The sequence below is a fragment of the Dactylosporangium sp. CA-139066 genome, assembly GCF_050936175.1.
Classification (GTDB): Bacteria; Actinomycetota; Actinomycetes; order Mycobacteriales; family Micromonosporaceae; genus Dactylosporangium.
The window spans coordinates 957,056-1,014,131 of the sequence record NZ_JBNJNH010000002.1 but is presented as its reverse complement, the minus strand read 5'-3'; the positions used below and the strand labels follow the sequence as shown (position 1 = coordinate 1,014,131).

Sequence of the window (57,076 nt, the reverse complement as noted above, 5' to 3'; positions counted from 1 at the left end):
CTGGGATGCGCTCGGGGACGCCCAAACAGTATTGAACGTCGGAGCAGGCACCGGCTCCTACGAACCACCAAACCGAGACGTCACGGCGGTGGAGCCGTCGGCGGTCATGCGGGCACAACGTCCCGCGGATGCCGCACCGTGCGTCGCAGCCGGAGCCGAGGACCTGCCGTTCGAGGACCAGTCGTTTGACGCCGCCATGGCGGTCAGCACCGTACATCACTGGCCGGACCCAGTCGCCGGGCTGCGTGAGATGAAGCGGGTGGCCCGCCGCGTGGTCGTGTTCACCTACGACGCCGACAACACCGGCTGGCGCGAGCGGTTCTGGCTCACCCGCGACTACCTGCCTGAGTTCGCTGACCTTCTCATCGGCTGGCCGTCCTTGGCCGACCTCACTCGAGCGATCGGAGGCCGCGCGGAGCCGGTGCTCATTCCGTGGGACTGCGCTGACGGCTTTTTCGAGGCGCATTGGCGCCGGCCCGAGGCCTATCTGGATCAACATGTGCGCCGTGCGGTATCGGTATGGACCAGGGTCGGACCGCAAGCCGAGCAGCGGGCAGTAGGCAGACTCCGCGAAGACCTGTCCTCAGGCCGATGGGCCGAGCGCAACCGCGACCTCGTCGCCCTCGACGCGGCAGAACTCGGCCTTCGTCTGCTCATCGCCTGAACACCACCACGACAAGCGCGCCAGCAGTGGGCCTCGCAGCCCGGACGTCAACCCCGGCGGATCGTACGGATCTGGCCGCGATCCACGCGCCATCCCACGTCCAACGATTCCGCACCGCTGACGACGACGGCGGGTTGCCCGGCCCGCCCGGCGTCGCAATGGCCCGAGTGCCTTGCGTTCCTGCGCCGACAAGACTTCTGCACGGGCCCGTCGGCATAATCATGAGGTCCGCATAAGTACTCATGCAGGGCGTGCAGCAGGTGCCGCTGGCTCCAGATCAGCATCCGGTCCAACAACTCACGACGGCAAGTCTGTACCCACCGCTCCATGATCGCGTTCATGCGCGGCATCCGGATCCCGCTGAGCACGATTTCGACACCCGCATCCTTGAGAACGGCGTCGAACAACGCCGGGAACTTGCCGTCCCGGTCGCGGATCAGGTCCTTCACCCGCCATCCGGCATCCTCGAGGTCCATCACGAGGTTGCGGGCGACCTGCGTCACCCACGTGGCGGTCGGGTGTGCGGTCGCGCCCAGGACACGGACGCGGCGGTTGGCGTGCTCGATCACCGCGAGCACGTACAGCCGTGTTCCGGTTAGGGTGACGGTCTCGAAGAAGTCGCAGGCTAGCAGGGTATCGGCCTGCGAGCGCAGGAAGTCGGCCCAGGTGCTGCAGGTCCGCTGGGGCGCCGGATCGATCCCGGCCTCCCGCAGAATCTCCCACAGGGTGGACGCGTGGCCGGCCGAACCGTCATGCGGCGTTGACCGTTGCCGCCAGTCTGGCCGCCACTGGCGGCAAAGTGGCAGTTCATCTGGGTGACGGATCAGATCACTGGTGCGGGCGGGACGTATCTGGCGAGGAATCCTCTGCAGTGAGTCAGTAAGCCTTGACCAGGCGAAACCGTACGGTGAAGATCTCCTCCTGTATGACGGCCAACGATCTTGGGTGTGTTTCACAGGCCACACCCAGGTCAGGATTCCTCTCGCAGACACCCTCCGCGTCAAGCCCGGCTACTCGCGTTCGTCGTCCTGTCGCACTGCCCGCTTCGCCCGCAGAGCTTCGTCGCCGCAGATTTGGGCCTCTGCGCCGGCCCGAGCTGTACGTGCCCAGACAGGTCGACATCCAGTCCGTTTGACCCCGCAGCGGCCACTCGCTGTGATCGGTACGAACGGCGCTCACGCCTACCGATCTGATCGAGGCGTTCCTTGCGCGGCCACGCTGCAATAGATGCGTGGCAACCCTCAGGGACCGTTTCGCCGCCGCTCGGGCCGCATGGAAAGCGCCAGACCGAAATGCGCCCCAGCCAGCGCCAGAAACGCGTGCAGCTTCGCGCGCGCCGAGGCAACTGACAGCTAGCGCGCCACGGACAAGGGTGGTGCCGCGCGCGCTCCGGCGCGGCGGGCCTGCGCTGCGCCTTGAAGGCGCCACGACGCCGGTGCAAGTCGGCATCCGGCCAGACTGGAGACAAACGCTAACTGCGCTGGCAGGCATCGTGTCAGTGTTGCTCGTCGCGATCGGTCTGTTCTACACCAACGAAGCGAACCGCAAGCAGCAGGAGGCGAGCCGCGCTCAGCAGGAGGTAAACCGCGCCCAGCAGGCGTTGGCCGAGCGAGGCCAGGTCACCGAACGCTTTAGCAGGGCTATTGACCAACTCGGCCAGGAGGGCTCAGACAAGCTCAGCATTCGCCTCGGCGGGATCTACGCCCTCCAGCGGCTGCTGCGAGATTCGCCCAGCGACGGTTCAGCGATCGTCCAAGTATTGACCGCCTTCGTCCGTACGCATGCAACTCCCCGTCTGCCCGGCGCACAACCTCGTACTGCGGTGCCGAGGTCGCCTATCGACGTGCAGGCGGCCGTAATCGTGTTAGCGCGTCGACCTTTCGAACTATCTGGCACAGACATCGACATGGCAGGTGTCACACTAGGACTTCCCGGCATCGCTCTAGACGACGCCGATCTCAGTCGGGTTGACCTACGGGGTGTTGATCTATCGAATGCTAACCTTCGGCGCGCTGACTTTAGTTTCGCGAACCTCTCGGATGCAACTCTTTCTGGCGCTGACTTGATGTCGGCCGATCTCAGCTATGCGGATCTGTCGGACGCTGATTTGTCGAATACAAATTTGTCCCAGTTCAACAGGACGATTATGATATTAAATCCCCCGTCGGACCGTGATGAACTTCGCGAGGCTGCAAGGAGAACGTCGCTTCCCATTCTGCATGGGGTAAACCTTGCCGGTGCGGACCTTGGTTTCGGACAATACACGGCTACCTTCCGGGGTGGTAGGACGAGAGCGCGACGAGGTCGTGGACGATCCGAAATAAGCACTGAGTCAACACGAGGAGTCAGTCGGTTCCTGCCGGGAGTAAACGGTCACTGCGGTAATGTGATCACTGTTGCCGCTACTCACGGGGGTGCGTCATGCGGCCACCGGTCGAGCCGATGCGCGCCGTCCCCGCCACCGAGCTCCCGGCCGGCCTGGTGTACGAGCCGAAATGGGACGGCTGGCGGTGCCTTGCCTTCGTCCAGTCCGACCGGGTCGTCCTGCAGTCCCGGCACGGCCGCAACCTGTCCCCGTACTTCCCCGACGTCATCCGGCTGCTGCGTGGGCTGCCCGCCGGTGTCGTTACCGAACTCGCCCCCGCCATCTGAAGCCCGGCCGGCACTCGCTTCAATGGGTCTCCGATCGGCAAACGCAACAGCGCCTCGGCGGGCGGGCTGGAGGGCAACGGCATCGGTCCGGCCATCGAGCGCCGTATCGTCATCCGCCACGGGGAGTGGATCTGGGGCGAGGCCCCCGGGCGGCGGCGCGGCGTTCCGGTTCACGCGTCTGCGGAACGCCGGCCGGCCGCCCTGACCCTGCTGTCAGTTGGGTTCGGGGACGCGGACCTTGATGCAGTGCTTGGGCTGGTTGATGCCGATGGCCCATGTGCAGCCGGTGCCCCAGGCGGTCCCGGTCACGTGCGTGTCCGGCAGGTTGTCGCTGTAGTCGTACTGCGAGCAGATGGACAGGCTCGCGGCCGGGCTGGCGTTGAGGATGGTGCCCGAGCCGCAGGAGGGCTCGAGCAGCGTGACCCAGGACTTGATCCAGCGCTGCCCGGCCGGGGTGTCGTCCCAGCCGAAGTAGTCGAAGTCGACGCCGCCGATGGTGACCCAGGCGCCCCAGTCCTCGCCGGAGTAGCCGTCGTAGTACTTCCAGTGCGCGCCGTTGCCTTCGGTCCGGATGAAGGCGTCGGTGGAGGACGAGGGCACGTCGATGACGTTGCAGTTGGTTTTGTTGTTGTGGGACGTGGAGTCGCGGCACAGCACGGCGGTCACGGCGTTGGTCGAGCTCGGCAGCCCGGTGACCTGCACCGTGGTGCCGCTGCCGCAGGCCCAGTGCTCGGTCGTGGCGGCCCCGGTCCACTTGACGTAGGCGCATTTGCCGTCGGCCACGGTGTCGGTGACGTTCAGGACGAAGGCGCGCACACCGAGCGCGTCCCATCCGTTCGCGACCAGCTTCGCGCCCGGCACGTCCAGCGTGACCTGGATGCTGGTGCCACCGGTGTACTTCCACGAGCCCGACCACCCGGTACCGGACGGAATGGCGAACGCGGCCTGAGGTCCGACGACCACTGCAGCCGCAGCGGTGAGTGCGACGACCATCACACGAATCAACTTCATAGCCGGTGAGTCTGCGCACCGACAGGCCTGCATGCCCGTGACTGTCATTGTTTCGACGGCGGCCCGCGACGCTCAGGTTGGTGGGTACTCGCGGTGCCCGGTTGGACTGCAGGACCAGCGCCACCGTGTGGTCGAACGTGCGGCCGTAGTGCGGGTTAGCCTCGAGGCTGTGCGGAAGCCGCAGCTCTATGGTGAGGGTGGAGCGGCCTTCGGCCAGTGCGGCGACGAGCGTGTCCCGGACATCCCAGCGACGCTGGACGGCGCCCGGGTCGGCTGGGTCGACGACTACGGCCGCACGCACCTCGTCGACCTCGCCAGCAACGGCGCGCCGACCGCCTGGCCGGTCCGGCTGCCCGCCGGCGTGTACGCGCGGTCTGCGGTCACCGGCGCCGACGGGCTCGCCATGCTGCAGGCGACGCGGACCGCGCCGGGCTCGCGCGGCTACGAGGGCCGCGAGGAATCCGGCGCGGGCGCGGTCCTGCTCGCCCAGGCCGACGGTACGGTCCGGATCGTGGAAGAGCTCAGCGAGCTGGTGCAGGTGTCCGCTGCCGCGGGCGGGCACCGGTTCGTGTACAACTCGGTCGAGTCGTTCGGCGACTGCGCCCATCCCGGCCCGATCTGGCTGGTCGACGCCGACGGGAAGAAGATCAAGACCGATACCGCCGCGTTGGGTGGCCACGATGCCGACGTCTTCCTTGAGGACGCGGCGTGGGCGCCCGACGGTCAGCTCTACGCGACGCTGGCCACGTCCGTGTGCGACCCCAGGGGTGGCGCCCCCCAGGTCGCGCCGAGCCTGTGGCGCCTGGACGGCAACCGATGGGTCAGCGCCGGCGGCGGCCGGGTCGACTACGTCCGCCAGTACAAGGCCGGTACGCGGATGATCGTCACAGGCGGAGTGCTGTGGCTGGAACGCGCAGGCAAGCGCACCCGCGTGGCGACCGACGTCCACGCGGCAGAGGCACCGGTGCCCTGACCTCACCGGGTGTATGGCGCCTTGGACGAACCCCTCCTCGTATGCGTTGCTGCTCTGGGAGACGATGGCCCGCACGTGCTCGGGGTGGCGCAATACGAGCCACCGCTCGGTCGGGACACCTTGTCCAACACGTGCATCGCGTACCCGGCGGTCTTCCGCTGCTCGAGGAATGCCTCCACGACTCGGCGAGCCGCTCGAAGCTGTATTCGGACTCGCTCACCTGTGGCATGGTGCCCAGACCTGCGCCGATCAGGTTCGGCGCGACCGCGTGTTTGGCCGTCCCCGAGCCGCGAGATGAGCCCGCGGAACGTGTGCGAGCTCGCCGGCGTCCCATGCAGGAGCGCGACGTGCGGGGAAGACGGGTCGCCGACCTCCGCTGTAGAAGGCGGTCGCGCCGTCGGCGGGCTGTTGATCCAGGTTGCACCTGCGGTTGGGGATCGGCGGCGGATCCGGGCCTGCCAAGCGTGGTCAGGCGGTGAGGCGGTGGGTGAGGGCGGTGTGGCGGCGGCCGGCGCCGACGGTGCGCACGGCGGCGGCGAGGGCGCGTCGGGAGCCGACGAGGACGACGAGCTGTTTGGCTCGGGTGACGGCGGTGTAGAGCAGGTTGCGTTGCAGCATCATCCAGGCGCTCGTGGTCAGGGGGATGACGACAGCGGGGTATTCGGAGCCCTGGGAGCGGTGGATGGTCATGGCGTAGGCGTGGGCGAGCTCGTCGAGTTCGTCGAAGTCGTAGTCGATGGACTCGTCCTCGTCGGTGCGCACGGTGAGGGTCTGCTCGTCGGTGGACAGGGCGGTGATAACGCCGAGGGTGCCGTTGAACACCCCGGCCTGCCCTTTGTCGTAGTTGTTGCGGATCTGGGTGACCTTGTCACCGATACGGAACACCCGGCCCCCGGACCGACGCTCCGGCTGGCCGTCACGGCCGGGGGTGAGCCGCTGCTGCAGCAGGGAGTTCAGCGCGCCGGCGCCGGCCGGGCCGCGGTGCATCGGGTGAGGACCTGGATGTCGCGGCGCGGGTCGAAGCCGAATTTGGCCGGGATGCGGGTGCAGGCCACGTCGACGGTGAGCGCGGCGGTGGCTTCGGTGTCGTCGCAGGAGAACAGGAAGAAGTCGGTCATGCCCTGCAGCTGCGGTGGTTTGCCGGCGTTGATGCGGTGGGCGTTGGTGACGACCCCGGATTGGGCGGCCTGCCGGAACACCTGGGTGAGCCGCACCTGGGGGACGTTGTCGGCGGTGAGGATGTCACGCAGGACTTCACCGGCGCCGACCGACGGCAGCTGGTCGGCGTCCCCGACGAGCAGCACATGCGCCCCCGCAGGCACGGCCTTGACGAGCTTGTTGGCGAGAATCACGCAGGTGCCGCCGAGATACTCACCTGACCGGCATAACCGATACCAATCCCGCCAGCCGAACCATGACCGTGCCAACCCTGCGAGCTCGAACCGCCGTGCAGCAATCCGGACGGTGCGAGTGCTGACCCAGCCTCGTCACCGGGCACGGTCAGGGGCGCGACCGGCCCGGCTGAGAAGGGTCCTCAGGCTCCCGCCTACGATCCAGCCTCACATCGCCGCCAACCTGACCGAATGCGATACCACCACGGTCGGCCTGAGCGTGACCCCGCCCGTCAACACCCGGGCGTCACTCCCGGACAGGATCGACGTCCCGGCCCGCTCCTGCGCAGCACGCAGTTCGGCAACAAGATCGGTGATCACCTTGCCGAATACCTCGTCCTTGTTGGCGGCGGCGGCGATCGACAGCTCGACCCGCTGCCGGGTCAGCTCACTGACCCCGCCATCACCGGCGCCCACTTCTTCGGCGAGATCACCCAACGCAGGATCCGAACCCAGCTTCCTCGCCACCGCATCGTGCAGTCGATCGAGACCCGCATCAACCGTCGCGTCGAATTCGGCGTCCAACCGGCCAGCGACACGACGAGCCTTCCGCAGCACCCAGGCGATGACATACCCAGCGACCACACCGGCCTCGATCACCACAGCAGCGACACCTCTCTTCAGGACGTTCGTCGATAGTTTCGTGCGCGGCAGCCGGCCATCGCAACGTCACGTCACCTCATCGACTCAACTGTGGAACACTCGATCCGGTCGGCCCACCGATTCCGTCTCTACAACGCAAGATCGTCAAGGCCGCGCTTCGCGCGGCGGGCCGGTCGCGGCAAGCCGATCCGTCCTGGAAGCGGCCCCGGCGTTGGCGCGCCGCGGCCGAAAGCTGAACGGCCGGCGCATCGCGCCCGTCGACTGTGCGCTTCGGCTCCGTTGCGTTGTGCACCGGCAAGATCCATGCAGGCTTGAGCAATGAAGTCGGTCCGCCCACGCCCGTGGCTGCCGCCGGAGTCAGCGTTCGCCGGCTTTCGGTTCCCGTCCGAGGTAATCGTTGTCGCAGTTCGGTGGTATCTGCGCGACAGCCTCTCGTACCGCGACGTTGAGGAACTGCTGGTCGAGCGCGGCGTCGAGGTCGACCACGTCACGGTGTACCGGTGGGTGCAGCGGTTCACCCCGCTGCTGGCCGACGCCGCCCGATTCGCCCGCCATGCACCGGGCGACAGGTGCTACGTCGACGAGATCTACGTCAAAGTCAATGGAGTCTGGCGGTACGTATTGCCGGGCGGTCGACCAGTACGGGCAGGTCATCGACGTGCTGGTCTCGGCTCGCCATGACGCTGACGCGGCCAGGCGATTCTTCCGCCGGGCGCTGTCCACGCTGAAGGTGAAGCCCAGCGAGGTGGTTACCGACGCCGCCGCGCTCTACCCTGCCGTCCTCGACGAACTCATCTCGTCCGCGTGGCACCACGTCGAGCAGCACGCCAACAACCCGATTGAAGCCGATCACAGACAACTCAAGCACCGGCTGAGACCGATGCGCGGGCTACGGACGGATAAGACCGCACACGTGATCATCGCCGGCCACGCCTTCATGCAGAACCTGCGGCGCGGGCACTACGAACTCGCCGTCGACGCCCCGACGGCAATGCGGGTCGCTGCTGCGGTTGCCGAACTTGCCAAGGCGATCTGACCTCGGAACGACGATGAGTTCAACGCGTCCATTGATCCCCCTAACGCAACAGCGCCGCACCGACTCCCACAATGACGGCTGGACGTTCCGCGTCCGTAGCATGACCGCAATCCCTTGCGCGCCAAGGACTTCCTGTCGCCGTCATGGTGACATCCACAACGTGTCCGGCACTGCCGGACACGCCGACAACCATCGATCTACTTTTCATGTCGAAGTAACTACCCGGCATTGCTGCTAGCCCCCACGCCCGGCGCCCTCAATGTCCCGCCTTCTGGCGCTCGCGCGAGCGCGGTCGAGCTGCTAACGTCCTGACGTACCGCAATCGTGCCGGTACGCACGGTGCCTTGCGCTCGGTTCCGCACTCTCGCGCCGCTCCGGGGGGACGCATGAAGGTGCTGATCGCCGGAAATCCGGATCATGTGTCCGCCGCGTCCGCGCTCGAAGTCGATCTCGGCGGCGGGCGGCATCTGCTCGTCGCCTCCGGCGTGGCGCATGTGGACCGCGTGCCCGAGTCGGGCGGTGGTCCGGCCGGGCTGGTGCAGGTGCGGCTCGGGATCGTGGCCTTCGGCGTCGATCAGGCGGCGCCGCTGATCGGGCTCGCGGGCCTGACGGGCGATGGCTCAGGTTTCGTGTTCGCCGCGGACCGGCCACGGGTCGGCGTGGACTCGGAGAGCGACGAGGTGCTGCTGTCCGTGGAGACCAACGGCGGTTCGGCGGGCCGGCTCGGCAGCTTCTCGTATCAGGTGGTGGCGACGATCCTCGTCAACCTGAGCGAGGTGGTGGTGGCGGTGCCGAGCACGCCTGCCACGCCTGCCACCCCGGCGACTCCCGCGACCCCGAGCGTCGGCGAGATCACGGCGGTCGAGCCCGGGAGTACTGCGATCCCCACCTTCCCTGGTCAGCAGAGCGGCCCCGATCCGCTCGCCGGCCTCTACCCGGACCGCGGCAGCCACGTCCCCGCCAGTCCCGCGCCCCACCCGATCATCACCGGCGCGATCACCTGGCGCACCGACGTCCGGCGCCCGCCCGCCGAAGACCCCGCCACCGTCGCGCCGTTCTTCACCGTCACCGCCAACGCGCATGAGATGACGCCCGGTTCGGGCCCGTGGGCGCCCGCCGCGCATCTGACGCCGCTCGCCCAGGGCCGGATCACCGGGCTGACGGTCGGCGAAATCGAGTGCCGGGCGACCTACGAGGTCAGGGACGCCCCGATGTTCCGCCAACTCCAGATGACGCTCGCCGTGGCCGCCGGGTTTGCGCCGCAGTCCCTGCGGGTGGAGCGCATCGCCGGGCCGGAGGTGTTCGACCTCAACTACGTCCACACCAGCGAGGCCGTCGACTTCACGATTATCCAGTACCACCTCACCTGACCGACCCGTCCGCCGCGACACCGAGGAGCCGGAATGCCGCCGGACTGGTATGCGGTCGCCCCGTACCGCTTTCCGCTGACCGAGCAGCCGGTCGTACTGCGGCTGCCCGCGGCCGGGCCGGCGCCCTTCAACTCGCTGGTCGTGGTGCGCGGCCGGATCCACCTGACCGCGCCGTCGGTGTCGGACGGCTCGTTGCGGCGGTTCCGGCTGACGGTCCGCACACCGTTCACGCTGGGCGGCTTCGAGGCCGGCACGGCGCCGTCGTACCGCGACTCCTCCGCCGTGGCGCTGGGGATGCTGCAGTGCAGCGACCGTACGCCCTTCACGGTGGCGGTCGACGGGGTGCGGGGCGCCTTCGACGACGAGGGCCGCTGGACGCTCGCCGTCGAGGCGCGGGGCTCGTGGAGCGGGGTGCTGGCCGCCGCGTCGGGCTACTACTCCAGCTGGATCCTGTGCCGGGAAACGGCGCCCACGAGCTAAGGAGGACACGCACATGACCGGACTGGCCAACTCCGCCCGGGCCATCCTCAAGGCCACGTACATCCAGCCGGACTCCTCGGCCGTCCCGTCGGGCCCCCGGCACCGGCATGTCGGTCTTCTCGAAGCTGAACTTCGCCCGCGCCCTGCAGCTGTCCGAGCCCGAGGTGACCACCCTCGGCGAACAGCTCGCCGAGCGGCAACCGGCGGTGGCGGAGGCGTTGGAGCGCATCAGGCCGTCGCTCACCGACCCCGGCCCGGCGCCCGGCGCCGACCACGCGCGGCTCTACGCCGATATCGACCCGCAGACCCTGGCCTCCCTCGGCCAGGCGGTCGGCGCCCTGCGTGCCGAGCCGTCCGCGCCGCCGATCGAAGCCACCGATCTCGCCGGCGCCGGCGCTCCGTCGGTCACCTTTACCGCCGAGCAGGGCTTCAGCGTGCCGCCCGCGCCCGGACCGGCGGCCGTGAACGTGATGGTGGGTCAGTTCCTGGAGGAGGCGCGCCTCCAGCCGGTCGGCTGGCTGCACCTGGAGCGCATCGAGATGCAGCCCGTGGGCCTGGAACGCGGCGAGCTCGTCGCCACGATCCCCATGGCACCCGGCGAGACAGTCAGGGTCAGCCACAAGGAATGGTCCACCCAGAGCGAGGAGTTGTCCCGGATCGTCACCGATGAGCTGGAGACGTACGCCGAGAAGGGTGTCTCCGAGAAGACGGATGTCGCCATGGCCAGCACCACCGAGTCCAAGCGCGACACCAACCTCAACTTCGGTGTCACCGCGAGCGGCAGCTACGGCCCGGTCTCCGTCTCCAGCACCTTCAACTACGGCGTCTCCACCTCCGATCACGACTCCCGGCAGGCCAGCACCAAGCACGCCACCGAGATCACGTCGAAGGCGTCCTCGCGGGCCCGCCAGGAGCACAAGGTCTCCTTCCGCACCGAGACCCGGCGCGGCGACGAGGACGAGTCGGCCCGCGTCATCTCGAACACCAGCGGCAAGGTGATGCGGCTGGACTACTACCGGATCATGCGCAAGTGGCGCGTGGACCTGATGCGGTACGGGCTGCGCATGACCTACGACCTGGTGGTGCCCGACCCCGGCGGCGCGCTGCGCCGCCAGCTGGCCGAACTCGCCGAGATCGACCGGACGTTGGCGACGCCGTACAGCTTCCCCTTCCGCATCGACCAGATCGGCCGGGACAACTGGCAGGCGCTGGCGGCGCACTACGGCGCGGCGGTGGCCGGACCACCGGCCGCGACGGTCAACCCGCCCGACTACACCTACGAGTTCCCGGCCCAGATCGGTGAGCAGGAGGCCATCGTCACCCGGTACGAGTCGTGGAAGATCGACCTGCCGGAGGGCTACGAGCTGGTGCCCCTCTCCTTCGAGGTCAACTACTACGGCTGGGGACCCGCCGAGCTGGCCCGCTTCGACGTGCTCGGCGACGAGGCTCCGCAGGTGACGGCGACCGCCGTCGGTTCGGAGTTCCCCGGCCGCTACCGCTCCTCCCTGGCGCATCTGTCCGGCAAGTCGGGCCATCTGTCGATCCAGTACACCTATCGCAACATCAGCTGGGCCGGATTCCGGCTCTCGGCGGCCCTGCGGCTGTCGCCGGACGCGTTACTGGCGTGGCAGCTCGACACGTGGCAGAAGCTGCGTGAGGCCGCCGAGCAGCAGTACTACACGCTCCAGCAGCGCCTGCGGGACCGGCGCGAGCAACTGCTGGAGGAGCTGAACCGGGACGACACGCTCACGCTGCGCCGCGCCGAGCGCGAGGAACTGATGAAGCGGTCCCTGCAATGGCTGTTCGGCAGCGGCTTCGACACCGCGCCCGACACCATCGACGCTCTGCTCGCGGGCCTCGGCAGCGGCGGCACGCCCACCCCGGCCGACGACCTGGACCCCTCGAAGCTGCCGGTGGACCCGGCGATGTGGCTGTCGATCCGCAAGTTCGGCGAGTTCGTCAAGTTCCTGCACCAGGCGGTGGAGTGGGAGAACGTCCTGTACTTCCTCTACCCGTACTTCTGGGGCTCGGAGCAGCTCGCCGAGACCAAGCGCCTGTTGTGGCACCCCGAACCGCTGCGCCGGGAGTTCCTGCGGGCCGGTGCGGCGCGGGTGGTACTGCCGATCCGGCCCGGCTTCGAGCGGGCGTTCTCCCGCCTGATGCAGACCGGCAGCCTCTACGACGACGGCACCGGACAGCCCGCAGCGACGCCGTACGTCACCATCGCCGCCGAGATCGAGGCGTACGCGCGCACCAACTATCCCGGCATCCCCCCAGCAAACCCCGATATCGCCGCGCGCGCCCGGCCGTTGCTGACCGTCAATCAGCAGCGCGCCTGGCAGGACATCAGCGCGATCATCGCCGCGCTGGAGGAGTACGCGGAGAAGGCCAAGCATCAGAAGGACCCCACCTGGAGCGGCGCCCCGATCGAGCCCGAGTACTACCCGACCACCGAGCAGGGCCTGCGTGTCCTGCTCGCGGCCCACCCCGCCCTGAGCCTCGTCGACCCCTGGGGCAAGTCGTACTTGTATCAGAACCCGGGTCGCACGGCGCCGTTCGTCGTGTCCAGCCAGGGCGCCGACGCGGCGGCGGGCGGCACGGACGAGGCGCGGGACATCTCCACCGACGCCGAGGGCAACCTGATCGGCACCTGGTTCGAGTACACGCCGAGCAGCGGCCTCGACATCGAGATCGGCTCCGACCTCGCGGCCAACGGATGAACGGATAGGGGGCGCCCCGCATGGCCGACCTTCAGCTCATGGGCAGCTACTGCTCGCTGCCGACCCGTCGGGTGGGCCAAGGGGCGCTGCCCGGCTGGGTGGAGAGCCGCACCGCCGAGTGGTACATGGTCGAGTGCTTCACCCGCTTCTACCAGCAGCGCTATCCGGGGTCGGAGGTGATCAGCGAGCTGAGCTATCTCGACGTCGACCGGTTCCGGGGGGCGATGGCGATCCTGGTCAAGTGGATGCAGGCGGAGTTCCGCAACGTGCTCAGCCGCAAGGCCCTGAAGGGCGACATCCGCTCCGAGCGGTCGGGGCGCAAACTGCGCGCCGACATGCTGGGGGTCCGCAGCGACGGCACGGCCATGATCCTGGAACTGGTCGAGGTGACCACGGTCGAGCAGGCCGCCGAGACCGAGGCCGAGGACATCCAGCACAAGATCCAGACCCTGGAGCGCTATGTCACCGGCGAGGCGCTGAAGGAGATGCAGTACATCCAGCGGGCCAGCGGCGTGAGCCTCGCGCCGCAGACGATCGAGGTCCGTCCGGCGACCTGGCGGCCGTACTGGAACGAGCTGTACTACCCCCTCGTGCCGACCCAAATGCCCGCCGCCGCGCCCGGCAGCATCAAGTTTGAGTGGATCTGCTACCGGCCGACGTTCCGCCCGGACGGCGTGGGCAAGGACGGGCTGGTGCTGTACGAGATCCACTCGACGCGGCTGCCCGATGCGGTACCGATGGAGGTACTGCGCCGGGTGGCGCGACGGCTGCGTGAGCTGGAGAACCAGCACCAGTTGGTGCTGCTGCCCGCGATGCAGCGGTACTGGGACGACAACGGCAACGACCGCAAGGAGTTGCAGAAGTGGCTCGCGGTCGGGCTGGGCGCGGCCCTCGTCGTCACGCTGGTGTTCCTCGCGTGGCCCGCGGCCGTGCCCCTCGCCGCCGAGGCGGCCGGCGCAGGCCTGGCCTCGGCCGGTGAGGCAGAGATCCTGACCCTGGCCAACGCCGCCCGCTACGCTACCGCAGCGGCCAGGATCGCCGAATTCTTCGAACGCGCCCAGGCAGCGTTGCGCCCGCTGCTGATCGGCGGCACGCCGGGCGCGCTGGTCCTCGACCACTGACGGCGAGACGTCAGCGGCAACAATCCCTGCATACTTGGCGGGGGCCGTCGGAGTCCCCGGGCGGCAATCCGCTCGCCGCTAAAGACATTGAAGTATTGAGGTCCGGCGTGTCGGTGGACTCCATTTAGGATGATCGGCATGATCGATGGGTGCGATATGCGGACGGCGGCGGGGTAAGCCCGCCCGGGCGGGCGAAACGCGAGCAGGTACGCCGGCAGGCGGCGGCGTTGTTCGCGTCGGGTCTGTCGCCGGTCGAGGTGGCGGCGCGGCTGGAGGTGTCGGCCAAGTCGGCGCGCGCCTGGCGTCGGGCCTGGCTGGCCGGTGGGGAGGCAGCGTTGGCGTCGAAGGGTGCCAGCGGTCCGGCGTCGAAGCTGACTTTCGAGCAGGTGCGCCAGCTCGAGCGGCTGCTGGAGGCCGGGCCGGCCGCGGCCGGGTTCACCGAGGACCAGCGGTGGACCCTGGCCCGGGTAGCCGACCTCATCGCCGGCAGGTTCCGGGTCCGGTACAGCCTCAAGGGTGTCTCGCTGCTCATGCGGCGCCTCGGGTGGACCCCGCAGCTGCCGATCCACCGGGCTGTCGAACGCGACGAAGAGGAGATCGCCCGCTGGCGGCGCCGGCAGTGGCCGGCGGTAAAAGGGTCGCGCGCAGGCTGGGCGCGTGGCTCTGCTTCGCCGACGAGGCCGGACACACGCTGAGACCAGCCAAGGCCCGCACCTGGGCCCCGCGGGGACACACGCCGGTGGTCAAGGTGACCGGCAAGGGCTCCGGCCGGATCTCCATCGCCGGCCTGGTCGCCTACAAGCCCGGCCACCGCAGCCGGCTGATCTACCGGATGATGATCCACCGTGGCCGCAAAGGCGAGCCGAAAGGCTTCCGCGAACGCGACTTCGCCGCGCTGCTGGACGCCGCGCACCAGCAACTCGGCGGCCCGATCGTGCTGGTCTGGGACAACCTGCACGGCCACCGCTCCACCACCATGCGCGCCCTGATCGCCACCCGGCCCTGGCTACGCGTCTACCAACTGCCCAGCTACGCCCCGGAACTCAACCCCTCTGAAGGCATCTGGGCCCACCTCAAACGCAGCCTCGCCAACCTCGCCGTCCACAACATCACCAACCTCGCCCACCTCGCGAAGAACCGCCTCAAACGCATGCAGTACAAGCTCGGCCTCGTCGACGGCTTCATAGCCGCGACCGGTCTGTCACCGCCCCGGTGACAGACCCTGATGCTTCAAGGTCTTTTAGTTGCGCCTTGACTTCCTGCCCGACCAAATCGGCGACGACCGCAGCAGGAGCGAGGCCGTCATAGTCGCCGCCGTCGGATACACCGCGGCGGCATCGGTGAGCACCTCGCTGGGCGTCACCTTCAACATCGACAGCGCCCGCCGGAAGAACCGTCGAGCCGCGGCGTCGTCGCGGCGAGCCGAGACCAGCACGTCGATGACCTGCCCGTACTGGTCGACCGCCCGGTATTACGTACCGCCAGACTCCGTTGACTTTGATATACGTCTCGTCGACGTGCCACCTGTCGCCCGGTGCGTGGCGGGCGAATCGGGCGGCGTCGGCCAGCAGTGGTGTGAACCGCTGTACCCACCGGTAGACGGTGACGTGGTCGACCTCGACGCCGCGCTCGTCAAGCAGCTCCTCAACGTCGCGGTAGGTGAGATTGAACCGCAGGTAGCAGCGCGCCGCGACGACGATCACCTCGGCCGGGAACCGGAAGCCGGCGAACGCCGACTTCGGCGGCGGCCACGAACGCGGGCGGACCGATGACTTCACCGCTCAACTCTGCCTCGATCATGCCAACGCTCAACGCAACGGAGCCCAGACACTCCCGCAGGCCCTCAACAGGAGCCGAAACGGTTGGCGATGATCTGACGGCCCAGGTGCCGCCGGCCATCCATCGACCGGACTCAGCCCATGGTCACCGAATGAGGAACGGTCACCCGGCGGTCCTCGGCCGTCTTCGTCTACGGCGGCTTCGACACCGTCGTGGAGCCGCTGGAGTACTTCGTCGGCGACGGTGAGCCGGAGTTCGGCTCCTATCACGTCGGCCGAGAGGCGCTGGGTTCGGTCGAGGACTACCTGCGGGTGTTCGGTCGGCCCGAGCAGGTCGCGGCGTGACAGGAGGGGCGGCCGTACGTCGCGGCGGTCAAGGACCCCGCCTGAGACAGCACCTGCTTGCAGCCTGGACGGCTGAGCAAGCAGCGAGGTCGCGACGCCGGCGTTGAGCCGATGCGACGCGTTGCGGGTGGTGGCCTTCGACCTCGAAGGCCACCTTCTGCACGTCCCGAAGACCGGCATCCTGACCGCGGACAACCTGGTCGCCGACCTGTGTGGCCGACGCCAGCGGCGCCGGCCGGTTCGGCTGCTGCGGCTACTCCTGGCGCGCGCCGGTGTTACTTGGCCGTGACCTCGAATGCCGTGGAGCCGTCGCGATTGCGGGTCGTCTTGGTCTCGAACTTGGCGTAGCCGCTGAGGCCGTAGGCGCTCGTCGACATGGCGCCCCCGGCCAGCTGCTGCCAGGCCACGTTCATCTCGTCGACGCCCCAGCCATTGAAGCAGATCACGTAGTAGACGACGTCCCCGGAGAACGGAAGACTGGGGTTCGCGGCCTTGAAGACGAACGAGCCGCCCGCGTTCAGGTCGGCCGGAGCCGAGCCGATGCCGTTGGTGATGGTCTGGCGCGCGAACTTCAGCCCGCAGTTGTCCGGCCAGACGAGGTAGTTGTTCACGGTAACGGTGATGGCCCGGCCGTCCTTGACCACCGGCGGCGGTCCACCGGGGACGGTCGGGACGGGCGTCGGGCCCTCGCCGCCGCCGGAACCCGCCATCGCCGCGCCGGCTGGCACGAGCGCGCCCAGAAGTGCGAGGGCCGCGGTCGCGGCGGCGCGGGTGATGGTGCTGCGCATGCTGTCTGCTCCTTGTCGTAGGCACCGGTCAGGTCGACCGACGCCTCACAGCGTGCCGCCCACGGCCGCCGTCCTCGACGGAGCTGCCACCACATCTTGTGGATGCTTCCACCACGGTCGCCGTGGTAGCACCACGATCGTCGATTTCGACCAGGCCGCGCACGGCACTGACCTGGATACCGCCTCGTCGGTGCCGATGTACGACACCGGTATCGGTGGTGCAGACGGTGTTGTTGTTGAGCACCGTGCGCAGTGACCGGGCGCAGTAGCCGGCGTCGTCGAACAGGATGGTGAGCCGGTCACCTTCCTCGCGCATGACGGTGCACTGGCCCCACTGGTATGCCGTACGCGGAACTGCACGGTGGATCAGGCTCCACCGAGGCCGGCCTCGCGGGCCTTGACTATGGCCTGCGATGCGCTCGCCCACGCGGCCGTCGGCGATGACCGGCAACGGTCCGCGCCGTATGGCCTCCACCGGCGATCACCTGGTGAAACGCCGCGAAGGGAGTATCGTGTGGAACGGTGGGCGGCGCGCAGGTACCCTGTCAGGGCGCGGGCTGCTAGCTCAATGGCAGAGCTGCGGACTTTTAATCCGTAGGTTCAGGGTTCGAGTCCCTGGCGGCCCACCATTTGACCTGCGGTTTCTTCCTGCCTAGCGGTCCGATGTGGACCTGGATGCTTGTTGGCTGCTCGTTGCTGCTTGCGTCGTTTCGACCGCTTGACGCCGTCGGCATCGGGTTTGACCGCTTTGTGCTGGGTGGCGGGCAGCACGCTGGTGTAGGTGTCGGCGGTGAGCACGATGCTGGCGTGGCCGAGTTGGTCTTGGACGGTCTTGAGGTCGGCGCCGGCGGTGTGGGCGAGGCTGGCCGTGCCGTGCCGGAGGTCGTGCAGCCGCACTGGTGGCAGCCCGGCCGCGGTGATCAGGTACCGCAGCCGCTTGGTGAGGCTGTTCGGGTGGAACGGCTGCCCGTCCGGTCGGGTGAACACGTAGCCCGATTCCCGCCACGGCCGACCCGCAGCCCGGCACAGCTGCCGCTGACGGTGCTGGCGCATGTGCAGGATCGTCACGGTGCGCCCGGTCCAGGGCGATCGCGCGGCGGCTGGCGGTGGATTTGGGCTGGTGATGGACAACTGGCGGCGCTCAAGGTCGACGGCCTGCCAGCGCAGGCCGGCCGCTTCACCGCGGCGCAGTCCGCTCGCGCAGCGCGATGAGCCACCACAGCGGCAACAGCGGATCGTCGGCGACAGTGTCGAGGAACCAGGCGAGCTGGGCGGTGGTCCACACCGCCACCGCCGGCCGGTGGCCGTCGGCACGCCACTGCTGGACTCGGCCCGGGGTCCAAACCACGGCGTGGGGTCGGCGGGCGGTGGGCATCTCGACCCGGCGGGCCGGGTTGTCGATCACCATCCCGTCGCGGATGGCGGCGTTGTAGGCGGCGCGCAGCGTGGCACGGACCCGCTGCCGGTGGCGGCGGATCTGGGCTGCCCGGTCGGCGGCCTGCGCGGCCGTCTGCGAGGTGAAACCGCCGCGGCGCACCTGGACCGCCCGGCCGGACAGGTCCCGTACATAGCAGCGGTAGTGCCAAACTGCCGTGCCCCCGCTCGAGTAACCGGCCACACCGCAGGCCCAACCGGCGGCCGGTCGCCGCGTCGCGGCAGCCGCACTGCTTGAACACGCCCGCCGCGGCCATCGCAACCTCCTGAGCATCCAGACGTTCTTGCTGCTCAGCGTCGGCGCACTGCGAACGCGACACGTCACCCCAGCGGGTGGCACGCCGCAGCAGCCATCCCCCGTCATGACGCGAATCGAGGGCGATCGAGGACCAACATCGTCCCCCGCGGCCCAAAGATCACGAACGCCTGCCCCCCAGAGCTGACACCCGGGCATCGTTACGCAGTAGTGGACCGAGACAGGAGATGTCAGCCCGGAGGCATAGTCACCGAACGTAACGAGCGCATCGCGCCAGATGTGGATGGCTCAACTGGGCTGTGTCACGCGTCGCGGCTGGTGCGCCAGGAGCCTAGGACGAGCGCGGCCACCAGGTAGATGAGGAGATCGAGGTACGCCAGGCCGAGCGAGGGGAGGCGGGGTTTGACGGCCAGCGCGTGTACCTGGCCGAGGACGTCGGCGGCGTTGCTCAGGACCAGCTTGTCGGGCAGGTACGACCAGGTCTCCAAGGCCCGGGCAGCCGGCCAGGCCAGGAAGATGACCCCGAACATGACGGCGATACCCGCGGCTGTGTGTCGCAGGAACGCTCCGACACCGTAGCCCACCATGGCCACCACCCACAGGTAGAGGCCGGCGCTGGACACGGCACGCAGCACGCCGGGATCGGTCAGGCTTACGTCGAGGTGGTTGGTGGTGAGCACCGCCTGACCGAGGAGGAAGGTGCCGAATGCGAACGTCTCGCCGAGTAGCAGGGCCACGGTGCCGACAACGACGGCCTTGGCGATGTAGAGGATGCCGCGGCGGGGTGTCGCGGCCAGCGTGGTCTGGATCATGCCGGTGCCGTACTCGGTGCTGATCGCGAGCACGCCGAGCACTCCAAACGCGAGCTGGGCGAAGACCAGACCCGTGAAGGAGTCACCAACCGGGTCGAACGCGGCCCGGTCCTGGGCGCTCATGGTGGTCCAGTGGTGTGCGACCGAGGTGGTGTCCAGGAAGCCGAGCCCAGTACCGAGAGCAAGAGCGCACAGCATCGTGAGGTAGGTGGACCGCAGCGAGCGCAACTTGATCCACTCTGCGTGTAGGGCGGCGGTCACCGGTTCACCTCCGTGCTGCGGTACTGCACGGCGTCCTGGGTGAGCCGCAGGTACGCGTCTTCCAAGGTGGATGCGTCGGCCGACCGGACGAACTCGTCGATGCCGGCGTCGGCCAGGAGTCGACCCTTACCGATCACCAGCAGGTGATCGGCGGTCAATGCCATCTCGCTCATCAGGTGGCTGGAGACAAGGATCGTACGGCCCTCGGCCGCCAAGGCCCGCATGAGCCCACGGATCCACGCGATGCCTTCCGGATCGAGGCCGTTGACCGGTTCGTCGAAGATCAGGATCTGCGGATCGCCGAGCAGCGCGGCGGCGATGCCGAGGCGCTGGCGCATGCCGAGCGAGAATTTGCGGATCCGTTTGCCGGCCACGGCATCCAGGCCAGTACGGTCGAGGACGGCGGCGACCCGGGCGTGCGGCAGACGGTTACTGGCGGCCAGCCACGCCAGGTGCTGCCCGGCCCGCAAACCGCCATGCACCGCGCCGGCATCCAGCAGCGCACCGACTTCCCGCAGGGGGTACGGCAGGTTGCGGTACGGCCGGCCACCGATCAGAGCGCGGCCGCCGGTGGGGGTGTCCAACCCGAGGATCATCCGGATCGTGGTGGACTTGCCGGCGCCGTTGGGGCCGAGGAATCCGGTCACCCGGCCAGGTCGGACCTGGAAGGACAACCGGTCGACGGCGACCGTCGCTCCGTACCGCTTTGTCAGTTCCTGTGCCTCAATCATTGGCAATACCGTGCCGGCCCACGCCATCCCCCGTCATCGGTCCGCAGCCGTGGGCCGCTCGGACTATGCCTTGCGGCAGATGACCCACCCGGGCCGTGTTCGTAGGCTGGGCGCATGCAACCCCGTCCGCCGCTGTCGCAGCGGCTGCGACCCGGCCAGAGATTCGTCGTCGAGGTCGCCGCTGGTCTCGGGTACGGCCTGGTGGCTTGGGTGCTGTTCGCTCACAAGATCGCTCCGTGGCCATTGGCGTTCGGTGGTACCGCTCTGGTTGCCCTGCCTGTAGCGATCGGGCAGCGCCGGCTGCTGCTCGGCTTTGCCTGCGCGCTGGTGGGGTTCTGGCTGGCTCCGTTGGCGCCGCTGCTGCCCTTCCTCGCCGTGGCTCCCCTGGGGTACGTGCTCTACCTGGTCGCTGGCCGGTACCCGGCGCGGACCGGGCTGCCCGTGCTAGTCGCCGCGCTGACCGGCCCGGCGGCCACCGCGCTGACCGGGCGCGCCGGCGGCGTGCTGCCGTTCGCGGTCGCGCTCGTGCTGTGCTGGACGGTCGGGTACGCCCGGGGTGAGCACCGCCGGTACGGCGACGAGCTGGTACGCCACCATGCCCGGATGGCACAGGTCGAGCGGGAACGGGCCAGGCGCGGGGCCGCGGAAGAGCGCATGCGCATCGCCCGCGAGTTACACGACGTGGTGGCGCACAGCATGAGCGTGATCACCGTACAGGCCGGGTTCGGGCGGCTGATGGTGCGGGAGCGGCCGGACGAGGCCGGTGCGGCGCTGGCCGCCATCGAGACCACCGGCCGGCAGACCCTCGCCGAGATGCGCCGGCTGCTCAACGTACTGCGCGCGGACGGCGCCCCGGACACCCCCGCCGACTTGACGCCCACGCCCGGACTGGCCGACCTGGAGCAGCTCGTCACGCGGACCGGCCAGGCCGGCATCCGGGTCGAGCTGACTATCACCGGCCAGCACCGACAGCTGCCCGCCGGGGTCGAACTGTCCGCGTACCGCATCGTCCAGGAGGCGTTGACCAACGTCGCCAAGCACGCCGCCACGACGACCGCGAACGTCGCTGTCGACTACCTCCCGCACGAGCTTGTCATCGAGGTGACCGACCACGGCAGGGGCGGCCCCGTCGCATCGACCGGTCTCGGGCTCACCGGCATGCGCGAACGGGTCCAGCTCTACGGCGGCCATCTCGACGCCGCACCCTTACCCGGTGGCGGGTTCCGCGTTGCGGCCCGGCTGCCGACGCCTGCCCTCGACGCCGTCGGGGCGCCGGCGACGTGACCCTGCGAGTCCTGGTCGCCGACGACCAACCCCTTGTCCGTGCGGGCCTTTCCGGCATCATCGGTACCGCACCCGACCTCGCTGTCGTGGCTCAGGCCGGCACCGGCCGGGAAGCCGTCGACCAGGCCCATCGGCACCGACCCGAGGTCGTGCTCATGGACATCCGGATGCCCGACCTCGACGGCATCCAGGCCACCCGGCTGATCACCACATCGGGTATCGCACGGGTGCTGGTACTCACCACGTTCGACCTCGACGAGTACGTCTACGCCGCACTGCATGCCGGGGCCAGCGGCTTCCTCCTCAAAGACACTCCACCAGCTGACCTGCTCGCCGCGATCCGCACCATCGCCGCCGGCGACGCGCTCCTGGCCCCCAGCGTCACCCGCCGCCTGATCGCCCGGTTCACCGCTCCACCCGCACACCTGCCCGGGCATGAAGCAATCGACGCCGACCCGACCGCCGCCATCACCCGCCAGGCACGCCGCGATACGCCGATGCCCGCCGGCGCCGGCCCAGTGCCCGCCGACCGCGTACGGTTCGCGCCGGGCCGGCTGGAGCGGATCACCGACCGCGAACGTGAAGTGCTTTTGCTCGTCGCCGAGGGCCTCTCGAACCCGGAAATCGCCGCCCGGCTACACATCACCCCCGGTACCGCCAAAACCCACATCGCTCACCTACTCACCAAGCTGGACGTCCGCGACCGAATACACCTCGTGATCCTCGCCCACCGCAGCGGGCTGATCACGTAGTCATCTGCACGGCCAACAACTGCGCACCATGATGCGCGGTCATCGCCATTACGCAGATAGTCCCTACCGAGTCGATCATGGCGTCGTTTCGTCGGCAACGAACAGCCAGCCCACGGAATCCAAGATCGGCTGCACGCACATCGGCTATGAGCGGGCACCTGATCATGAGTGTCTCAGCGCATAGACGATGTCTGACAGGATTGCCAGGTGACAGTCCCGGAACGCTACGGTGAATCGGTCCTGAGTCCCAACTGGCACGCAGAGCGAGAACGGCTCATTGCGATGGCGGAGGTCGCCGACCACACGACCACGCGGATCCTCCACGAACTCGGTCTCCGCCCGAATTGGCACTGCCTGGAAGTCGGCGCCGGTGCCGGCACAGTCGCGACCTGGCTGGCAGGGCAGGTCACCGACGGCAGCGTCCTCGCGACCGACATCGACACGCGCTGGCTCGAACCCGCCACCGCGCCTAACCTGCGCGTCACCAAGCACGACATCGTCTTCGACCCGTTGCCCGTATCGACGTTCGACCTCATCCACGCCAGGTTCGTGCTGGAACATCTGCCCGAACGGGACACCGTCATCGCCAAACTGTGCCGGTCGCTGCGTCCCGACGGTCTGCTGGTGATCGAGTCCATCGCCGGCTTCCCCATCGAATCCTCGACCACACCGGCCTTTCGCGACGCCATGCACGCCGTCGAAGCGACTCTGGCGGCGACCATCGGCACCGACGCCGCATGGCCGCGCACCTTCCCTGCGCCCTTGCAGCAACACGGGCTCGGGCAGGTCTCAGCCTTGGTACACATCCCAGCGACCGGTGGCCGGAACGCATCGGCTCGATGCTGGTCCCACACCCTCACTCAGCTACGCCCCCGAATCGCTGTACAGACGCCCCAAGCGCTACCCGCGGTCGACGAGACGTTACGTCTCCTGGACCTTCCGGACTTCTTCGACCTCGCCTTCGCAACAGCGATCTGTTGGGGCCGCAAGATCAAGACTCAATAACCCGACATCGGCCAATCGAAGCTCGCAGCAGCCGAGCGGGCCGCCCTGTCATCGGCATCTTGTTGAGTGAATTGATCAAGCGCTCCCGCCGGGCAGGCCGTAACCCACCGTAGTCATTCTGTCCCGGCGGATCCGGATGCAGGCGACGATACAGAGCCCGACGAATCCGGCTCCACCAAACCGCCTGGCGGCCCACGGCTGCGGGTGATCGCCGTTCTCCTTGCCGATTGCGTTGTTTCGGTCGCTTGGCGCCGTCTGCAGCGGAACTGTCGCCTGGACGACAAAAGATCCGCTGCAACCTCGTTTCCCGCTGCGGCGTGTTGTCGCCGTACGACCGGATTGCCGGTCGCCGATGGGGAGGAAGGCAGTGTGAGCACCTTGCTTGACGGGGGCAGAGTGGAAAGTCCGTCGGACAGCGGACCGCCCGCCGGTGCCAGAGGGTTCGACGAGTTCTACGCGGCCTTCTTCCGGCCGCTCACGGTCCAGCTGTTCGCCTACACCGGTGACATGGCCGCGGCCCAGGATGTGGTCCAGGAGGCGTTCTGCCGTGCGCTGTCGCGGTGGAAGCGCATCGCCGACATGGACGACCCCGCGGGCTGGGTCCGCCGGGTCGCCTGGAACCTGGCCACCAGCCGGTGGCGGCGGGCCCGCACCGCGATGGCCTTCGCCCGCCGGCACCGCGAGGAGCACGTGGCGGCGCCCAGTCCCGATCGGGTCGCGCTCGCCCAGGCGCTGTCGACCCTGCCGGAGCAGCAGCGCCGCGCGGTGATCCTGCACTACCTCGCGGACATGCCGATCAGTGATATCGCCCGCCAGGAAGGTGTCGCCGAAGGCACCGTCAAGTCCTGGCTCCACCGCGGGCGCGCCGCGCTCGCCGCCCAGCTCACCGACAAGGAGTCCCGCCGTGCCTGACTTCGACAACGACGACCTGCTCACCAGCGCCTTCGCCGACTTCCGCAGCGAGGTGTCCGCCTACGTCAAGCCTGCCGGATCCGCCGTCGCACGCGCCACGGTGCAGCACCGGCACAAGGTGCGGACCATCGCCGCGAGCACCATCGCCGCGCTCGCGATCGCGACGCCCGTGGTGGCGTATGCGGCCGCCGGGAGCGACTCCAACGGGCCGCCGGTCACGCCGGGCGCCTCCGTCAGCGCGGTCGAGACGACCACGTCGCCGGCCGCGCCCGCGACGGGTAGCCCCACCGCCTCGGCGCCGGACGGGCGGATCAGCAAGACCGACCTCGGCAACGCGACCCTCACCGTCCCCTCGTGGCCGAAGGGCTTCGACGACGGGTGCCCGAAGGGCTCGGTGAAGTTCAGCGGGGGCAAGGCGGGCAGCAACGCCATCCTCAAGCTGCAGGGCGACCCCGTGTACGTCGACGTCGACCACGACGGGGCGCAGGAGACGGTCATGCTCCTGTCGTGCAGCCCGCAGGGGGACGACTACAAGGTGCTCGCCTTCGACCGCGACGCCGGCGGCAAGATCGTCACCCTGGGCCAGGTCGTCGCCAGCGCCGGCAACACGGGCAAGCAGGGCACCGACATCGAGACGATCTGGCAGGTGCAGGCCGGCGACGACGGGCAGGTCAAGGTCGACGTGGGCGAGTACCGGCCCTGCTGCGAAATGGCGCAGGCGTCCCAGCACCAGTGGCGCACATACGGCTGGAACGGCACCGCGTTCACCCAGACCGGCGGCCCGACCGCGTTCGGGCCGAACCCGAACATCACCGACGTGACCGTCACCGCGGACAAGCTGACGATGACCGCGACGGGCTCCGGCACGTGGGCGGGCACCGTTAAGGTGACCGTCCACAACAACGCACAGTTCGCCACGCCCGGCAAGCTGCGGATCGCGCTCGGAGTCCCCGACACGTGGACGATCCAGGCGATCTCGGGCTGCACGATCCAGCAGAACGAGCTGCCGGTGCCCTGCCTCAGCGGCAGCATCCCGGCGGGCGGCTCCAAGGTCTTCACCATCAAGGTGACCGCGCCCGCCGCGCCGCAGCAGACCGAGGGCAGCGTCTGGGCGACCGCGCAGGACGACAAGGGCGCCGGCTACCCGGGCCGCAACGACGCCGCTCCCGCGAAGTTCCAGATTGTCCAGGGCTGACACAGCAGCACGGGCCCGGTTCCGCGGTCGCCGACCACGGAACCGGGCTCGTCCGTTTCGGTCGACAGCCCCTTCAGTCGACGAGGCGCAGGGCCACTGGCCGCGTGCTGAACGCGCTCGCCCTGGTCAACTACGGGCACTTCACCCCATTGCGGTTCGCAGCCGCGACTGGCCGCCGTTGGTAGGCTCACAACCATGACCCAGCCCGTGCTCGCCTACCGATGGAGCCAGAGCGAGTTCGTGCGTGCCTGGGAAGCCAACGCCTTTGACCACCGGGTGGAGCTCGTCGAGGGAGAGATCTGGCCAGTGGTAATCGGATCTTGGCATGGCGACACGGTCGGCCAACTTCTCGCGTTGTTGCCACGAGGCGGGGTCCGGGTGACGACCTCGACGCTGCCGACCGGAGGGTCGCTTCCCGATCCCGACTGCTGGGTGCGGCGGGCTGACGCGGAGCCGATCGGGACCGTGGGGACCAGGCTGTCGGTCTGGGATGCCGCCGATGTGCTGCTCGTGGTCGAAGTCGCCGACGAGACGACGATTCAGGATCTCAACGTCAAGGCCAAGCTCTACGGGCAGGCCGGCTATCCGGTCTACTGGGTGATCACCCAGGAGGCGATCTACGAGCACACCGGGCCCATCTCGACCGGGTATCGGACGCGGGTCGAGTATCTGCACGGGGAGCGCATCCCTGTGCCGTATGCCGCGACGGAGCTCGTCGTCGATGAGTTGATCGCCTCTTCGTAAGGCCTCCTAGCGGCGCCGGCGGCGCAGGAGCCGGAACAGGGTCGCGGCGGCGATCAGTGCGACGGCGATCGGGATGCGCAGCAGCCAGGGCCAGGGGCCGCGGTCCGGGGACCGGGCGTGACGGACGGTGAGGTCGGGCAGCAGGCCGGTGGCCAGCTGGAGGTCATACACCTCACAGTGCTGCATGCCGAGCTCGCACGTCATGGCGGTGTCGAAGTTCGACAGGATCTGCCGGTCGCCCGTGGTCAGGTTGATCTCGGTCAGGGACAGGGCGCTGCCGTTCGTGGTGGCGGCGATCATGTGTGTCGCGTCGCGCCAGCCCAGGACCCGTACCACGTCCTCCACCGCGGCGGGCGGTGTGGCGGGCCCGGCGAGCGGGACGAAGGTGGCGGCGACCTCCAGGCTCAGGAACGTGCTGTGGTCCAGCTCCGTGCCGGTCCAGGGGACCGTGGTCAGGTAGCGGCCGTCCGGGGTCCAGCCGGCGCCGGCGACCAGGCCGTGGCCGTCGCCCAGGGGGATCGCGGCCTGCTCGGTGCCCCGCAGGTCGAGGATGTGGGCCGTCGTGGCCACCTGGACCGCGAAGCGGGTGCCGTCGGGGGCGAACGCGGCGGTCCACGGGCCCCTGATCGACGGGATCTCGGTGCTGCGGCCCGTGGTCACGTCCAGGAGGCGCAGGGTGCCGATGCGCAGGACCTCCGACTCGACGAAGTTGGAGCTGCCGTCGGACGGGCCGACCGCGCCGGCGCTGTACGCGACGTACCGGGCGTCGGGGGACCAGGCCAGCAGGCGTACGCCGAGCGGCGCGGGCAACGGGATCGAGCGGTGCCGGCCCGTGGTCAGGTCGACGAGCACCAGATCGCGGGCGGGACCCCGGTCGTCGCCCAGGATGACCTGGGTGCCGTCCGGGGAGAGCAGGCCCAGCGCGCCGTTGCGTTCCTCAAGAGCGCCGACGCGACGGTACGTGTCCCCGTCCGCGCCCACGACCAGCGGCTGGAACATGTTGAGGGTCTCGCCGTTGCCGTAGCCGTAGATGGCGATCGCGCGGCCGGGGGCGTCGCGTTCCACGGTGCTCGTGAGCACTGAGTAGCCGGCGAAGTGGTCGGGCAGCGACGGGTGGTGGGCCGGGGACGCCGGGCGGGCGGGTAGCGGTACACCCGGAAGCAACAGCGCGGCGAGAGCCAGGACGATGATCGTCCAGGCGGCGGCGGTACCGAGGCGGCGGCGACGCACCGAGCGGCGGCCGCGGGTGAGCACCTCGTCGAGGTAGCCGGACGCCAGCGGCGGCGCGGGATCGTCGGGCAGGGCGGCGAACAGGTCCCTCACGGCCTGGGCCCTCCTTCCGGCGTGTAGTCGGGCAGCAGGCGGCGCAGGGCGGCCATGGCGTACGACGTCTGGCTCTTGACCGTGCCGGGCGAGCAGCCCAGCGCGGCGGCGGTCTGGGCGACGTCGAGGTCCTCCCAGTACCGCAGCACGAGCACGGCCCGCTGGCCCCGGGTGAGGGCGGCCAGCGCGGCCCGCACGTCGAGGCGGTGCTCGACCGGCGCCGGCGTCACCACCGTGTCGGGCGCCTCGGCGATCGGCTGGACGCGGCGCGACCAGGGGCGGCGGCGCTCGGCGAGGTACGCGTGGACGAGGATCGCCCGCACGTACGCGTCGACCGACTCGGCCGCGCTCGCCCGGCCCCAGTGGCGGTACAGCGCGACCAGGCACTCCTGCACCAGGTCGTCGGCGGCCGCCCACTGGCCGCACAGCCGGTACGCGAGCCGCCGCAACGACGGCATACGCGCCCGGACGTACTCCACGAACTCCTGCTCATCCCGCAATCCGGCCTCCCGAACCACTAGGAGTGCAGCAGGGCCCGATCCGGTTGTGAAGCAAAGTCCGCTGGAGTGAAATGGCCGCCCTGCCCGCCGTCGCGTAGTGGGCGGCCGGGTTCACCGCCGACGTGGTCGGCGAGTGGATCGCGCCCGGCCGGCGGTCCGGCGCGGCGATCACCGGCGCGCGGGCCTGAAATGGCCCGAGGACGACAGGGGCCGGCACATCGATTCGGTGGTGCTGACGCTGGCATCCACCCCGCCTGAGCTGTGACTCTTGGTCTGGGCGCCGTATCGCGGAGTGACGATGTCCATCGGAGGATGTCATCCTTTCGGCCATAAAGAGGTGGGCCGATAGGCTCGCCTGGAATCTTATGGGCCGATTAAGTCCGAATCGTGGCGTTGCAAACCTATGAATTCGCTGAGAGATTCCCACGGTCATTGGAAGGCCGCATGCGAAGAGGACTTCATGAACCTTCGGGGGATCGCCCGGGCCGCCACCGCGGCCACCGTCACCGCCCTGTTCATCGCCGGGCTCGGCACGCCGGCCCACGCCGCGGATGATGACGCCCCTGGCGCCATCCTGAACGTGCCGGATACCGGCATCTACGCCGCGACCGCGCCGAACAAGGGCTGTGCCGGCATCGACACCGGTGTCGCCGTTGCGGGCAAGGACGGCTGGCTGTTCAGCAAGCCCGCCGGTGAGTACACCGACCTCAACTACGTGTTCATCTACGCCAACGGCCCGGCCGACGACGAGAAGACCGACGCCGTCGCCCTGGTCCTCAACGCCAAGGGCGTCTTCGAGCTCGACGTGACGGGCGACGACCCGCAGGCGATCGAGAGCGCGCTGGCCGCCAAGAGCGACCAGATCAGCAAGCAGGCCTCCGCCAAGGACATCGAGCTGCCGACCAAGCCGGCCCCGGCGGGCGTCACCGGCAAGCTCGTCGACAACGGCGGCTGGATCAAGACCCCGCAGGGCTGGGGCCTCTTCTTCGGCTTCGCCGTCAGCGTGCCGCTGCTGGACAGCTCGTTCGACCTGGTCCGGGCCTGCGCCGCCGCGGTCGACTCGTCGCCGACGGCCCGCCCGTCGGCCTCGCCCTCGGGTGGCCCGAGCCTGCCCGTCACCGGTGACAACACCGGCCTGATCGTCGGCGTCGGCGCCGGCATGGTGCTCGTCGGCGCGGTGCTCTTCGTGGTGTACCGCCGCCGCCGCAACGTCAAGTTCGTCGCCTGAGCCTCCGGGCTCGACATAGAGAAATAAGGAAACAAGCAACGGCGCGGCCCGAGCGGGCCGCGCCGTTGCGCGTTCAGAGGAACCGCGTCAGAGCAGGGCCAGCGCCGGGACGAACTTGCTGGCGTCGATCGTTCCCCAGCCGGAGCTGAGGTCGTACCCCGCACCGGCCGGGAAGCCGGTGACGCCCTCGAAGCTGTTGTCGCCCGAGGTCACGTCGACCAGGCCGGTCGGCAGGTGCGTGTGGGTGCTGCCGGCGCCGAGCAGGTACAGCGCGGCGTTGATGTCGCCGAGGCGGCGGCCCGCCTGCTGGTCGGCGAGCGCGACGATGCCCGAGAAGATCGGGGTCGCCTCGCTGGTGCCGCCGAAGATGTGCCACGGCGAGCTGGCGCCGACGAACGTGTAGTACACCCACGCGCCGCCGTCGACCGCCGAGCTCATCGAGATGTCCGGCGTACCGCGGTGGTTGCCGACGACCGAGCGGACCCCGGTCTGGAAGGCCGGCCGCGGGAACACGTGCGACAGCCCGCCGCCGCCCGCGCCGTAGCCGTCGTTCCAGACGACGTCGGGCGAGAGGCGGTTGCCGGAGTTGTCGAGGTTGAGCTGCGTACCGCCGATCGAGGTGACCAGCGGGTCCGACGACGGCCAGGAGTTGACCGGGAACGTGTAGAGGTCCTCGCCGTTGGCCTGGTAGTCGGTCGCGCCGGCGTCGCCCGACGCGGCCAGCACCGTGACGCCGTGGCGCGCGGCGTCCTCGTAGGCGTAGCGCAGCCGCTGGATGCTCGAGAAGTTGCCCTGGTCGAAGCCCGGGAACGTGTTCTCGGTGGCGCCGAAGCTCTGCGAGATGACGTCGCCGACGCCCTTGTCGATGAGCGCCTTCTCGGCGTCCATCATCTCGGGCAGGCCGGTGACGCCCTCGGTCTCGGCGACCGGGGTCTCCACGAGCACGATCTTGGCGTCGGGCGCGATCGCGTGGGCGTACTCGACGTCCAGCGTGGTCTCCTGAGCCCAGCCGACGTGGTCGGCGTTGTTCGGGTCGAACGGCGGGACGTCTCCGGCCTTGACGACCTGGACGGTCGTGTTGGGCAGGCCGAACTGCGCGTCGAACGCCTCGAGGTCGTGCTGGATCGTGGGCGAGCCGAACGAGTCGACGATGACGATCGTGCGCCCCTTGCCCGTGATGCCGCGGGCGTACAGCGGGTTGAGGTTGTACGCCGTGCGGTACTGCAGCGGCGAGTAGCAGTGGATGCCGATCTGCGCGAGGCAGTCGGACGTGGACAGCGGCGTGGTCCGGGACACCTTCTGGACGTGCCCGGCGACGGCCGGACGGAGCTTGAACGCGGGCGTGTGCGCGGACGCGGCCGCCGGGCCGGCCACCGCTGCGAACCCGGCCACGGTGGTGGTCACGACGGTCGCGACGGCGGCCCGGGACACGATCGAGATGAGCTTCATCGGCACCTCTTGTGCAGGCCAACAGGGACAACGCCCATAGCAGCGGCCCGCCCGCCCTCAGCGGAATCGCCGAGACCCTCGTCGTTACCCTTTCTCGATATTCACGACCTTCCAAAAGCCGCATCACCCCGGAATAATCCCGCCACCGTCACGTGACGATGTCTACTGCGGCCGGTGCTCCTCCGCCGTCCCGTCCTCGGCCGAGACCACCGCCTCGATGGTGGCGAAGAAGGCGGCGATCCCCGGCCGGTTGGCGCCCTTCTCGCGCGACGCCTCCCGGTCGGCGGCCGAGGCCCAGTCGACGATGTCGAGCCACTCGCCGCCGGCGAGGCGGACGAGCCGCGCGCCGAGGAAGCCGGCCCGGTCGGCCCGGAAGTCGTCCAGCATGCCGGGGCGCGCGGCCAGAAACGCGTCGGTCTGCTCGGGCGCGACCCGCACCCGCGTGAGTTCCACGATCACAGTCATACGCCCACCATATAGTCATTATTAGTGACTAGTGGTCAGTTCCGCTGAACGGCCCATCGTTTTCGTGTTGCGAGATCGGTAACGTCCCGGCCCAGTCATCGGGGGCTGAGGAGGTCTCTGGTGTCCCGGTTACGGAGTTTTGTCGCCCTTGCCGCGTTAGCCGCCGCGGTGATCGTGGCCCCGCTCGTCGCCGCGCCGGCCGCGCTGGCCGACAACACGACGATTTCGAAGGACACGCTGCGCACCGGCTGGGACTCCCAGGAGCCGGCGCTGTCGCCGAGCGCGGTGGTGAGCGGCAACTTCGGCCAGCTGTTCGCGACCAAGGTGCAGGGCCAGGTGTACGCCCAGCCGCTGGTCATCGGCAACACGCTCGTGGCGGCCACCGAGGACAACTACGTCTACGGCCTCGACGCGGCGACCGGCGCCGTGCAGTGGTCGCGCGCGCTCGGACCGGCGTGGCCGGCCGCCACCACCGGCTGCGCCGACCTCGTGCCCAACATCGGCGTCACCGCGACCGGCGTCTACGACCCGTCGACCGGGTACGTCTACGTCAGCACGAAGACCAACGACGGCCCCGACGCCAATCACCCCAACTGGTACCTCCACGCGATCAACCTCGTCAGCGGCGCCGAGCGCGCCGGCTGGCCGGTCCGGATCGCGGGTACCCCGGCCAACGATCCCGACCACCCCTTCGCCGCCAAGGACGTCAACAACCGCCCCGGCCTGCTGCTCATGAACGGCGTGGTGTACCTCGGCTTCGGCAGCCAATGCGACTACGGCACCTACGTCGGCTGGGTCGCCGGCGTGAACACCACCTCCGGCGTGGTCAACCTGTGGTCCGACCAGGTCGGCGCGAGCAACAAGGGCTCCGGCATCTGGCAGGCCGGCGGCGGCATCATGTCCGACGGCAACGGCCGGATGTTCGTCGCCACCGGCAACGGCATCACCGCACCCAACAGCCTCGGCTCGCCGACGCCCAACCAGCTGTCGCAGTCGGTGGTGCGCCTCGGCGTCGACGCCAACGGCGTCATCTCGGCCAAGGACTTCTTCAGCCCGTCCGACGCGGCCGTGCTCGACCAGAACGACGCGGACTTCGGCAGCGGCGGGCCGGTCGGCCTGCCCGACCAGTACTTCGGCACGGCCGCCGTACCGCATCTCATGGTGATGGGCGGCAAGGACGGCCGGGTCTTCCTGCTCGACCGCGACCACCTCGGCGGCAAGGCCCAGGGCGTGGCCGGCGGCGACGACGTCGTCGAGGTCCTCGGCCCGTACCACGGCTTCTGGAGCCGGGCGGCGGCCTACGGCGGCGAGGGCGGCTACGTCTACATGGCGCAGGCCGACTCGCAGATCCTCGCGTTCAAGTACGGCGTCACCGGCGACGGCCGCCCGGCGCTGTCGCTGGCCGGCAACAGCGCCGAGAAGTACGGCTTCTCGTCCGGCTCCCCGATGGTGACCTCCGACGGCACCACGGCCGGCTCCGCCGTGCTCTGGATGACCGGCTCCGACGGCCCGACCGGCGCCAACGGCCGGCTGTGCGCCTACCGCGCGGTCCCGTCGGGCAAGCAGCTGACCCTGCTGCGCTGCTTCCCGTTCGGTACGGCGAGCAAGTTCGCCACCGCGTCCAGCTCCAACGGCCGCGTCTACGTCGGCACCCGCGACGGCTACGTGTACGCCTTCGGCCAGCCGACCACGTCCCCGCTCGCCGCCACCCAGGTCGACCTCGGCAACGTCGCCGTCGGCCAGACCGGCACCGGCACCGTCACGGCGACCGCCACCCGCGCGATCACCGTCACCGCGGTGAGCACCTCGGCGCCGTTCGGCGCGACCCCGCCGGCGCTGCCGGTCACCCTCGCCGCCGGGCAGAAGATCACCGTCCCGGTGTCGTTCAGCCCGACCGCGCCGGGCTCGGCGACCGGGCTGCTGCGCTTCACCGTCACCGACGCCGGCAACTCCACCACCGTCGCCGCCACCCTGGTCGGCAACGGCACCCGGCCCGGCCTCACCGCCAACACCCCGGCGCTCGACTTCGGCAACATGCCCGTCGGCTCGGTGAAGTCCCTGACCGCCAGCTTCACCAACACCGGCACCGCGAACGAGACCGTGACCGGCACGAGCGTGCCGTCGGCGCCGTTCACCGTCACCGGGGTACCGGCGAACGGCACCGTCGTCGCGCCCGGTCAGACGATCGCGGTCGGGGTGACGTACCGGCCCACCGCCGTCGGCAACGACACCGGGACGCTGGGGGTCACCGGCCCCAACGGCACGGCCACCGTCGCCATCACCGGCTCCGGCGTCACCGGCTCGGCCGAGCTGACCATCACGCCGAGCTCGCTCAGCTTCGGCTCGGTGCCGGTCGGCAGCTCGGTGACGAAGACGCTGACCGTCGGCAACGCCGGCAACCTGCCGGTCACGATCACCAAGGCGGCGCCGCCGGCGCTGCCGTTCGTGGTGAACACCCCGCTGCCGGAGAGCCAGGTGCTCGGCCCGGACGACGAGGTCCAGGTCGACGTGACGTTCACCCCCACCGCCGCCGGGACCTTCACCGGGCAGTACGTCATCAGCTCCAACGACGGCAACGGCTCGCACACGGTGAGCGTCACCGGCACCGCGACCAAGCCCTCCGGCACGCCGGTGCCGAGCATCATCGGCGGGAGCTGGATCTTCAACGGCTCGGCCGCGATGAACGGCTCCAACCTGGTGCTCACCCCGGTGGTGACCAGCGCCGCCGGCTCGGCCGTCTACTCCTCGCCGATCGCCAGTGACAAGCTCAACGCCACCTTCACCGTGCAGATGGGCGGCGGCACGGGCGCCGACGGCATGACCTTCGCGCTGCTGGACGCCGCGTCCAACGGCGTGCGCAGCCTCGGCGGCACCGGCGGCGGGCTGGGCTTCCAGAACCTGCCCGGCGTCGCCGTCACCTTCGACACCTGGCAGGCCGGCCGCGACCCGTCGGCGAACTTCATCGGGGTCACCAACGGGTGGGACGCGCAGGGCCTGCAGTACGTGGCCACGGCCACCAACGTGCCCAACCTGCGCACCGGTACGCACACCGTCGCCGTCACCACGGCGTCGGGCACCCTCACCGTGTCGATCGACGGCACGCAGGTCATCAGCAGCGCGGTGAAGCTGCCGCCCAGCACGTATGTCGCGTTCACGGGAAGTACCGGCGGCGCGACCGACCAGCACGCGGTCAGCAACGTGTCGATCACCTCGAGCGGCACGGCCCTGGTCAAGCCCGGCGAGGGCTGGCGGTTCAACGGCGCGGCGTACCCGACCGGCACCGAGGCCGTGCTGACCCCGGCCCAGAACACCGTCGCCGGCACCGCGTTCTACGGCACCCCGGTCAACACCAACGGGCTGTCGGCCTCGTTCACGATGACCACCAACGGCGGCTCCGGCGCCGACGGCCTGGCCTTCGTGCTCATGGACCCGGCCGCCGCCCCGACCGGCCTCGGCCAGCCCGGCGGCGGCGTGGGCGCCGCCGGCCTGCCGGTCGTCGCCGTCACCTTCCGCACGTACCCCGGCTCGGGCGTGAACTCGTCCAACTGGGTCGGCATCGCCTCCGGCGCCGCCCTGACCTATACCGCCACCAACACGCAGATCCCCGACCTGCGCAACGGCACCCACCAGGTCAAAATCGGCGTCACCGGCCTCACGATCGGCGTGACGATCGACGGCACCCAGGTCCTCAGCGGCCGCGTACCCGCCCTCGGCGCCACCGCACTGGCCGGCTTCAGCGCCGGCACCGGCGGCTACAACGACGTGCACGCCGTCCGCGACGTCCAGATCACCGCCGGCGCCCCGCTCGACCAGGTCGCGCCCCCACCCGCGGCCGGCTGGACCCTCAACGGCTCCGCGAGCGTCAACGGCGGTACCCTGCGCCTGACCGGCCCGACGGCGATGCAGGCCGGCAGCGCGATCTGGTCGACCCCGATCTCACCCACCCGCCTGAACGCGACCTTCACCGTGCACATCGGCGACGGCAGCGGCGCCGACGGCATGTCGTTCCTGCTGCTCGACGCCTCCCAGGGCACCCCGAACGCCCTCGGCCCCACGGGCGGCGGCCTCGGCCGCGCCACGCTTCCGGGTGTGTCGGTCGACCTCATCACGTACGCCCAGCCCGGCTACCCGTCGAGCAACTTCGTCGGGATCAGCACCACGGGCCCCAGCCAGACCAGCGTCAACCTGATCGCCAGCGCGACCAACGTGCCCAACCTGCGCAGCGGCAACCACACCGTGCAGGTCCGCGCCGGCGGCGGCGGCGACCTGGTGGTGACCATCGACGGCGTGACGGTCCTGGACACCCTGGTCCAGCTGCCGGCGAGCACGCTGGTCGGCTTCAGCGGCGCAACGGGCGGCCTGGCGGACACCCACGAGGCCAGCAACGTCAACATCCGCTACTGACCGGCGATCGATCCGGTGCCCGCCCGCTAGGAGGCCTTCTTCCTGGTCACGCCGGCGGCCTTGCCCTTGCGGGGAACGGCCGTCCGGCGGACCGCCGCCGCGACCTTGCGGACCCCGCCGGCCGCCGACGCCGGGGTGAGCAGCGGATAGCGGTGCCGCCCCTGCACCGCGACGATCTCAAGACCCCCGCCGGGCAGCAGCGCGCCGACGTACCGCTCGAGGAGATCGATCGTGATGTTCGACGACCGCTCGATGGCGGCCACGCGAGGCTGGGACACCCCGATCCGCGCGGCGACGTCGGCCTGACTCAGCCCCGCCCGCTCACGCAACGCCGTCAGCCCGGCGGCCAGCCGCAGCTCATCCTCGATCTCGGCCACACGCTCCGCGGCCCCGTCGGCCGCCAGGACTCGGGCCTCCCACTCCTTCAGGCTCATCGCCGCCCCCTCCCAGTCCTCCTGGTCACCGCCGTCGGCCGGCCGCGTCCCCTGGCCATCGCCGCCTGATGCTCACCGAACCGCTGGTCGGCGATCGGAATGTTCGCCTCGTACCAGCCGGACCAGTTGCCGCTCTTATCGCCACCGAGCAGCAAGATCGCACGCCGCCGCAGATCGAAGGCGAACAGCACCCGTATCTCGGTCCGGCCGGTCGATCCGGGCCGCAGCTCCTTCATGTTGGCGTAATTGCTGCCCTCGATCACGTCTACCAGCGGACGCCCGAGAGTCGGCCCTTGATCGCGGAGCACTCTTACCGCCGCAAGCAGCGCCTCGGCATCCGTCTGGTCCAGGCCCTCGGCCCACTTCTCGCACTCAGGATGAAACTCGACGACCCATTCCGGCGACGCCATGCCATAACAGTAACGTTATGGAGTGGCACCGACAAGCAGGTGGCTTTGACGGGCTACGGGTTGACGAAGGGCAGCGAGCGACTGGGCGGGGAAATCGGGTGGGTCGTGCGGCCGCGAGCGCGCCGGGGGCGGCTACTCGGCGAAGATGCGGACCGCGTCGAAGCCGCGGACGGCGATGCGGTGCTGCGTGACGGCGATCGACGCGGTGAGGATCCGGCGGTCGCCGGGGTTCGGGCGGGGTACCAGGGGACTGTCCGGCAGCGGGAGCCGCCACAGGACCGTCCGCGGTGCGAGAGTCGACAGGCACACCAGCTCGGTGGCGCCGGCCAGCAGCAGGTGGACGTCGTCGACGTACGCGATCGCCGGCGGGTCGATGTCGAGGGTGACCGGCTCGTCGCGCTGCCCGTCCAGCCGGATCCGCTCCAGCCGGCAACGCCCGGCGGTGTCGACGGTCACGGCGCAGGTGGTCGTGGGTCCCGCGGCGACCGAAACGACCTCGCCGTCCACCGGGAACCGCCAGCGTTCGTGCCCGTCGGCCAGGTCGTACCCCGCCAGGTCCTCCCCGGGCAGGGGCAGGTCGTCGAGGTCGAGTTGGTCGGGCTCCACGCCGAGCTCCACCGCGCGGTCGACGAGAGCCTCTTCGCGCTCCGCGGCCGCGGCGAGCCGGCGTCCGCGGTCCACCAGCACCAGCGAGTCTCCCAGCACCGCGCCGAAGGTGCGGGCTCGCTCCGGGTAGATCGGGGCCGGCGGCAGCCGCCATCGCTCGGTGCCGTCGGCGAGCGCCCGGCCGACGATCGCTCCGCCGGTCTCGGGCGGATCGGGGGCGGTCTCGGTGACGGCAACGTCCCCGGCCACGGCGATGACGCGCTCTCTCGCCTCCCAGCGGGGCGCTCCGGTCGCGAGGTCCCGGCACTGCAGGTGCCACGACCTGGCGCGGTACACCCAGGACGCGAGGTAGGCGTCGGGCCCCACCGCGAGGGGCTCCTGCCAGAGCTTGACCCCGAGGTCGGCGCCGTACACGTCCAGTTCCACCTCCCGGCCCGCCGCGAGGTCGTCCTCGCGCAGGATCCGCCCGTCCGCGTCGATCAGGTACACCGTGAACGACTCTTCCCAGCGGTACACCGGCAGGAGGATGCGGTTGTCCGGCAGCGGATGCGGCAGGCCCACCTGGCTGGCCTCGCCGCCCCGCGCGGCGGGCGGCATCGATACCCGGAACCGCTCCGTGCCGGCGGCCACGTCGAGTGCGACCAGGGCGATCAGGGACGGCTCGGCGTCATCCGTCGCGGCGGGCGCGGGGCCTCCCGCGGCGAGCAGCAGGTCCCCGCCGACCGCCGGCGGCAGGTACGACTCGTGCCACGCGTCCGGCACCGGCAACGTCGCAACGAGCGCCGGCCGCCGCGTCGGGCAGGACTCGGGAGTCCACACGCCGGCACCGTAGCAGCGGGCCACAACCAGCCCGGCGGGGTGTTGTTGCAGCATCCGGCGGCGGTACCCATGGGTTGCGCGGAAGAGGGTAAACAGGGACGGGTTGACTGAAGGAGGATGAGCGTAATGCAGGTGAGCGAACTGCTGGTCGAGGGGTTCGGGCGGCTGCCGGACCTGGTGCGCGGGGCCGTCGAGGGGCTCGATGCCGAGCAGCTGCGGTGGGCGCCCGCGCCCGGGGCCAACTCGATCGGCTGGCTCGTGTGGCATCTCACCCGGGTGCAGGACGACCACATCAACGACCTGCTCGACGACGGGTCCGAGCAGGTCTGGGTGACCGGGGCGTACGCCAAGCGGTTCGGGCTCGACCCGCAGACGCACGAGACCGGCTACGGGCACGCGCCGGAGGAGGTCGCCGCGGTGAGGCCCGAGTCGGCGGAGGTGCTGCTGGAGTACTTCGACGCCGTGCACGCCCGCACGCATGCGTACGTGGCCCGGCTCACGGCCGAGGATCTCGACCGGATCGTGGACGAGCGGTGGGACCCGCCGGTGTCGCTCGGGGTGCGGCTGGTCAGCATCCTCGACGATGATGCGCAGCATGTCGGGCAGGCCGCGTACGTTCGCGGGCTGCTGGAACGCTAGGTAGCGCACGACACACCGCCATCTCGGCCCGGCGGTGGTGTACTTGAAGTGCACGATCCACTGCTTCATCGGGAGATGCACATGGACGAGCGTGCGGAGCAGCGGCACCGGGTCGTCATCGTCGGTGCCGGGTTCGGGGGGCTGTTCGCGACCAAGGCGCTGAAGGGCGCGCCGGTCGACATCACCCTCATCAACGGCACCCCCAACCACCTGTTCCAGCCGTTGCTGTACCAGGTGGCGACCGGGATTCTGTCGGAGGGCGAGATCGCGCCGCCCATCCGGGAGGTGCTCAAGCGCCAGCGCAACGTCAAGACGCTGCTCGGCACCGTGACGCGGATCGATCCCGACGCGCGCAAGGTGACCGCGGTGGCGCCGGGGGTCAGCTACGAGGTGGAGTACGACTCACTGATCGTGGCGGCCGGGGCCTCCCAGTCGTACTTCGGCAAGAACGAGTTCGCCGAGTTCGCGCCCGGCATGAAGAGCATCGACGACGCGCTCGAGCTGCGCGGGCGGATCTTCGGGGCGTTCGAGCTCGCCGAGCTCGAGACCGACCCGGCCGCGATCGAGCGGTTGCTGACGTTCGTCGTGGTCGGCGCCGGGCCGACCGGCGTGGAGATGGCCGGGCAGATCGCGGAGCTCGCGCACCGGCACCTTCCCGGGCAGTACCACAACATCGACCCCCGGCAGGCCCGCATCATCCTGATCGACGCGCTCCCGACGGTCCTGTCGACGTTCGGCGACCACCTCTCCACGCAGGCGCTGCGCCAGCTGCACCGCCTCGGCGTCGAGGTCGAGCTGAGCACGAAGGTGGTCGACGTCGACGAGACCGGCATCGAGGTGGAGACGGCCCACGGGCGGCGGCGCATCGAGTCGATGACGAAGATGTGGGCGGCCGGGGTGGCCGCGCCGGAGCTGTCCCGGCAGCTGGCCGAGGCGACCGGGGCCGAGGTCGACCGGGCCGGCCGGCTCAAGGTCAACCCGGACACCACGGTCCCGGGCCACCCGGAGATCTACGCCGTCGGCGACATGATGTCGCTGGACCAGCTGCCGGGCGTGGCCCAGGTGGCGATCCAGAGCGGTCGGCACGCCGCCGGGCAGATCCGCAAGCGGCTGGCGGGGCAGCCGACCGGGCAGCCGTTCAAGTACTTCGACAAGGGCAGCCTCGCGACCATCTCGCGCTTCTCCGCCGTGGCGAGCATCGGGCGGTTCCGGTTCGCCGGGCTGCTCGGGTGGCTGCTGTGGCTGGTCGTGCACCTGCTGTACCTCGTCGGCTTCAAGAACCGGGTCACGGCCGTGCTGCACTGGTTCGTGAGCTTCATCGGGCGCGGGCGCTCGGAGCGGGTCGCCACGTTCCAGCAGGTGTTCGCCCGGCGTGCGCTGCAGGAGTATCAGCACCGCCTGCCGTAGGGTGGCGGCGTGGCAGCGCGTCCCGAGCTGGTCACGGCTCGCCGTGATCGCTCCGGGGCAACCCCGGGGACGCAGGATTGAGCACCGCAGCGCACCGCCGGCCCTCTGCCGCGCTTCGCGCGAGTCCGGGCAGGCACGACCGGGCAACGTCGGGGCGCGCTGCCGCTCATGCCCTCGCGCTCGCGTTCCTGGCCGCGGACTGGCGGCGCCCGGCGCTGCTCGCGGCCGGCTTCGAGACCCTCGGCCGGCGGCCGCGGTGGATGGGGCCGCTGGTCACGCGGGTGCTCGGGGCGTATCGCGTCGCGCCCGCGGACCGGCCCCGCGAGCTGGCCGGCTTCCTCGAGGCCCAGCTGCCGGCGTTCCTGCCCAACCGGATCGCGGTGCGCCGCGCGGTGCCGACGCGAGTTGTGCGCCTGCGCTGGGACACGCCGCCGATCGACGACCTGGCGGCGCTGGCCGAGTTCCTGGGCGTGGACGGGGACCGGCTCGACTGGTTCGCGGACCGCCGCGAGATCAACCGGAAGACCGCGGTCGACCCGTTGCGGCACTACCGGTACCAATGGCGCCCGCATCGGCTTATCGAGGCGCCGAAACCGCGCCTGCGCGCGCTGCAGCGCACGCTGCTGGACGACCTGCTCGGGCGCGTGCCCGTCCACCCCGCGGCTCACGGATTCGTGCCCGGCCGCTCGGCGTTCACGTTCGCCGCGCCACACGCGGGCCGGCCGGTCGTCGTCCGGCTGGACCTGGCCGCGTTCTTCACAAGCATTTCGATTTCCCGGGTGTACGGCCTGTTCCGCGCGATGGGCTACCCGGAGCCGGTCGCACACACGCTGGCCGCGCTGTGCACCACCGCCACGCCGGCCGACGTGCTGCGGGGCCACCCCGGCGGGTTCGTGCTGCGCGCGCCGCACCTGCCGCAGGGCGCGCCGACGTCGCCGGCGATCGCCAACCTGTGCACGTACCGGCTCGACCGGCGCCTCGCCGCCGCCGCGGACGCCTTCGCCGCCGTCTACACCCGATACGCCGACGACCTGGCGTTCTCCGGCGACCTCACGCGCGGCGCGGCCCGCCGGCTGGTGCGGCTCGTCGAGCGGATCGCCGCCGCGGAGGGGTTCCGGATCAACCCGGCCAAGACCAGGATCCGCGGCCAGGGCGACCGGCAGCTGCTGGCCGGGCTGGTCGTGAACGAGCGGCCGGCGGCGCCGCGGGAGGAGTACGACCGGCTGCGCGCCATCCTGCACGCCGCGGCCCGCGACGGGCTCGCCGCCGCCAACCGGGACGGGCACCCCGACTTCGCCGCGCACCTGGCCGGTCGCATTGAGTGGGTGGGCCGGGGCCGCCCGGCCCGGGCCGCCAAACTGCGGGAACTGTACACGGCGGCGGTCGCGACACAGTTGTGATCGTCTGCGATATTCGACGACGTGACTGTGGACGCCGCCCCCGCACCCGCACGCACCTTCATACGCTCGGACTTCATGGTGTTCGGCATCTGCGCCGTCGCCGTCGGCCTGGCCGCGGTCACCCGCTACACGGGCGTCCCGTCGGTCCTTGCGTTCGCGGTCGCCGGCGCCGCCGTCGCGGCCCTCGCGTCGCTCGTGGGGCGCAGCGTCGAGCAGCTCGGCGACCGCTTCGGCGCCGGCGCCACCGGCGTCCTGCAGGGCGCGCTGGGCAACCTGCCCGAGCTGTTCATCGGCTTCTTCGCGTTGAAGGCCGGCCTCGTCTCGGTCGTGCAGTCCGCGATCATCGGCTCGATCCTGTCGAACATCCTGCTGGTCCTGGGCCTGTCCTTTGTCGCCGGCGGCCTCAAGCACGGCACCCAGCGGTTCAACTCCGAGCGCGCCCGCACCACGATGGTGCTGATGGTGCTCGCCACCGGCGCCCTGGTCCTGCCGAGCCTCGCCTCGTACGTCCACACCCCCGCCGAGCCGCACGAGAAGTCGCTGTCGATCTTCGTCGCGGTCATCCTGCTGCTGGTCTTCGCCCTCTCGCTGCCGGCGAGCCTGAAGCGCAACGCCTCGGCGGCCAACGACGTGCACATGGAGCCCCCGCGCTGGCCGATCTGGATCGCCGTCGGCCTGCTCGCGGTCGCCAGCGGCTGCGCCGCGCTCGTCTCCGACTGGTTCGTCTACGCCCTCGAGCCCGCCATCGACGCCCTCGGCATCTCCCAGGCGTTCGCCGGCCTGGTGATCGTGGCCATCGCCGGCAACGCGATCGAGAACGTCATCGGGATCAAGCTGGCGTACAAGAACCAGGCCGACTACGCCCTCAGCGTCATCATCAACAGCCCGCTGCAGATCGCCCTGGTCCTGGCCCCGGCGCTGGTCCTGCTGAGCCTCTTCACGGCGACCACCCTGACCCTGGTCTTCGCCCCGATGCTCATCATGTCGGTCGCGGTTACGGTGATCGCGGTCGCTTTCATCGTCTTCGACGGCGAGTCAACCTGGCTCGAGGGCGCGACACTGGTCGCGCTGTACGCGATCATCGCCTCCGTCTTCTGGTGGGGCTAGTCCGCGCGCAGCTTTCGCTTCGGGGTGTCGCCGCCGGAAGCGCGTGGCGGGCTGAGGGGCGGGGACTCTTAAGGTTTGCTTTGGCGCGGGGTCCTGCGGGGGCTCCGTCGATACGATGCCGCCGTGGCTGAGCGTGGCGTGACCGGCGTGCCCTGGTGGCGAGGCCGGCGGACCTGGGTCGTCGCGGCGGCCGGCGTCGTCGTGGCCGGTGCGGCGACCGTGGCCCTCGTGGCGCAGGCGTCCGGAGCGGCCTGCGCGGCCGTGGCGGCGACGACCGGGCAGGCGACGTACTACGCGGCCGACGGCGGCGGGAACTGCTCGTTCGACAAGGTGGCGGAGCCGCTGGTGGTTGCGCTCGGTAACGCCGAGTACAAGGCGGGGGCCGCCTGCGGGGGGTACCTCGACGTGAAAGGGCCCAAGGGGACCGTCCGGGTCAAGGTCGCCGATCGGTGCCCGGAGTGCGCCGCGGGGCACATCGATCTGTCGAGGCAGGCGTTCGCGCGCATCGGGGAGATCGGCGACGGGATCATCAAGGTCACGTACAGCCCGGTGACCAGTCCGTCCGTGCCGGGGCCCGTCACCGTGCGGGTCAAGGAGGGGTCGTCGCGGTACTGGCTGGCGCTGCGGTTCGACAACACCGGGAATCCCGTGGCCTCCGTGGAGTTGCAGGCCGGGGCGGCCTGGAAGAGCCTCGGGCGGACCGACTACAACTACTGGATCGCCGAGAGCGGGGCCGGGAACGGGCCGTTCACCGTGCGGGTCACCGACACGGCGGGGCGGCGGACGATGCTGAGCGGGGTCACGCTCACGCCGGGGGCCGTGCAGCGGCCGGGGGTCAAGGAGGCCGGCAGCGTCGCGCCGAAGAACTCCGCGCCGGGGCGCAGCCCCGCGGCCTCAGCCTCGGCAGAGCCGGTACCGGAGACGTCGGGCGCCGCGGTCGAGGCGCCGGCGGCCGAGGCCGGGATCGCCGCGAAGGCACACTGCTAGGTAGAGCCAGGGTGGCGCCGGCGGCGTCCAGGCCGGCCGCCTGCGTCCGGAGCCGGTCGCGGCATAACAAAAACAGACGGCGTCAGCTTGCGTCCGGAGCCGGTCGCGGCATAAGAAGGCGGGGATGACCAAGGATCGCGACCTCGGCGTGCTCAGCGCGCAGGTGCTGTTCGCACTGCAGAAGGAGCTGTTCCGGCGGCTGGCCGAGCAGGGGCACCCCGGGCTGCGGCCCCGCCACGGCGCGGTGCTGGCCTACCTCGACGCCGCGGGCAGCCGGGCGACCGACCTGGCGTACCAGTCGGGGCAGCACAAGCAGGTCATCGGCACCCTGGTCGACGAGCTCGAGGCGCTGGGGTACGTGCGGCGCCACCCCGACCCGCAGGACCGGCGGGCCAAGCTCGTCGTGCCGACCGAGCGCGGCCTGGACCAGATGCGCCGCTCGGCCGCGATCCTGGCCGACATCGAGCGCGGGCACGCCGAGGCGGTCGGCGCCGAGGCCTACGCGACCTTCAAGGACGTGCTGGGCAAGGTGGCGGGCCGCCAACGCGGTGACGGCCCGCCACCGGCCTAGGCCTGGTCCTCGCTGAGCGTCGTGCGCTTGCGGCTGTCGCCGCCGGCCGTGCGCTCGATGACCACGCGGTCGATCTCCTGGCCGGCCTCGGTGAGCGCGCGCAGCGTGAGGCTGGTCTTGCGGCCCTCGGCGGCCGGCTGCACGTCCACGGCGAGGAACGAGTAGCCCGTGTAGCGCACCCGCGACCAGGTGACGGTCTCGGTGACCTTGACCGCGCCGTTCGCCCACACGTAGCTGGGCACCGAGTCGAGGTCGTTGACGTGCCCGGCGTACGAGTCGGGGACCGGGAAGCTGTACAGCGACCGGCCGGCCGCGCCCGCGGTGACGTACGTCGTGCCGTCCTTGTCCGGGTGGGTCGTCGCGCCGATGGGCGTCTTCTTGGAGACGCCGCCCTTGAGCGTGTCGGCCCGCTCGTAGATGTGGTTGTGCCCGTTGACGACCAGGTCCACCTGGTACTTGTCGAACAGCGGCACCCACTGCGTGCGCACGCCGCCCTCGGACGCGTGCTGGTTGGTGGTCGAGTACGCGCAGTGGTGGAAGAACACGACGATGAAGTCCACGTCGGGCTGCTGGCGCAGGAACTGCAGCCGGTCCTCGAGCCACTTGGTCTGCGAGCCGCCGCTGTACCCCAGGTTCGCCGGGATCTCGTAGGACACGTCGTTGGCGTCGAGCGAGACGACCGCGACGTTGCCGTAGATGTAGGAGTAGACGCTCGGGCAGTGCTGGGGGCCGTTGCCCGGGAAGTCGAAGCGGGCGATGTCGCCGCCGTAGCCGTTCGGCGAGTACAGCGCCTCCATGTCGTGGTTGCCGGTGGCGACCATCCACGGCACGGAGGCGGCGATCGACTCGGTCTGGGCGAGGAACTGGTCCCAGGTGCGCGGGTCGTAGACGTCGGTGCCGTTGGAGCCGTCGGCGCTGACCGGTTTGCCCTGGCCGCTCGGGTCGGCGTACGCGATGTCGCCGGCGTGCAGGTGGAACACCGGGTTCTGCTGGGCGATGATGCCGTCGTTGCTCAGCGCGTGGTAGCTCACGCCCTGGTCGCCGAAGGCGGTGAAGGTGAAGGGGCCGGCGACCCGGCGGCGCGACGGCGCCGTCGTGAACGAGTCGACCCGGCCGAACGTGGACAGGTCGGTGGGGTCGAAGCCGTCGTGGCCGACCGCGTAGAAGTACGTCTTGCCGGGCTGCAGGCCGTTGAGCGAGGCGTGCACGTAGTACTGGTCGACCGGGGCGATGGCGCCCGGCACCTCGGAGTGCAGCGCGCGGATCTCGGCCGGGACCTTGTGGCCGAGGTTCCACGGCGAGTCGCCGTAGCGCACGAACGGGCGCGTCACCAACGACGGCACCTGCCAGCCGACGCTGACCTGCGAGCGGGGGTTCGCGCCGTACGCCAGGTGCCGCGCGAACGGCACCACCAGGTGTCCGGGCAGCCGGTCGGGCTGCTGCCAGAACTCGGGAGTCTTGTCGGCGAACGCCCGGCCGGCGATGCTGGCCGCGGCGACCGCGCCGGCGCCGGCGGCCCCGGCGACGAGCATGCCGCGGCGCGACACACGGTGCTTCTTGCGCAGCAGCTCGTGCTGCTCCGCCATGCTCAGCCGGGCGGCGAGATGGTCGGGCAGCCCCATGCGAGGAATGTCCATGCCCGCAGTCTGCTGGCTGGCATAGCGGATGAAATGAATTGGCACGTGAACAATGGCCGAAAAGCATTGGGATTTGTACGGCGGAAACCGTCGCTATCCATTGGACGCTCGAATGAGAAATCGATGCGTGCGAACCGTGAACGGATAGCGCAGCGCCCGGAGGCGTGCGCCGTGCCGCTCGATCGAGAAGTCCGGGATCTGCCAGGCGACCATCCGCAGCTGGAACACGATCGCGCCCGGGTCGTCGAAGGTCAGCTCCGGAAACTCCTCGCGCACCTCCTGCAGCGCGAACCCGGCCGCGGCCAGGGCCTCCGCGGCGACCGCGGCCGACCACGCACCGGCCGGGCGCGGCGGCGGCGCGCCGAGCGCGGCGTTGAGCTCGGCGCAGTCCTCGGCCCCGACCTGCTGGCTGAGCAGCGTGCCGCCCCGGCGCAGCGCCCGCGCGGTCCCGGCGGCGTCGAGCCGGCCGTGCCGGTTGAGGACGAGGTCGAACCCGCCGCCGGCGTCGGCCAGGGCCGGCACCACGGCGACGCCGAGCGCCCCGAGCCGGGCGGCGGCGACCGCGGGCTGGTGGCTCTCCACGGCGACGGTCCGCGCCGGCAGCGGCGCGAACGCGGCGAGCAGCTCCCCGCCGCCGGTGTCGACGTCGAGCAGCGCGCCGGCGGCGTCGATCAGCGGCCGGGCGAGATCCGTGTACGACCACGACGTCTCCGCGCAGTGCGTCCGCCCGTCGAGAAACGAGAAGTCCCACCCGCCGGTGGGCGCGGCGAGCGCATCCGCAATTGATGCATCGAAGTCGTTCACGGCCCGAGAGTAGCCATGCGGGTGAATCCGTGCGCGAAATTCTGCGGGCCCGCGGCCGGGACGATAGGAAGCGGGCATGGCCCTGACACCCCTGGCGGAGCGGGACGAATCGCAGCGGCGCCCCGAGCGGGCCGGGCGGGCGCGACGGACGCCGTGGCGGTCGGGCTGGTGGCCGGCCGGGCTCGTCGCCGCCGCCACCGCGGCCGTCCTGCACCTCTACGGGGTCTCGCTGCCCGCCTTCCTGGTGTTTGCCGCGTACGTCGGGCTCGCCGTCACGCTGCCCGGCCTGCTGCTGTGGCGGCTCGTGCACCGCGGCTCCCGCGGCCCGGGCGAGGATCTCGCCGTCGGCACGGCCGTGGGGTACGGCGCGGAGGTCCTCGCCTACGTCCCCGCGCGCGCCGCCGGCGCCCCGCTGGCCGCGCTGGCGCTGCCCGCCGCGATCATCGCCACGTTCGCCCTGGTGCGCCCGCTGCGCCGCTACTGGCGCGGCGCCGGCGAGGCGGGCCGCGCGCCGGTCTGGCACTCGTGGACGCTCGCCGGGATCGCGCTCGCGCTGCTCTTCTGGAGCACCCTCTACTACCGCCACCACGGCTTCGCGTGGCCCAGCTACGGCAAGCCCGACATCGACCTGCCGTTCCACCTGGCCCTCGTGGGCGAGCTCAAGCACCACATGGGCCTGGTCACGCCGTGGGTGACCAGCGAGCCGATCTACTACCACTGGTTCGCCTACGCCGACATGGCCGCGGCGAGCTGGGCGACCGGCATCGAGCCGTACGTGCTCGTCACGCGCCTGTCGATGCTCCCGGTGATCTTCGCGCTCGTCGTGGCGGTCGCCGCCCTCGGCCGCCGCGTCGGCGGCTCGTGGCCCGCGGGCGCGGTGACCGCCGCGGCCGCGTTCTTCGTGCTCTCCCCGGACCCGTACGGCTGGGTCCAGGACCTCTTCTACCGCGACTACGGCTTTAACGCGACCGACGACGGGTCGAACGTGCGCCTGACGCTGTGGACGAGCCCGACCCAGACGTTCGGCGCCCTGGTGTTCGTGCCGCTCATGCTGGTGCTGCTCGACCTCCTGCGCGGCGAGCACCGGGACCGGCGCCGGTGGGCCGCGCTGGCGGTACTGCCGGCCGCGGTCATGGGCGCGAAGGCGAGCTTCCTGCCGACGCTGCTGTGCGGCCTGCTGCTGGTGCTCGCGGTCCACGCCGTGCGCCGGCGCCGGTTGCACCGCACCGCCGCGGCCGCGTTCGGGATCGTGCTCGGCTGGACGGTGTTCGCGCAGTTGGTGCTCTTCGGCGGCCAGAGCCAGGGCCTGGGCCTGGGCCCGCTGGACGCGCTGCGGCGCAACCCGGCCGGCGTGAGCACGCACTACACGGCGGATCCGCGGTGGTACCGCCTGGTGGTGCTCCTCGCCCTGACGCTGCTCGCCTGGATGGTCATGTGGTGCGGCGCCGCGGCGCTGGGCCGGCGCCTCCTCGACCCCGACGCCGTACTGCTGCTGGGCCTGGGCCTGGCCGGCGCGGCGGTGCTGCTGCTGTTCGGCCACTCGGGCGGCCAGGCGGAGGGCTTCTTCCTGCAGGGCGCCCGCCCCTACATCGCCGCCCTGGCCACGTGGGGCCTGCTGGAGCTGCTGCGACGCCGGACCTTCCCGGTCCGGGCGGTCGGCGCGGCCTTCCTCGTCGGGGCGGCGTTCGTCTATGCGGTCAGGCTCCTCGACGGCTCCGGCGTGCCCGTCATCGGCCCCGAGCGCCGCGCCGCCGCCGTCACCGCCGCGCTCGTCTGGCCCTGGGCCGCGATCGCCGCCGTCGCGCTCGGCGGCGCGTTCATGGCGTGGCGGCGGCGCAGCGCGTTCACCGCCGGCCTGGTCGTCGTGTTCCTGCTGGGCACCACGGCGCCGACCGCGACCCGCCAGCTCGCCTACGCCTACACCGACGGCCGCGACAACGGCTGGAGCGAGCGCGCCGACCTCTGGCCGGTCGTCACCCAGGGCACCCTCGAGGCCGGCCGCTGGCTGCGCGACCACTCGGACCCAAACGACCTCGTCGCCACCAACATGCACTGCGCCTACGAGGGTCGCCGGGGCCGCTCGGCCTGCGACCGCCGGCACTTCGGCATCGCCGCCTACTCCGAGCGGCGGGTGCTCGTCGAGTCCTGGGCCTACACCGCCGAGGCGCACAACCAGGAGGCCGTTCAGGGTGTACCGCAGGAGCACACCCGGTACTGGAACGCCGGACTGCTCGCGGACAACGACGCCGCCTTCGCCGACCCGTCGCCGCGCACGATCGGGGTGCTGCGCGACGAGTACCACGTCAGGTGGCTGTTCACCGAGGACGACATCATGCCGCCGTCGCCGGACCTGCCGCGGTACGCGACGCTGATGTTCCGGTCCGGGCACTGCGCCGTGTACCGGATCTAGGCGACCGCGAGCAGCACGCCCGGCACGAACGAGGACCGGTCGATCGAGTCGTGCCGCAGCGTGATCCGCGGTAGCCGCCGCGTGCGTCCGTACACATGTTCTATCCACAGGCTGTGGACGAACATGTGTACGAACCTTGCCGGTGTGCCGTCGCGTCCGAACAATGTGGTCCCCGGCGTTCCCGAAAGAAGCCCTAACGGGCACTTAAGAAGAGCTTCAAAAAACCATTCAGGTAACTGTTCGAAGTGGATCGACGACAGCATTCCTCGATATGTCCCAGGGACGCCCGGCTATGCGGGCAAAACGGGCATATGCCGCCGTCCGGTGCACCAGCTGGCGGTCGGCCAGCGCTCCGTCGATCAATAAGAGTATTAAAAACCCTTGAAGTTCGGCCCGTGGATCCTGTCGCGGGGGCGTGGAAGCGCACGATGAAACTTAAATTGACCCGTTCCGGACACCTGCATACGTTGGTTTCGCCGGCAGGTGGAGAAATAGCCGGGAATCACCGCACAGGATAGAGGAACTGCAATGGTTCAGCCGCACCCGTCGGGTTCCGGCGGGGCTCCCTCACCCCGCGGTCGATCCACTCGGAGCGGGCCGCCGTCCGCGATCAACGTCGGGCTCGTCGCCCTTGCCGGGCTGCTCCTGCTCGGCGTGGCCACCGGCGGCGGGCGCGAGACGCTCACCCAGGTCTTCGGCTTCCTGGTCTTCTACTGCGGCGTGTTCACGCTGGTGTCGCTGACCCTGACCGTGATCGCCGGGCTGGTCGCCACCGACCGCATCATCCTCGTCGCCCGGCACCGGGTGTGGGTGCAGTCCGTGCACCGCACGCTCGGCATCGTCGCGATCTCCTGCCTCGGCCTGCACATCGGCACCGAGCTCGTCGCCGGGCGCGTCGGCATCTTCGGTGCCCTGTTGCCCTTCACCACGGCGCCGTTCACGATCGGGGCCGGGAGCGTGGCGGCGTACCTCATGGTGCTCGTCATGTGGACCGGCATCGTGCGCTCCCGCTTCGCCCAGAACGGGCGGCCCTGGCTGTGGCGGCCGCTGCACGCCGTGGCGTACCTCTCCTGGCCCGTCGCGCTCTGGCACGGCCTCAACGCCGGGCGCCCGCCGGCCGTGTGGGTGACCGCGAGCTACCTGGTGCTGGCGTTCCTGACCACCGTCGCACTCGGCCTGCGGCTCTCCGCCGAGCGCAACCGCCGCCACCAGCAGCTCACCGCCGACCGCACCACCACCGAGATCGCCCCGATCGGCCGCCCCGCGCCGGCCGGGTACGAGCGGCGCACGATGCGCGAGTCCCGCTCGGCGAGCCGGTTCCGCTGGGACGCGCCGGCGGCCGAGGAGCTGTGGGACGACGACGAGGGCCCGGCCGACCGGCGCGCCGACTACCGCCGCGAGCCCGTCGTCGAGGCCGCCCCGATCACGGCGATCCCCGTGACCTCGGTCGTCTACCCCGACCCCGAGCCGTACGAGGCCCCGGCGGCCCGGCACTCGTACGACCCCGACCCCTACGTCGCCGAGTACTACGAGCCGGACCCGGAGCCCGCGCCGACCTTCCGCGGCGTCGCGGCCCCGGTCTACGACGACTACGACCCGTACGCCACGTACCCGGAGCCCGCATACGCCGAGAGCGAGCCGGTGTCCGAGTACCGCGACGAGGCCTCCGGGCTGACCCTGCGCGACCGCTTCGCCGCCCGCCGAGCGGCCGCCGCCGAGGTCGCCGAGGCCGACCGCTACGCCGACGACGACACTCCCACGCTGGTCAACCTCGACACCCGCCGCGAGCTGCGCGAGGAGCGCCGGGCCCGCCGGGCCGAGTCCGCCGGCCGCCGGCGCCGCGCCGACGACGTGGACGACGCCGAGTACTGGGCCCGCCTGCGCGGCGAGGCGCGATGAGCCCCCGCACCCGCGGCGGCATCGAGGCCGGCGCGACCAGGGTGCCGACCGTGCTGGCGATCGGCCCGGCCCGGCTGACCGCCGGCCTCGACCGCGCGGAGCGGCTCGACCTGCGGGCCCATCAGCAGGTGCACGGCCCGATCGGCCCGCTGTCCAAGCGCTCGCTCATGGAGCTGGCCGACGACATCAAGCTGACCGGCCGCGGCGGCGCCGGCTTCCCGTTCGCCAGGAAGGTGAAGGCCGTCGCCGACGCCGTCGAGCGGCGCATGCTCGCGCCGTTCGTGGTGGTGAACGCGACCGAGGGCGAGCCGGCCGCCTGGAAGGACAAGGTCCTGCTGACCCGGGCGCCGCACCTGATCCTCGACGGCGCCGCGCTCGTCGCGTGGGCGCTGCGGGCGGTGGAGATCGTGCTGTGCGTCGCCGACGACGGCATCGGCGAGCGGTCGCTGCTGGCCGCCGTCGCCGAGCGCGACCTGCCGGTGCCGGCCCGGGTCGTCCGCGTGCCGCACCGGTTCATCTCCGGCGAGGGCGGCGCGCTGGTGCAGGGCATCAACGGCTTCCCGCACATCCCGCCCGGCATCAAGCGGCGCGCGAGCGACGGCGGCGTGGCCGGGCAGCCGACCCTGCTGTCCAACGCCGAGACGTTCGCGCAGCTGGCGATCGCTGCCCGGGTCGGGCCGCGCCGCTACCGCGAGGTCGGCGACCCCGAGGGCGACGAGCCCGGCACGGTACTGCTCAGCGTCACCGGCAGCGCCCGGCACCCGGCCGTGGTCGAGTGCCCGACCGGCACCCCGCTCGCCGAGGTGCTCGACCTGTGCGCGGTGCCGGCCGGGCCGGCCGTGCTCTCCGGCGGCTTCCACGGCCGCTGGCTGGACATGTCCGTCGCCTCGCGGGCCCAGGTCTCGCGGCGCGGGATGGCCGCGGCCGGCGGCTCGCTCGGCGCCGGCATCGTCCTGCCGCTCGGCCCGGACACCTGCCCCGTCGGCGAGGTCGCCCGCGTGGTGCGCTACCTCGCGGCCGAGTCGGCCGGGCAGTGCGGGCCGTGCCGGCTCGGCCTGCCGGACCTCGCCCGGGCCGTGGACGGCCTGGCCTCCGGGGCCGGCGACCCGGCCGTCGTGCGCGCGGCCGCGGCCGCCGTCAAGGGCCGCGGTGCCTGCTCCCATCCCGACGGTACGGCGGGATTCGCCACCTCTGCGCTGGAGGTCTTCGCCGACGACCTGGCCCGTCACGCCCGCTCGGGCGACTGCGGGCGCCCGACCGCCGGCGTGCTGCCGGTGCCCGCCGCCCGCGACGAGGGCGGCTCGCGCCGGCTGCACGTGGACTGGTCACGCTGCGACGGGCACGGCCTTTGCGCCGATGTCGCCCCCGACCTCATCCGGCTGGACGGCAACGGCTATCCGGCCTTCCTCGATGCGCCGGTGCCCGTGCGGCTGGAACCCGTCGCGGCCCAGGCCGTGGCGATGTGCCCGGCCCTCGCCCTGCGCATGGCCGCTCCGAAACGGTGATCGCGATGATCGAGACGACCGGCCGCCGGGCCGGACGCCACATCGCCGGGGCCCGGGACCCGGACGACGAACTCCTCTGCGCCCTCTACCGCGAGCACGCCGACGCGCTGCTGCGCTTCGTCGCCCGGCTCGTCGGGGGCGACCGGCAGCGCGCCGAGGACATCGTGCAGGAGACCCTGCTGCGCGCCTGGCGCAACGCGGACCGCTTCGACCACAACGCGGTCGGCTCGCTGCGGCCGTGGTTGTTCACGGTGGCCCGGCGGATCGCGATCGACGAGTACCGCAGCGCGAGCGCCCGGGCCGGCGAGACCTACGGCCAGGACCTCGACGAGGTGTGGCTGGCCGAGCTTTCCCAGAGCGACGAGACCGAGCGGGTGCTGTCCAGCCTCGTGGTGATGGACGCGCTGCGCAGCCTCAGCCGCGCGCACCGGGAGATCATCGTCGAGACGTACCTGCGCGACCGCACGGTCAACGAGGTGGCCGAGCTGCTCGGCCTGCCGCTCGGCACCGCCAAGTCACGGGTGTACTACGCCCTGCGAGCCCTGCGTGCCGCGTTGGATGCGCAGGCTAATACGGAGCCGGCCGCCGAATAGTTCGAGGCTTTTCCCAATTATCTTTGTGAATTTGTCCACTGTGGATCCCTTCAGCCCCGCACCCGGCCCGCGCCCGTACCACATGACGGAACGCGAGGAACGAAGCGAACGGACCGAGGAGGACGACGTGGCAGCATCGAGGCTCACCGCCACCCTGGCGGGCTGCGCGGCGGCGGCCGCCGCTCTGGCCGGCCTGACCGCGTGCGCGCCGCAGGGTGGCGCCGATGCCGCGGCCGGCTACGACGCGGCGGCCCAGCAACAGCAGGCGCCGCCGCAGGCGCTCTCCGACATTCTCGGCGAGAGCGCCGCCCCCGTGAGCAGCGCCGCGCCGGCGAAGCTCACCACCGCGCTCAAGGGACAGACGATCCCGAAGATGGGCAAGGTCGTCACGGACCAGGAGGGCTTCGTGCTCTACCGGTTCGACAAGGACTCCGCCAAGCCGCCGACGTCCAACTGCGTCGACAAGTGCGCCCAGGTCTGGCCGCCGGCGCTGACCGACGGCAACCCCTCCCTCAGCGGCGTGGACCCGGCCGTCGTCGGTGCCGTCCTGCGCCCCGACGGCACGCGCCAGATCACGCTGGCCGGCTGGCCGGTGTACCGCTACATCGGCGACCCGAAGCCGGGCGCCTGGAAGGGTCAGAACGTCGGCGGCACCTGGTTCGTCGTGGCGCCCGACGGCAAGAAGAACCTGACCTGCCTGCCCACTCCCGCACCCACGGCCGTGCAGCCCCCGGCCGCCTCCGCTCCCGCCGCTGATCCCAACGCGACGACGAACGGCGACGGCGGAACCGGCGGCTACTGATGTACCCCGTCGAGCCCGATGGCGCCGGCCCTCGCCAGTGGCCGCGCCGGCGCCGGTTGCCCTGGGCGCTGCTCGCCGTGGCCGCCCTCGGTGTGATCCTGGCCGTGCCGACCCTGCGCACGGCGCTGACGAGGGCGGCCGGCCTGCCGGACGGCTCGGCGGGCTCCGGCAGCGCCGCGACCATGCCGGCGACGGGCTATGCGACGCCCGCCGCCGGGGCCGGCACCCACCAGCAGCACGACCCCGTGCAGGTGGCCGCGACCGCGGCCGCGCCGACGGGCACCGACCTGCCGGCCGGCTGGACGATGACGGCCAGCGGCCCGCTCGGCCCGGCCGACCGCGAGTTCCTGACGAAGGTCCGCCAGGCCGGCCTGTGGGAGGGCCCGGCCGGTCAGATGGCCCAGGGCCGGGCCGCCGACGAGCGCGTCAAGGAGGTCGGCAAGCAGCTCGCCGCCGACCACATCGGGCTCGACCAGCAGGTACGGCAGGTTTCGGCGCAACTCGGCGTACCGCTGCCGGACAAACCCAGCGACGAGCAGCAGGGCTGGCTCGACGAGCTCACCAGCAAGACCGGGGCGGACTTCGACCTGGCGTTCGCCAACCGGCTGCGCGCCGCGCACGGCAAGGTCTTCGCCCTGGTGTCCTCGATCCGCTCGGGCACCCGCAACGACGTCGTCCGCACCTTCGCGCAGACCGCGGTCAACGTCGTGATGAAGCACATGACCCTGTTGGAGAGCATCGGCAACGTCGACTTCGGCGCGCTGCCGACGCCGGGCCTGCCGGCCGCCGCCCCCACCCAGGCCAACCCGGCCGGGGCCTGGCGCCCGGACGCCGTCTGGGCCGTCGCCGGCCTCGCCCTGGTCGTCGGGGCCGTCGCCGCCTTCCGCATCTACCGCGGCCCGCGCGGCAGCCGGCGCAGTCCGGCCTACTGAGCCGGCCGCTTCTGAACCTCGGCGCCGCCCAGCGCGACTCGACCTCGGCGGCGCCGAGCCCAACTCGCGGTGCCGGTCGAGGAAGGGGCCGGCACCGCGTGGATCACCCGTCCTTCAGCGCCCGCCGGTGGCGCGGCCGAGGAGAGGAGGCGGGGACCCCTGTCGCCTTCAGCAGGGGCAGCCGGTGAGCCGCTCGGGGCCGGGGCGCAGCACGCCACGGCCCCGAGTGATCACGCGCAGCACTTAGTATCGACGCCGTGCTGTACGTCGCGTTCGACGACATCGGCCGCTGTCTCGTCGCCCGCGAGGACCCAGACCCCGCCCGCCGGGCCGAGCGGGCCGACTACGGCGGCGTGGTCGCGATCCGGTTCGCCCCCGCCCAGCACGACCTGGCCGGCGGCGCCCCCGACACGACCGGCGCCGGCCTGCTCGCGGGCGCCCAGCTGGCCATTGTCGCGGGCGCCACGCTCGCCGGCTCCGCGCTCGTCAGCCCGCTGCTGGCCGTGCCGGCCGGTGTCGTCGCGGCCGTGTACGTCGCCCGCCGCCACAACCTCGCCCGGGCCGGGCTCGAGCAGCGCTGGACCGACGACCACCGCCTCCTGACCACCCGCCCCGAGGTCGCCCGCTTCCGCCGCGCCTTCGACGCCGCCCGCACGATCCTGGTCGCCTGGCCGTTCCTCGCCGAGCTGGTGCAGGTGCCGTCGCCCCGGGCCGAGGTCACCAGGTCGCTGTGGACCCTGTCCCGCCTGCTGCGCGACCACGCCGAGCTGGCCGAGCAGTACGCCGGCCTCAACGACGCCCGCTTCGGCGCCCTGCCGCCCGAGGCCTCGGTGCGGGCGGCCCTGGACGACCGGCTGCTTCGCGTCGAAACCCGCAGGCGGTCCGTGAGCGCCGACATCGACCGCCGCATCGAAACGCTCACCACGCTGGCGGCCCGCTGCGCCGGCTTCGTGCGGACGGAGTCGGCGCTGCACACGGCCTATGAGGCGGTACGCCGCGCCGACGAGACGCTGCGCCGCCGGACCCCGCCGCCGGACGAGGCCCAGGACCTGGCCGAACGGACCGCCGCCGTCCTGGACGCCTACCGGGAGCTGACGTCCCGCCCCGCTAAATGATGATAAGTCCGATATGTCCGTCGCGGAGCGGCGGACATATCGATGGCGCGGGGGTCAGGCGGCCGCGGCGGCGGCCAGGACCGCGGTGCAGATGCGCTGCAGGTCCACGTCCGGGGTGACGTACGGCGGCATGGTGTAGACGAGGTCGCGGAACGGCCGGAGCCAGACGCCGTGGTCGATGGCGGCCTTCGTCGCGGCGGCCATGTCGACCTCGTGGTCCAGCTGCACGACGCCGATCGCGCCCAGGACGCGCACGTCCAGCACGCCGGGGCGGCCGCGGGCGGGGGAGAGGCCGTCGATCAGGGCGGCCTCGATGCCGGCCACCGTGCCGGGCCAGTCGCCGGACAGCAGGAGCTCGATCGAGGCGTTGGCGACCGCCGACGACAGGGGGTTGCCCATGAACGTCGGGCCGTGGGCCAGGACCGGTGTCTCGCCGCGGCTGATGCCCTCGGCCACGCGGGGCACGCACAGGGTGGCGCCCATCGAGAGGTACCCGCCCGTGAGCGCCTTGCCGATGCACATCACGTCGGGGGCGACGTCCGCGTGGTCGGCCGCGAACAGGGCGCCGGTGCGGCCGAAGCCGGTCGCGATCTCGTCGAAGACCAGCAGCACGTCGTGCTCGTCGGCCAGGGCGCGCAGGTCGACCAGGTAGCGCGGGCTGTGGAAGCGCATGCCGCCGGCGCCCTGGACCACCGGCTCGACGATGATGCCGGCGATCTCGTCGCGGTGGCGGCGCAGCGTCTCCTCCAGCTCGGCGACGTAGGCGGGGTCGTACTCGACCGGGGGCATGGGCACGAACACCTGCTCGGGCAGCACGCCGCGCCACAGGCTGTGCATCCCGCCGTCGGGGTCGGTCACCGACATCGGGTGGAACGTGTCGCCGTGGTAGCCGCCGCGCCACGTCAGCATGCGGCGCTTCGCGGGGCGGCCCAGCGAGCGGTGGTACTGCAGGCACATCTTGATCGCGACCTCGACCGACACCGAACCGGAGTCGGAGAAGAACACGTGCCGCAGCGGGTCGGGCGTGATGTCGACGAGGGTCCGGGCCAGGCGGACGGCCGGCTCGTGGGTCAGGCCGCCGAACATGACGTGGCTCATGCGGCCCAGCTGCGCGCGCACGGCCTCGTCGAGGACCGGGTGGGCGTACCCGTGGATGGCCGCCCACCACGAGGACATCCCGTCGACGAGCTCGTCGCCCCCGGCGACACGAAGCCGTACGCCCGACGCCGACGAGATCACCAGCGGGCGCTGGGTCGCCGGCATCGGCGCGTACGGGTGCCAGACGTGCTCGCGGTCGAGCGCGACCAGATCG

Annotated in this window: 51 protein-coding genes, 1 tRNA gene and 4 pseudogenes (2 of these 56 cut by a window edge); 34 read left to right on the top strand and 22 right to left on the bottom strand. The window is 70.9% G+C overall.

The window, feature by feature from the left end; genetic code table 11:
• Positions 1-664 carry the 3' portion of a MerR family transcriptional regulator gene (locus ACQEVU_RS49420; protein WP_433337195.1) on the top strand. It extends 452 nt beyond the left edge of the window, so only the last 664 of its 1,116 coding nucleotides appear in the window; its start codon lies beyond the left edge, outside the window; its stop codon occupies positions 662-664.
• A 47-nt stretch (positions 665-711) separates the two neighbouring features.
• Here the strand turns inward: ACQEVU_RS49420 and ACQEVU_RS49415 are convergent, their stop codons facing one another.
• Positions 712-1,620: a hypothetical protein gene (locus ACQEVU_RS49415; RefSeq protein WP_433337193.1), complete on the bottom strand. Its 909-nt coding sequence runs from the start codon at positions 1,618-1,620 to the stop codon at positions 712-714.
• A 950-nt stretch (positions 1,621-2,570) separates the two neighbouring features.
• Between ACQEVU_RS49415 and ACQEVU_RS49410 the strand changes: the two are divergent.
• A pseudogene (locus tag ACQEVU_RS49410) lies at positions 2,571-2,783 on the top strand (pentapeptide repeat-containing protein); the annotation flags it as partial.
• A gap of 302 nt (positions 2,784-3,085) precedes the next feature.
• Positions 3,086-3,316, top strand: a complete 231-nt coding sequence (locus ACQEVU_RS49405; protein WP_433339791.1) for a hypothetical protein — start codon at positions 3,086-3,088, stop codon at positions 3,314-3,316.
• Between the two features lie 213 nt (positions 3,317-3,529).
• On the opposite strand, the gene ACQEVU_RS49400 is transcribed toward ACQEVU_RS49405, so the two are convergent.
• Positions 3,530-4,327, bottom strand: coding sequence for a hypothetical protein (locus ACQEVU_RS49400; RefSeq protein WP_433337191.1), 798 nt, complete (start codon positions 4,325-4,327; stop codon positions 3,530-3,532).
• A 169-nt stretch (positions 4,328-4,496) separates the two neighbouring features.
• Here ACQEVU_RS49400 and ACQEVU_RS49395 point away from each other — a divergent pair, with 169 nt between their 5' ends.
• On the top strand, positions 4,497-5,300 hold the full coding sequence (locus tag ACQEVU_RS49395; protein ID WP_433337189.1) for a hypothetical protein: 804 nt from the start codon (positions 4,497-4,499) through the stop codon (positions 5,298-5,300).
• Between the two features lie 468 nt (positions 5,301-5,768).
• Here the strand turns inward: ACQEVU_RS49395 and ACQEVU_RS49390 are convergent.
• Together ACQEVU_RS49390 and ACQEVU_RS49385 are read right to left on the bottom strand one after the other, a co-directional pair.
• A pseudogene (locus ACQEVU_RS49390) lies at positions 5,769-6,652 on the bottom strand (ATP-dependent DNA helicase); the annotation flags it as partial.
• 207 nt (positions 6,653-6,859) lie between these two features.
• Positions 6,860-7,294, bottom strand: a complete 435-nt coding sequence (locus ACQEVU_RS49385; RefSeq protein ID WP_433337187.1) for a chromosome partitioning protein — start codon at positions 7,292-7,294, stop codon at positions 6,860-6,862.
• 318 nt (positions 7,295-7,612) lie between these two features.
• Between ACQEVU_RS49385 and ACQEVU_RS49380 the strand changes: the two are divergent.
• The 7 genes and pseudogenes from ACQEVU_RS49380 to ACQEVU_RS49350 all read left to right on the top strand — a co-directional run bounded on the left by ACQEVU_RS49380 (position 7,613) and on the right by ACQEVU_RS49350 (position 15,237).
• Positions 7,613-8,330, top strand: a pseudogene (locus ACQEVU_RS49380) (IS6 family transposase).
• 386 nt (positions 8,331-8,716) lie between these two features.
• Positions 8,717-9,700 (top strand): hypothetical protein, encoded by a 984-nt coding sequence (locus ACQEVU_RS49375; protein ID WP_433337185.1) that lies wholly within the window; start codon positions 8,717-8,719, stop codon positions 9,698-9,700.
• A gap of 33 nt (positions 9,701-9,733) precedes the next feature.
• Positions 9,734-10,180: a hypothetical protein gene (locus ACQEVU_RS49370; protein ID WP_433337183.1), complete on the top strand. Its 447-nt coding sequence runs from the start codon at positions 9,734-9,736 to the stop codon at positions 10,178-10,180.
• 107 nt (positions 10,181-10,287) lie between these two features.
• On the top strand, positions 10,288-12,900 hold the full coding sequence (locus ACQEVU_RS49365; RefSeq protein ID WP_433337181.1) for a type II secretion system protein GspG: 2,613 nt from the start codon (positions 10,288-10,290) through the stop codon (positions 12,898-12,900).
• 20 nt (positions 12,901-12,920) lie between these two features.
• Positions 12,921-14,021 (top strand): hypothetical protein, encoded by a 1,101-nt coding sequence (locus ACQEVU_RS49360; RefSeq protein WP_433337179.1) that lies wholly within the window; start codon positions 12,921-12,923, stop codon positions 14,019-14,021.
• 149 nt (positions 14,022-14,170) lie between these two features.
• Positions 14,171-14,716 (top strand): winged helix-turn-helix domain-containing protein, encoded by a 546-nt coding sequence (locus ACQEVU_RS49355; protein ID WP_433337177.1) that lies wholly within the window; start codon positions 14,171-14,173, stop codon positions 14,714-14,716.
• Entirely contained in the window at positions 14,641-15,237 is a 597-nt protein-coding gene (locus ACQEVU_RS49350; protein WP_433337175.1) for a transposase, read from the top strand. The genes ACQEVU_RS49355 and ACQEVU_RS49350 overlap by 76 nt, the downstream gene beginning before the upstream one ends.
• A 102-nt stretch (positions 15,238-15,339) precedes the next feature.
• Here ACQEVU_RS49350 and ACQEVU_RS49345 read toward each other — a convergent pair.
• Positions 15,340-15,799: pseudogene (locus ACQEVU_RS49345) on the bottom strand (IS6 family transposase); the annotation flags it as partial.
• Positions 15,800-16,012: 213 nt separating this feature from the next.
• On the opposite strand from ACQEVU_RS49345, the gene ACQEVU_RS49340 reads away from it, so the two are divergent.
• Positions 16,013-16,144: a hypothetical protein gene (locus ACQEVU_RS49340; RefSeq protein ID WP_433337173.1), complete on the top strand. Its 132-nt coding sequence runs from the start codon at positions 16,013-16,015 to the stop codon at positions 16,142-16,144.
• A gap of 275 nt (positions 16,145-16,419) precedes the next feature.
• Here the strand turns inward: ACQEVU_RS49340 and ACQEVU_RS49335 are convergent, their stop codons facing one another.
• The gene (locus ACQEVU_RS49335; RefSeq protein ID WP_433337171.1) at positions 16,420-16,932 is read right to left on the bottom strand and encodes a hypothetical protein; all 513 of its coding nucleotides are present in this window, start codon (positions 16,930-16,932) and stop codon (positions 16,420-16,422) included.
• A gap of 28 nt (positions 16,933-16,960) precedes the next feature.
• On the bottom strand, positions 16,961-17,248 hold the full coding sequence (locus ACQEVU_RS49330; RefSeq protein ID WP_433337169.1) for a hypothetical protein: 288 nt from the start codon (positions 17,246-17,248) through the stop codon (positions 16,961-16,963).
• Positions 17,249-17,486: 238 nt separating this feature from the next.
• Between ACQEVU_RS49330 and ACQEVU_RS49325 the strand changes: the two genes are divergently transcribed.
• Positions 17,487-17,561, top strand: a tRNA-Lys gene (locus ACQEVU_RS49325).
• Here ACQEVU_RS49325 and ACQEVU_RS49320 read toward each other — a convergent pair.
• The 4 genes from ACQEVU_RS49320 to ACQEVU_RS49305 form a co-directional block, all read right to left on the bottom strand.
• Complete coding sequence (locus tag ACQEVU_RS49320) at positions 17,533-18,099, bottom strand: site-specific integrase (protein ID WP_433339712.1); 567 nt, start codon at positions 18,097-18,099, stop codon at positions 17,533-17,535. The two genes, ACQEVU_RS49325 and ACQEVU_RS49320, sit on opposite strands and share 29 nt — an antisense overlap.
• A gap of 10 nt (positions 18,100-18,109) precedes the next feature.
• Positions 18,110-18,550, bottom strand: coding sequence for a hypothetical protein (locus tag ACQEVU_RS49315; protein WP_433337167.1), 441 nt, complete (start codon positions 18,548-18,550; stop codon positions 18,110-18,112).
• A gap of 374 nt (positions 18,551-18,924) precedes the next feature.
• On the bottom strand, positions 18,925-19,695 hold the full coding sequence (locus ACQEVU_RS49310; RefSeq protein WP_433337165.1) for an ABC transporter permease: 771 nt from the start codon (positions 19,693-19,695) through the stop codon (positions 18,925-18,927).
• Positions 19,692-20,426, bottom strand: a complete 735-nt coding sequence (locus ACQEVU_RS49305) for an ABC transporter ATP-binding protein (protein ID WP_433337163.1) — start codon at positions 20,424-20,426, stop codon at positions 19,692-19,694. The genes ACQEVU_RS49310 and ACQEVU_RS49305 overlap by 4 nt, the downstream gene beginning before the upstream one ends.
• A gap of 114 nt (positions 20,427-20,540) precedes the next feature.
• Here ACQEVU_RS49305 and ACQEVU_RS49300 point away from each other — a divergent pair, with 114 nt between their 5' ends.
• The 6 genes from ACQEVU_RS49300 to ACQEVU_RS49275 all read left to right on the top strand — a co-directional run bounded on the left by ACQEVU_RS49300 (position 20,541) and on the right by ACQEVU_RS49275 (position 26,318).
• Positions 20,541-21,710 (top strand): sensor histidine kinase, encoded by a 1,170-nt coding sequence (locus ACQEVU_RS49300; RefSeq protein ID WP_433337161.1) that lies wholly within the window; start codon positions 20,541-20,543, stop codon positions 21,708-21,710.
• Positions 21,707-22,462: a response regulator gene (locus ACQEVU_RS49295; RefSeq protein ID WP_433337159.1), complete on the top strand. Its 756-nt coding sequence runs from the start codon at positions 21,707-21,709 to the stop codon at positions 22,460-22,462. The genes ACQEVU_RS49300 and ACQEVU_RS49295 overlap by 4 nt, the downstream gene beginning before the upstream one ends.
• Before the next feature lie 207 nt (positions 22,463-22,669).
• Positions 22,670-23,467 carry a class I SAM-dependent methyltransferase gene (locus tag ACQEVU_RS49290; protein ID WP_433337157.1) on the top strand — a complete coding sequence of 266 codons (798 nt, stop codon included), beginning with the start codon at positions 22,670-22,672 and terminating at the stop codon, positions 23,465-23,467.
• A 396-nt stretch (positions 23,468-23,863) separates the two neighbouring features.
• Positions 23,864-24,379 (top strand): SigE family RNA polymerase sigma factor, encoded by a 516-nt coding sequence (locus ACQEVU_RS49285; RefSeq protein ID WP_433339711.1) that lies wholly within the window; start codon positions 23,864-23,866, stop codon positions 24,377-24,379.
• Complete coding sequence (locus ACQEVU_RS49280; protein ID WP_433337155.1) at positions 24,372-25,574, top strand: hypothetical protein; 1,203 nt, start codon at positions 24,372-24,374, stop codon at positions 25,572-25,574. Before ACQEVU_RS49285 ends, ACQEVU_RS49280 begins: the two co-directional genes overlap by 8 nt.
• 195 nt (positions 25,575-25,769) lie before the next feature.
• Positions 25,770-26,318: a Uma2 family endonuclease gene (locus ACQEVU_RS49275; protein WP_433337153.1), complete on the top strand. Its 549-nt coding sequence runs from the start codon at positions 25,770-25,772 to the stop codon at positions 26,316-26,318.
• A 6-nt stretch (positions 26,319-26,324) separates the two neighbouring features.
• Here the strand turns inward: ACQEVU_RS49275 and ACQEVU_RS49270 are convergent, their stop codons facing one another.
• Entirely contained in the window at positions 26,325-27,641 is a 1,317-nt protein-coding gene (locus ACQEVU_RS49270; protein ID WP_433337151.1) for a WD40 repeat domain-containing protein, read from the bottom strand.
• Entirely contained in the window at positions 27,638-28,141 is a 504-nt protein-coding gene (locus ACQEVU_RS49265) for a SigE family RNA polymerase sigma factor (protein WP_433337149.1), read from the bottom strand. Before ACQEVU_RS49265 ends, ACQEVU_RS49270 begins: the two co-directional genes overlap by 4 nt.
• A 460-nt stretch (positions 28,142-28,601) precedes the next feature.
• Here ACQEVU_RS49265 and ACQEVU_RS49260 point away from each other — a divergent pair, with 460 nt between their 5' ends.
• Positions 28,602-29,369: an LPXTG cell wall anchor domain-containing protein gene (locus tag ACQEVU_RS49260; protein WP_433337147.1), complete on the top strand. Its 768-nt coding sequence runs from the start codon at positions 28,602-28,604 to the stop codon at positions 29,367-29,369.
• Between the two features lie 87 nt (positions 29,370-29,456).
• On the opposite strand, the gene ACQEVU_RS49255 is transcribed toward ACQEVU_RS49260, so the two are convergent.
• Positions 29,457-30,818, bottom strand: coding sequence for a S53 family peptidase (locus ACQEVU_RS49255; RefSeq protein ID WP_433337145.1), 1,362 nt, complete (start codon positions 30,816-30,818; stop codon positions 29,457-29,459).
• Between the two features lie 162 nt (positions 30,819-30,980).
• Positions 30,981-31,283 carry an antibiotic biosynthesis monooxygenase gene (locus tag ACQEVU_RS49250; RefSeq protein WP_433337143.1) on the bottom strand — a complete coding sequence of 101 codons (303 nt, stop codon included), beginning with the start codon at positions 31,281-31,283 and terminating at the stop codon, positions 30,981-30,983.
• Between the two features lie 120 nt (positions 31,284-31,403).
• Here ACQEVU_RS49250 and ACQEVU_RS49245 point away from each other — a divergent pair, with 120 nt between their 5' ends.
• Positions 31,404-35,687 carry a lectin-like domain-containing protein gene (locus tag ACQEVU_RS49245; protein ID WP_433337141.1) on the top strand — a complete coding sequence of 1,428 codons (4,284 nt, stop codon included), beginning with the start codon at positions 31,404-31,406 and terminating at the stop codon, positions 35,685-35,687.
• Between the two features lie 26 nt (positions 35,688-35,713).
• Here the strand turns inward: ACQEVU_RS49245 and ACQEVU_RS49240 are convergent, their stop codons facing one another.
• The 3 genes from ACQEVU_RS49240 to ACQEVU_RS49230 form a co-directional block, all read right to left on the bottom strand.
• The gene (locus ACQEVU_RS49240; protein ID WP_433337139.1) at positions 35,714-36,121 is read right to left on the bottom strand and encodes a helix-turn-helix domain-containing protein; all 408 of its coding nucleotides are present in this window, start codon (positions 36,119-36,121) and stop codon (positions 35,714-35,716) included.
• Positions 36,118-36,531 carry a type II toxin-antitoxin system RelE/ParE family toxin gene (locus ACQEVU_RS49235; protein ID WP_433337137.1) on the bottom strand — a complete coding sequence of 138 codons (414 nt, stop codon included), beginning with the start codon at positions 36,529-36,531 and terminating at the stop codon, positions 36,118-36,120. The genes ACQEVU_RS49240 and ACQEVU_RS49235 overlap by 4 nt, the downstream gene beginning before the upstream one ends.
• Positions 36,532-36,663: 132 nt before the next feature.
• Positions 36,664-38,010, bottom strand: a complete 1,347-nt coding sequence (locus tag ACQEVU_RS49230) for a hypothetical protein (protein WP_433337135.1) — start codon at positions 38,008-38,010, stop codon at positions 36,664-36,666.
• 72 nt (positions 38,011-38,082) lie between these two features.
• Here ACQEVU_RS49230 and ACQEVU_RS49225 point away from each other — a divergent pair, with 72 nt between their 5' ends.
• From ACQEVU_RS49225 to ACQEVU_RS49200, 6 genes are all read left to right on the top strand, one after another.
• Complete coding sequence (locus ACQEVU_RS49225; RefSeq protein WP_433337133.1) at positions 38,083-38,595, top strand: mycothiol transferase; 513 nt, start codon at positions 38,083-38,085, stop codon at positions 38,593-38,595.
• 81 nt (positions 38,596-38,676) lie between these two features.
• Positions 38,677-40,002, top strand: a complete 1,326-nt coding sequence (locus ACQEVU_RS49220) for an NAD(P)/FAD-dependent oxidoreductase (RefSeq protein WP_433337131.1) — start codon at positions 38,677-38,679, stop codon at positions 40,000-40,002.
• Positions 40,003-40,079: 77 nt separating this feature from the next.
• The gene (locus ACQEVU_RS49215; protein ID WP_433337129.1) at positions 40,080-41,402 is read left to right on the top strand and encodes a reverse transcriptase family protein; all 1,323 of its coding nucleotides are present in this window, start codon (positions 40,080-40,082) and stop codon (positions 41,400-41,402) included.
• A gap of 75 nt (positions 41,403-41,477) precedes the next feature.
• On the top strand, positions 41,478-42,509 hold the full coding sequence (gene cax, locus ACQEVU_RS49210; protein WP_433337127.1) for a calcium/proton exchanger: 1,032 nt from the start codon (positions 41,478-41,480) through the stop codon (positions 42,507-42,509).
• Between the two features lie 123 nt (positions 42,510-42,632).
• Positions 42,633-43,496 (top strand): expansin EXLX1 family cellulose-binding protein, encoded by an 864-nt coding sequence (locus tag ACQEVU_RS49205; protein WP_433337125.1) that lies wholly within the window; start codon positions 42,633-42,635, stop codon positions 43,494-43,496.
• A gap of 124 nt (positions 43,497-43,620) precedes the next feature.
• Entirely contained in the window at positions 43,621-44,067 is a 447-nt protein-coding gene (locus ACQEVU_RS49200) for a MarR family winged helix-turn-helix transcriptional regulator (RefSeq protein ID WP_433337123.1), read from the top strand.
• On the opposite strand, the gene ACQEVU_RS49195 is transcribed toward ACQEVU_RS49200, so the two are convergent.
• Positions 44,064-45,704 (bottom strand): purple acid phosphatase family protein, encoded by a 1,641-nt coding sequence (locus ACQEVU_RS49195; RefSeq protein WP_433337121.1) that lies wholly within the window; start codon positions 45,702-45,704, stop codon positions 44,064-44,066. The two genes, ACQEVU_RS49200 and ACQEVU_RS49195, sit on opposite strands and share 4 nt — an antisense overlap.
• A 93-nt stretch (positions 45,705-45,797) precedes the next feature.
• Positions 45,798-46,508 (bottom strand): class I SAM-dependent methyltransferase, encoded by a 711-nt coding sequence (locus ACQEVU_RS49190; protein ID WP_433337119.1) that lies wholly within the window; start codon positions 46,506-46,508, stop codon positions 45,798-45,800.
• Between the two features lie 76 nt (positions 46,509-46,584).
• Between ACQEVU_RS49190 and ACQEVU_RS49185 the strand changes: the two genes are divergently transcribed.
• Positions 46,585-48,918 (top strand): hypothetical protein, encoded by a 2,334-nt coding sequence (locus ACQEVU_RS49185; protein WP_433337117.1) that lies wholly within the window; start codon positions 46,585-46,587, stop codon positions 48,916-48,918.
• On the opposite strand, the gene ACQEVU_RS49180 is transcribed toward ACQEVU_RS49185, so the two are convergent.
• Positions 48,915-49,043, bottom strand: coding sequence for a hypothetical protein (locus tag ACQEVU_RS49180; protein ID WP_433337115.1), 129 nt, complete (start codon positions 49,041-49,043; stop codon positions 48,915-48,917). The genes ACQEVU_RS49185 and ACQEVU_RS49180 overlap by 4 nt on opposite strands.
• Before the next feature lie 403 nt (positions 49,044-49,446).
• Between ACQEVU_RS49180 and ACQEVU_RS49175 the strand changes: the two genes are divergently transcribed.
• The 6 genes from ACQEVU_RS49175 (at position 49,447) to ACQEVU_RS49150 (ending at position 55,764) form a co-directional block, all read left to right on the top strand.
• On the top strand, positions 49,447-50,817 hold the full coding sequence (locus tag ACQEVU_RS49175) for a hypothetical protein (protein WP_433337113.1): 1,371 nt from the start codon (positions 49,447-49,449) through the stop codon (positions 50,815-50,817).
• Positions 50,814-52,322, top strand: coding sequence for a ferredoxin (locus ACQEVU_RS49170; protein WP_433337105.1), 1,509 nt, complete (start codon positions 50,814-50,816; stop codon positions 52,320-52,322). Before ACQEVU_RS49175 ends, ACQEVU_RS49170 begins: the two co-directional genes overlap by 4 nt.
• Positions 52,323-52,327: 5 nt before the next feature.
• On the top strand, positions 52,328-52,915 hold the full coding sequence (locus ACQEVU_RS49165; RefSeq protein WP_433337103.1) for a sigma-70 family RNA polymerase sigma factor: 588 nt from the start codon (positions 52,328-52,330) through the stop codon (positions 52,913-52,915).
• Between the two features lie 127 nt (positions 52,916-53,042).
• On the top strand, positions 53,043-53,717 hold the full coding sequence (locus ACQEVU_RS49160) for a hypothetical protein (protein ID WP_433337101.1): 675 nt from the start codon (positions 53,043-53,045) through the stop codon (positions 53,715-53,717).
• Complete coding sequence (locus ACQEVU_RS49155; RefSeq protein WP_433337099.1) at positions 53,717-54,649, top strand: DUF4142 domain-containing protein; 933 nt, start codon at positions 53,717-53,719, stop codon at positions 54,647-54,649. Before ACQEVU_RS49160 ends, ACQEVU_RS49155 begins: the two co-directional genes overlap by 1 nt.
• A 257-nt stretch (positions 54,650-54,906) precedes the next feature.
• Entirely contained in the window at positions 54,907-55,764 is an 858-nt protein-coding gene (locus ACQEVU_RS49150; protein ID WP_433337097.1) for a hypothetical protein, read from the top strand.
• 54 nt (positions 55,765-55,818) lie between these two features.
• On the opposite strand, the gene ACQEVU_RS49145 is transcribed toward ACQEVU_RS49150, so the two are convergent.
• Positions 55,819-57,076 carry the 3' portion of an adenosylmethionine--8-amino-7-oxononanoate transaminase gene (locus tag ACQEVU_RS49145; RefSeq protein WP_433337095.1) on the bottom strand. The gene runs 11 nt beyond the window's last position, so the window shows 1,258 of its 1,269 coding nt (coding positions 12-1,269); its start codon lies off the right edge, out of view; it ends in the stop codon at positions 55,819-55,821.

Bases quoted from the DNA above. Each gene is read 5' to 3' on its own strand.
- ACQEVU_RS49405 (WP_433339791.1), top strand. From the start codon at position 3,086: ATGCGGCCACCGGTCGAGCCGATGCGCGCCGTCCCCGCCACCGAGCTC.
- ACQEVU_RS49400 (WP_433337191.1), bottom strand. From the start codon at position 4,327: ATGAAGTTGATTCGTGTGATGGTCGTCGCACTCACCGCTGCGGCTGCA.
- ACQEVU_RS49375 (WP_433337185.1), top strand. From the start codon at position 8,717: ATGAAGGTGCTGATCGCCGGAAATCCGGATCATGTGTCCGCCGCGTCC.
- ACQEVU_RS49370 (WP_433337183.1), top strand. From the start codon at position 9,734: ATGCCGCCGGACTGGTATGCGGTCGCCCCGTACCGCTTTCCGCTGACC.
- ACQEVU_RS49365 (WP_433337181.1), top strand. From the start codon at position 10,288: ATGTCGGTCTTCTCGAAGCTGAACTTCGCCCGCGCCCTGCAGCTGTCC.
- ACQEVU_RS49360 (WP_433337179.1), top strand. From the start codon at position 12,921: ATGGCCGACCTTCAGCTCATGGGCAGCTACTGCTCGCTGCCGACCCGT.
- ACQEVU_RS49335 (WP_433337171.1), bottom strand. From the start codon at position 16,932: ATGCGCAGCACCATCACCCGCGCCGCCGCGACCGCGGCCCTCGCACTT.
- ACQEVU_RS49330 (WP_433337169.1), bottom strand. From the start codon at position 17,248: ATGCGCGAGGAAGGTGACCGGCTCACCATCCTGTTCGACGACGCCGGC.
- ACQEVU_RS49305 (WP_433337163.1), bottom strand. From the start codon at position 20,426: ATGATTGAGGCACAGGAACTGACAAAGCGGTACGGAGCGACGGTCGCC.
- ACQEVU_RS49300 (WP_433337161.1), top strand. From the start codon at position 20,541: ATGCAACCCCGTCCGCCGCTGTCGCAGCGGCTGCGACCCGGCCAGAGA.
- ACQEVU_RS49275 (WP_433337153.1), top strand. From the start codon at position 25,770: ATGACCCAGCCCGTGCTCGCCTACCGATGGAGCCAGAGCGAGTTCGTG.
- ACQEVU_RS49260 (WP_433337147.1), top strand. From the start codon at position 28,602: ATGAACCTTCGGGGGATCGCCCGGGCCGCCACCGCGGCCACCGTCACC.
- ACQEVU_RS49255 (WP_433337145.1), bottom strand. From the start codon at position 30,818: ATGAAGCTCATCTCGATCGTGTCCCGGGCCGCCGTCGCGACCGTCGTG.
- ACQEVU_RS49250 (WP_433337143.1), bottom strand. From the start codon at position 31,283: ATGACTGTGATCGTGGAACTCACGCGGGTGCGGGTCGCGCCCGAGCAG.
- ACQEVU_RS49240 (WP_433337139.1), bottom strand. From the start codon at position 36,121: ATGAGCCTGAAGGAGTGGGAGGCCCGAGTCCTGGCGGCCGACGGGGCC.
- ACQEVU_RS49235 (WP_433337137.1), bottom strand. From the start codon at position 36,531: ATGGCGTCGCCGGAATGGGTCGTCGAGTTTCATCCTGAGTGCGAGAAG.
- ACQEVU_RS49230 (WP_433337135.1), bottom strand. From the start codon at position 38,010: ATGCTGCAACAACACCCCGCCGGGCTGGTTGTGGCCCGCTGCTACGGT.
- ACQEVU_RS49225 (WP_433337133.1), top strand. From the start codon at position 38,083: ATGCAGGTGAGCGAACTGCTGGTCGAGGGGTTCGGGCGGCTGCCGGAC.
- ACQEVU_RS49220 (WP_433337131.1), top strand. From the start codon at position 38,677: ATGGACGAGCGTGCGGAGCAGCGGCACCGGGTCGTCATCGTCGGTGCC.
- cax (WP_433337127.1), top strand. From the start codon at position 41,478: ATGGTGTTCGGCATCTGCGCCGTCGCCGTCGGCCTGGCCGCGGTCACC.
- ACQEVU_RS49200 (WP_433337123.1), top strand. From the start codon at position 43,621: ATGACCAAGGATCGCGACCTCGGCGTGCTCAGCGCGCAGGTGCTGTTC.
- ACQEVU_RS49195 (WP_433337121.1), bottom strand. From the start codon at position 45,704: ATGGACATTCCTCGCATGGGGCTGCCCGACCATCTCGCCGCCCGGCTG.
- ACQEVU_RS49185 (WP_433337117.1), top strand. From the start codon at position 46,585: ATGGCCCTGACACCCCTGGCGGAGCGGGACGAATCGCAGCGGCGCCCC.
- ACQEVU_RS49180 (WP_433337115.1), bottom strand. From the start codon at position 49,043: ATGTTCGTCCACAGCCTGTGGATAGAACATGTGTACGGACGCACGCGG.
- ACQEVU_RS49175 (WP_433337113.1), top strand. From the start codon at position 49,447: ATGGTTCAGCCGCACCCGTCGGGTTCCGGCGGGGCTCCCTCACCCCGC.
- ACQEVU_RS49170 (WP_433337105.1), top strand. From the start codon at position 50,814: ATGAGCCCCCGCACCCGCGGCGGCATCGAGGCCGGCGCGACCAGGGTG.
- ACQEVU_RS49165 (WP_433337103.1), top strand. From the start codon at position 52,328: ATGATCGAGACGACCGGCCGCCGGGCCGGACGCCACATCGCCGGGGCC.
- ACQEVU_RS49155 (WP_433337099.1), top strand. From the start codon at position 53,717: ATGTACCCCGTCGAGCCCGATGGCGCCGGCCCTCGCCAGTGGCCGCGC.